We start from the raw sequence: 57,671 nt of genomic DNA on the forward strand, positions 1-57,671 counted from the left end.
AAGCTAAGCCCTTCAGCGCCGATGGTACTGCCCTGGTGACGGGGTGGGAGAGTAGGACGCCGCCGAACACCCATTCAACCGAAGGCCACCCCCACCGGGGGTGGCCTTCGGCATACCCAGATACCGGCGACGCCGACGGGTCTCAGGTCGTCCAGGCTCACCCTTCGGCGGTTCGCGGTCTGCCCCCTGACACCCATGGTGTCTCGCCGTGCGGTGCGTCCACGCCCGACGACTCGGGCGCTGCAGGTGGTCGTCTCGGCACGGCCGGTCAGCGCTGCACTCGGGCAGACGGCGGGCAACTCGGCGGTGCGGTCCCGGGACCGGGGACGCATGGTCCCGGCTGCTCGTGCGACGGGGCGCACGGGTGCTGGTGCGAGAGAGCGCGGCGCCCCCGTGGGACAATCGTTGCAGGAGCGCCCGGTGTGGCGCCGGCGGGCAGTCCGCGTCCTGGACGCGTCCGCTCGACGTGACGCCCGAGCCGCCGGCTCGAGCCGGCAGAAGCTGACACGGGGACGACCGCGGCGAAGGTGCGAGAGCGTGCCGGTCGTCGGAGCCCCGACGCGCGGCGCCATCCAGGGCACGACAGGATCAAGAACAGTGAAGCGCGTCGGGGCGACCCGCGAACATGCGCACGGAACGAGGAGCGACCACGTGAGCGATCAGGCCAGCAGCGGCGACGACGAGCGTCGCGGCAAGGACGGATCCGGGCCGCGTCGGAGCCCGGACGGACGGCAGAGCCGCGGCCGTGACGAGCGTGGGGCGGACCGCGGCGGGCGGGGCTCCGGTCCTGACCGCTCTTCGTACGGGCGCCGTGACGGGGACGCATCGGGGCGGGACCCGCAGCGCGGTGGCCCCCGAGGCCGCAGCGAGGGAAGCTACGGGCGCCGTGACGTCAGCTCCTCGCCGCGAGGCGGCCAGGACCGTGGTGGCTCTGCGCGGCACGGCGGGCCCGCTCGTGGGTCGGACGACACGCGCCGTTCCTCGTACCGGTCCGCCGACGGCGACCGGCGAGCCTCGTACGGTCGCGACGACCGTGGGGACCGTCCGGTCTGGCGTCGTGACGGCGACGGTGGCCGTACCGATCGCGGTGCCCGGACGGGCGACGCCCGTGGCGGGCGCTCGTGGAACGAAGGCGGCCGTCCTCGTGACGATCGTCGCGGCTCGGCCGGCGGCCAGCAGGACCGTAGGGCGACGGACTCCGCGCGCGGCGGTCGTCCCCCGGCCGGTCGCACGCGGGACGAGGGCGGGTATCGCGGCAGCGACGACCGGCGTACCTCCCGCGGCGGCGGCGAGGGCCGTCCTTACGGCGGCGACGACCGGCGTACCTCCCGCGGCGGTGACGACCGACGTCCTTACGGCGCCGGCGCGGCCGGCGATCAACGCCGGTCCGGTCCGGGCCGGGCGGAGCGGGGCGGGGAGACGGGGCGCGAGCGGCGTCCCTACGCGTCGGGGCAGGGGCCTCGCCGCGACAGCGGGCCGTCGTCGTACCAGCGGGCGGACCGTGGCGCCGGCGACGGGCGCCGTGACGGGACCGGGTTCGACCGTCCTCGTCGTGAGGGCGACCGTGGCGGGTTCGACCGTCCGCGTCGGGATGACCGGGGCGGATCTGGCGGGCGTGGTCCGTCGGAACGCCGTGGTGGCCGTCCCGACCGGGCGGGTGCGCCGCGCACCGACTCGCGACCGCCTCGCGCGTTCGAGGACCGACCGCGTGGTCCGGAGCTCCCCGACGACGTGACGATCTCGCAGCTCGACCGCGCGGTGCGCGGCCAGCTCCGCGGACTCGCGAAGGACAACGCCGAGACGGTCGGGCGGCACCTCGTGATGACCGGGCGTCTCCTCGACACCGACCCCGAGCTCGCGTACGAGCACGCCCAGGCGGCCGTCCGGCGCGCGGGGCGCATCGACGTCGTGCGGGAGGCTGCCGGGCTCGCCGCGTACCGCCTCGGCCACTACGCGGAAGCGCTCCGTGAGCTCCGGACGGTGCGCCGGCTGAACGGCTCGTCCGAGCATCTGCCGATCATGGCGGACGCCGAGCGCGGTCTCGGACGCCCGGAGCGCGCCCTCGACCTGGCGCGGACGCCGGAGGCCGAGACTCTCGACGCGTACGGCCGCACCGAGCTGGCCCTCGTGGTCGCGGGTGCGCGCCTCGACCTCGGGCAGACCGAGGCCGCCCTGGCCGTCCTCGACTCGATCCCCGCCGGCGACGTCGGCAGCCTCGAGCTGCGGCACCGCGTGAGCGAGGTCCGGGCCGACGTCCTCGAGGCGCTCGGACGGATCGACGAGGCGGGCGCGCTGCGTGTCGCTCTCGGCGAGCCGGAGGACGAGATCGTCGTGGTCGACCTCGAGGAGGACGACGAGGAAGACGACACGACCGACCGGACCGCCGACGTCTCCGAGGGTGCTCCGGAGGAGCCGAGCGAGACGGACGAGACGAACCACCCGGACGAAGAGACGTCCGACGAGCTCGCCGGCGCCACGTCGGTGGGGTCGGCCGACGTCACAGACGGCGGGCCTGCGGAGACCGAGGCCGGCGACGAGCAGGAGGCTCGGTGACCGCCGGTCTGCGTGGGACGGACCGTCCGCTCGCGGAGCTCCACGACCTGGCGCTCGTGGACCTGGACGGTGTCGTCTACAAGGGGCACGAGCCCGTTCCGCACGCCGCGGCGAGCCTGACGGCCGCGCGCGAGCGCGGGCTGGCGCTCCAGTTCGTGACGAACAACGCGTCCCGCGAGCCCGAGGCCGTCGCCGAGCAGCTGACGTCGCTCGGCGTGGACACCCGGCCGGGCGAGGTCTTCACCGCTGCCCAGGCCGGCGCTGCGCTGCTGACGACCCGCCTGGAGGCGGGCGCGCGCGTCTTGGTGGTGGGCGGCGCGGGCCTGCACACCGCGGTCAGCGCGGCGGGCTACGTGGTGGTCGCGTCGGCAGCCGACGCGCCGGACGCCGTGATCCAGGGCTTCGCCCCCACGCTCGGGTGGCCGGACCTCGCCGAGGCTGCGTACGCGGTGGCGGCCGGGGCGTGGTTCGTCGCGACGAACCTGGACCTGTCGCTGCCGACCGACCGGGGGTACGCACCGGGCAACGGAGCGCTCGTGGGCGCGGTGCAGGCGGCGACGGGCGTCCGGCCCGACAGCGCCGGCAAGCCCGAGCCGACGATGTACCGGCTGGCGGTCGAGCGCACGGGCGCGCGGTCGCCGCTCGTCGTGGGCGACCGACTCGACACCGACCTGGCGGGGGCGCGCGCCGCCGGCTATCCCGGGCTGCACGTGCTGACGGGCGTGAGCTCGGCGCGTGACGCGGTCCTCGCCCGCGCGGGCGAGCGACCGGACTACCTGGGTGCCGACCTGCGCTCGCTCGCGGACGTGCACCCGGCGCCCGAGCGTGCCGGCGACTGGTGGGCGTGCGGGGACGCGGCGGCTCGCGTCGCCGACGGCGCGCTCGAGGTCCGGGGCGACGACCTGGACGCGGTGCGCGCCGCGTGCGCGGCAGCGTGGGACGCGGCCGACCGTGGCGCACCGGTCGACCCCGACACGGTCCCGGCTCTGGGTGTGGGTTCTGCCCGCGAGGTGGCGTCGGACAGGTAGCGTTGTGCCGCCGGACCCGGTGCACGATCCCGGTGACCCGTGAGGGTCGGGAGGTCGCGCGGGTGGCGGCACCGCACAGGCAACAGCGCCGCGGCCGGGCCGCGGACACACCGACGGGAGTGCAGATGACCAGCGACGCCGCGTACGACGCCCCGACCGGGGACGAGACGGTCGACGGCGCCGTCGGCCGGCTGCGGGAGGTCGGCGACCTTCCCCTCCGCGAGCAGGTCGCGGTCTTCGAGGCGGTCCACGCGGCCCTGCAGGACCGTCTCGCGGAGACCGAGGACTGACACGTGGCGGCAAGGCTCGACGCGGAGCTGGTGCGTCGCGGCCTCGCGCGGTCGCGGCGTGAGGCGGCAGCGCTCGTGGCCGCGGGACGGGTGCGCGTCGGAGGGCGGACGGTGACCCGGCCCGCCACGCCCGCACCGACGGACGGTGAGCTCGAGGTCGACCGGCCGGCGGACGATGCCGGCTGGGCGTCCCGGGCCGCGCACAAGCTCGAGAGTGCGCTCCTCGCGCTCGACGACGCCGGGATCGCCGTCCCGGTCGACGGCGCCGTGTGCCTCGACCTGGGTGCGTCGACGGGCGGCTTCACCGACGTGCTGCTGCGCCGCGGCGCGCGACGGGTGGTGGCGGTGGACGTCGGGCACGGGCAGCTGGTCGACCGGATCCGCGAGGATCCGCGCGTCGACGTGCGCGAGGGCGTGAACGCCCGCGACCTCGCCTCCGGCGACCTGCCGGAGCGGCCCGGGCTCGTGGTGGGCGACCTGTCGTTCATCTCGCTGGGGCACGTGCTCCCCGCCGTCGGGCGGGTCGCGGCGCCCGCCGCGTCCGCGCTGCTGCTGGTCAAGCCTCAGTTCGAGGTGGGCCGCGAGCGGCTCGGGGCCGGCGGAGTCGTCCGTGACCCCGCGCTGCACGAGGACGCCGTGCTGGGCGTGGTCGACTCGGCCCGGGCGGAGGGCTGGACGGTGCGGGCGGTCGTGCCGAGCCCGCTGCCGGGCCCGCACGGGAACCGGGAATTCGTGCTCGTGCTGGTGCGCCGGGACGCGCCGCACGAGGAGCGAACGGGGGCGACGCCGGGCACGCTGAGCCTGCGGGACGCCGTCCGCGCGGCCGTCGCTGCACCGGTGGAGCAGGCCGACGACGACTGGAGCGCCCCGCCGACGCCGACGGCGTACGTCGTGGGCGACGGGCGGGACGACAACGACGAGGAGGTGGGCGCGTGAGCGCGCGCAAGGTGGTCATCGTGGCGCACGGCGGCCGGCCGGAGGCCCTCGCCGCGCTGACGGAGACGATCCGTGAGCTGCAGGCGGCCGGCTTCGAGGCGGTCCTGCACGACGACGACCTCGCGGAGGCGTTCGGCGACCCCGTCGACGTCGTGCGGACCCGGGAGGGCATCGGGGACGCCGAGCTCGTCCTCGTCCTGGGCGGCGACGGCACGATCCTGCGCGCCGCCGAGCTCACGCACGGCACGGGCGTGCCGCTGCTGGGGGTGAACCTGGGGCACGTCGGCTTCCTCGCCGAGTTCGACCGGGAAGACCTGCACCAGGCCGTCCAGCGTCTCGCGGCGGGCGAGTACACGGTCGAGGAGCGCGGAGTGCTCGAGGTGACCGTGACGCGTCCCGGCGACGACGAGCCGCTGCGCGGGTGGGCTCTCAACGAGGCGACCCTCGAGAAGGCCGACCGGTCGCGGATGATCGAGGTCGCGATCGCGGTCGACGGGCGGCCGCTGTCGTCGTTCGGCTGCGACGGCGTGGTGCTCTCGACCGCGACGGGCTCGACCGCGCACGCGTTCTCCGCCGGCGGCCCCGTGGTGTGGCCCGACGTCGACGCGATGCTGCTCGTCCCGATCGCCGCGCACGCCCTGTTCGCGCGGCCCCTGGTCGTCGGGCCGTCGTCGTCGCTGGGGCTGGAGATCCTGACGACGTCGGTGTCGCCTGGCATGCTCACGTGCGACGGGCGGCGGCGCGTCGACATGCCCGTCGGCTCGCGCGTGGAGGTGCGACGTGGCCCGGAGCCGATCCGGCTCGCCCGGCTCAACCGGGCGCCGTTCACGGACCGGCTCGTCGACAAGTTCGCGCTGCCCGTCGTCGGGTGGCGGCAGCTCGCCGCGTCACGCGCGGCCCACGAGGGCGTCACGCCGGGGAAGGGGGTCTGAGTGCTCGAGGAGATCGCGATCGAGAACCTCGGGGTCATCGACTCCGCTCGCATCGTGCTCGGCCCTGGTCTCACGGTCATCACGGGCGAGACCGGCGCCGGCAAGACGATGCTCCTGACCGGCCTCTCACTGCTCATGGGTGGCCGGGCCGACCCCGCGACGGTCCGTCCCGGAGCGGCCAAGGCCGTGGCCGAGGGACGGCTCCGCGTCCCCGACGGCTCCGGCGCGGCCGCGGTCGTGGACGAGTCCGGCGGGGCGCTCGACGACGACGGGACGGTCGTGGTGGTCCGCACGGTGGCCGCCGAGGGGCGCTCGCGCGCCCACGTGGGCGGCCGCGGGGTGCCGCAGGCCGTCCTCGCCGACCTCGCCGCCGAGCTCGTGACGGTGCACGGGCAGGCCGACCAGCTGCGCCTGCGCGCACCGGCGCAGCAGCGGGCGGCGCTCGACGCGTTCGCGGGCGCGGACCACGCGGCCACGCTCGGGCGCTACCGTGCCGCCTGGACCGAACGGGGGGCCCTGGCCGCGCGCCTCGAGGAGCTCACGGGCGCCGCCCAGGAGCGCGCGCGCGAGGCCGAGCTCCTCCGCCTCGGGCTCGCGGAGGTCGAACGGGTCGAGCCGCAGCCCGGCGAGGACGACGCGCTCGACGCCCAGGTCGCCCGGCTCACCAACGTCGAGGACCTGCGCACGGCCGCCCAGCTCGCCCACGACGCCCTCTCCGGGCTCGAGGAGGCGGACGCCCAGGCGGGCGCCGTCGTCCTGCTCGACCAGGCGTGGCGCGCTCTCGACGGCGCCGCCGCGCAGGATCCGGCGCTCACCGCGCTCGCGGCACGGGTCCACGAGGCCGCGTACGCGCTGCAGGACGCCGCGACCGAGCTCGCCTCCTACGTCCAGGACCTGCAGGCCGACCCCGCGGCGCTCGAGGCCGCGCACGCGCGGCGGGCCGAGCTCGTGGCGCTGACCCGGTCGTACGGCAGCACGATCGACGAGGTCCTCGCGTGGGCGCGCGACGCCGGGCTGCGCCTGCTCGACCTCGAGGACGACGGCACCCGCGTCGAGGAGGCCCGCGCCCGGCTCGCCGAGCTCGACACCGAGCTGCGGGGGCTCGCCGACCAGCTCACCACGAGCCGGCGCCACGCCGCGACCGAGCTCGCGGACGCGGTGACCGCCGAGCTGGCGGGCCTCGCGATGTCGGGCGCACGGCTCGCGGTGCGGGTCGACGACGCCGACGAGCCGGGCCCGTGGGGTGCGGACGTCGTCGCGCTCGAGCTCGTCCCGCACGCGGGGGCGCCCGCCCGCCCGCTCGGCAAGGGGGCGTCGGGCGGCGAGCTCTCGCGCGTGATGCTGGCGATCGAGGTGGCGCTCGCGGAGCGCCACGGTGACGCGTCCGACGCGCCGCTGCCCGCCTTCGTGTTCGACGAGGTCGACGCCGGGGTCGGTGGCCGCGCGGCCGTCGAGGTCGGCCGCCGCCTGGCCGAGCTCGCCCGGCGCGCCCAGGTGATCGTCGTCACGCACCTCGCCCAGGTCGCCGCGTTCGCCGACACGCACGTCGTCGTCGCCAAGTCCACCAGCGGCGGGGCGGGGACCGAGAGCGCTGCCCCCGTGACCGCCTCGGACGTGCGCGCCGTCGACGGCGACGAGCGCGTCCGCGAGCTCGCTCGGATGCTCTCGGGGCAGGAGGACTCGGACGCGGCGCTCCGCCACGCGGCCGAGCTCCTGGAGGCCGGCCGGCCGGCCGCGGCACCGGACGTGGGACGATAGCCCCGATGAGACTCACGCTGCGCAGGCCGCCGTCCGACCAGGACGCGAGCGACGTCCAGGGCCCCGCGAGGGTCGACCGGCGCACCAAGGCGCTGACGAAGCGGCTCGACCCGGGGGACGTCGCGGTCATCGACCACGAGGACATCGACCGCGTCGCGGCCGATGCCCTCGTCGCTGCGCGCCCCGCAGCCGTGCTCAACGCCGCGAAGTCCATCTCGGGCCGCTACCCGAACCTCGGCCCCCAGGTCCTGGTCGAGGCGGGGATCCCGCTGGTCGACGATCTCGGGCCCGACGTGATGTCCGTGCACGAGGGCACGCAGCTCCGCGTCGAGGGCGGCGACGTCTACGCGGGCGACGAGCTCGTCGCGTCAGGGCAGGACCAGGACGAGGCGAGCGTGCTGGAGGCGATGGACGCCGCGCGCGAGGGCCTGTCGGCCGAGCTCGAGGCGTTCGCCGCCAACACGATGGAGTACCTCACGCGCGAGAAGGACCTCCTCCTCGACGGCGTGGGCGTGCCCGACATCAGCACGCCGATCGACGGACGGCACGTCCTCATCGTCGTGCGCGGCTACCACTACCGCGAGGACCTGCAGATCCTCCGGCCCTACATCACCGACTACAAGCCGGTGCTCGTCGGCGTCGACGGCGGCGCGGACGCGATCCTCGACGAGGGGTTCAAGCCGGACCTCATCGTCGGGGACATGGACTCGGTGTCCGACCGGGCGCTCGCGTGCGGGGCGGAGATCGTCGTGCACGCGTACCGCGACGGGCGCGCCCCGGGCCTCGAGCGGGTCCAGCAGCTCGGCGTGGACCCGGTCGTGTTCCCCGCGACGGGCACGAGCGAGGACATCGCGATGCTCATCGCCGACGACAAGGGCGCCGAGGTGATCGTCGCGGTCGGCACGCACGCGACGCTCGTCGAGTTCCTCGACAAGGGGCGCGCGGGCATGGCGAGCACCTTCCTCACCCGCCTCCGGGTCGGCAGCAAGCTCGTCGACGCCAAGGGCGTCTCGCGGCTGTACCGTTCGACGATCTCGAACGTCCAGCTCGTGCTCCTCTCGCTCGCCGGGCTGCTCGCCGTCGTCGCGGCGCTCGCGGCGACCGCGGCCGGGCAGACCCTGTTCGGCCTCCTCGGGGCGCGGTTCGACGACGTGTGGTCGTGGATCCGCTCGCTCTTCGGCGGCTGACGCCCGCGCCGACGGCCCCGACGCCGTCGCCCACCGCACCCGGCCCGCACCCGACCGTCGGCACGACGCCCGACCGTGACCAAGAAAGCCCTTCGTGATCAACTTCCGGTACCACGTCGTCTCCCTGATCTCGGTGTTCCTCGCACTCGCGGTCGGGATCATCCTGGGCGCCGGCCCGCTCAAGGAGTCGATCGGCAACCAGCTGAGCGGGCAGGTGTCGTCGCTGCGGGCCGAGAAGGAGCAGCTGCGCACCGACCTCGACGACGCGCGGACGTCCGCGGACCGCGGCACGACCGCGCTCGCGGCGCTCGCACCCACCGTGCTCGACGGCGTCCTGCCGGGTGACCAGGCGACCGTGGTCGAGGTCAGCCCCGACCTCGACGACCAGTTCAAGGCGGTCTCGACCCAGCTCAAGGCCGCCGGTGCCGACGTGCGCGGACGCGTCCGGCTCGAGTCGGCGTGGCTGAGCGAGTCCGGCGCCGACGCGCGTCAGCAGGGCGTGGAGGCCGCGCTCGCGGCGGGGCTGCCGCTCGACACGACCGCGTCGCAGGAGAAGCAGCTCGCACAGGCGCTCGCGCTCTCACTGACGATGTCGACGAGCGCGACCGACCACCAGCTCGCGGCGTCGGCCCGCACGACGCTCAAAGCGCTCGCCGAGGCGAAGCTCGTGACCGTCGAGCGGACGCCGACGGTCGCGTCCACCGCGCTCCTCGTGCTCGCGGGCTCCGCCGACTCTCAGCCGGCCACCGACGGCACGACCGCCCCGACGGACGCCAAGGCGCTCGCGTACGCCCAGGCGCGCGAGGAGGAGGTCGTCGTGGCGCTGCACACCAGCGAGCCGGCGACCGTGGTCGCGGGGCCGGCCGGCGAGTCCGACAGCCTGGTCGCGGCGGTGCGCCACGACGGGGACCTGCAGGTCATGGTGAGCACGGTCAGCGGGATCTCGACCCTGATCGGTCAGGTCAGCGTGCCCCTCGCCCTCGCCGACCAGGCGCAGGGCACCGTCGGCCACTACGGCTTCGACGACGGCGCGACGCAGGCGATCCCGCCGCGCCCCGAGGCCGAGTCCACCTCGACCGACACCAAGAAGGGCTGACGATGGCTGCAGGACGTCTCGCGCGCGCCGTCGTGGGCGCCGCCACCGCTGCCGCCGCGACCGTGGCCGTCCGGGCGCTCGCCGCACGTCGGGCGCCGGGGGGCGCCGAGCGGTGGGAGCGGGTCAACCACCGTGGTGAGCCCGTGAGCATGCTCGAGGGTCCGGCGGTCGCCGCGGGTCTCACCGTCGGTGCGGCCGCGGCCCTCCCGGGACGGCTGGGCGCCGCGGCCGCTCTCGCGACGGCCGGCGGCGCGGCGTTCGGGATCGTCGACGACCTCGCCGAGGACACGTCCCGGCGCACCAAGGGGCTGCGCGGGCACCTGGGCGCGCTGGCGCACGGCGAGCTCACGACGGGTGGCCTCAAGGTCCTCGGCATCGGGGCGACGGCGTGCGTCGCGGCCTGCGTCCGCGGGGCGCGGGGGAGCGAAGGTCCCGTGGCGCGCGGCTTCGACGTCGTCGTCGACACGGCCCTCGTGGCGGGGACCGCGAACCTCCTCAACCTGCTCGACCTGCGGCCGGGTCGCGCCCTCAAGGCCGCCGCGGGGGCGTCGGTGCTCCTGGCGCCGCTCGCGCCGTCGACCGCGTCGGCCACCGGCCCGGTGCTCGGGGCCGCGGCAGCCGCCGCGTCCTGCGACCTCGCCGAGCGCGACATGCTCGGCGACGGCGGAGCGAACGCGCTCGGAGCGCTCGTCGGCGTCCAGGCCACCGGGCTCGCCCGTCCGCTGCGGGTCGCCGTCCTCGCGGGCGTCGTCGGGCTGACCGTCGCGAGCGAGCGGGTCAGCTTCTCCGCGGTGATCGACCGCACGCCCGCGCTCCGGACGCTCGACCGGCTCGGGCGCCGGGGGTGAGCGTCCCCGGCCGCTTGCGGGGGGCGACGCAGAGCCTCGCGGGCGCCGCGCTGCTCATCACGGTCGTCACGATCGCCAGCCGGCTGCTCGGCTTCGCGCGCCAGTTCGTCCAGGCCCACGAGGTCGGCACCGCCGGGGTGGGGACTGCGTACGCGAGCGCGAACCTCCTGCCGAACATCCTCTACGAGGTCGCGGCGGGCGGGGCGCTCGCGGGGGCGGTCGTCCCGATCCTCGCCGGTGCCATCGCGCGTCGCGCGCGGCTCGACGTGAACCGGTCGGCGTCCGCGCTGCTGACGTGGGCGCTGCTGGTCCTCGTGCCGCTCGCGCTCGTCGTGCTCGTGCTCGCCGGTCCGATCACGTCGCTGATCCCGAACGTGGGCCACGGCGCGACCGCCGCGACGACGACCTACTTCCTGCGCGTGTTCGCGCTCCAGATCCCCCTGTACGGGGTGGGCTTCGTGCTCTCGGGCGTGCTCCAGGCGCACAAGCGGTTCTTCTGGCCGGCCGCCGCGCCGATGCTGTCGAGCGTCGTCGTGATCGCCGCGTACCTCGTGTTCGGGCACCTGGACGCCGACCCGACGGACGTCGCCGCCGCGTCCCGGTCCGCGCTCGCGTGGCTCGCATGGGGCACGACGGCGGGCGTCGCCGCGATGTCGCTGCCGCTGTTCGTCCCGGCCTGGCGGACGGGCACGTCGCTGCGCCTCACCCTCCGGTTCCCGCCCGGCCAGGCCGCGCGGGCGCGCCGGCTTGCGCTCGCCGGCGTGGGCGCCGTCGTCGCGCAGCAGGTCGCCTCGCTCGCGATCCTGTGGGCGGCGAACCGCTGGGGCGGGGACGGCGCGTTCCCGGTCTACCAGTACGCGCAGGCCGTCTACGTGCTGCCGTACGCGGTGCTCGCGGTGCCCCTCGCGACGAGCACGTTCCCGCGGCTGGCGGAGCGCGCGTCGCTCGGCGACCACGCGGGTTTCTCGCGTCTCGTCGCCACGACCACCCGGATCGTGCTCACCGTGACCGCCGCGGGGGTCGCCGCGCTCGTCGCCGCGAGCGACGCGGTCCAGTCGCTGTTCGACACGTTCACGCCCGGTGGCGTGGCGGGGATGGCGGCGACCGTGGCGTGGCTCGCGCCTGGCCTCCTCGGCTTCGCGCTCGTCTTCCACCTGTCGCGGGTCCTGTACTCGCTCGACCACGGCCGTGCGGCCGTCCGTGCGACGGCGCTCGGCTGGGGGGTGGTGGTCGTGGCGTCGCTGGTGCTCCCGCCGGTCCTCGTCCGGCACGCGTCGGACCCCGTCCGCACTCTGGAGGGCGTCGGCGCCGCCACGAGCCTCGGCATGACCGTCGCCGGCGCGGCCCTGCTGTGGGCCGTGCACCGCTACGCGCCAGGCCGCCCGCTCGTGGGGCTCGCGCGCACCCTGGTCGCGCTCGTCGTCGGCGCGGCGCTGGGCGCCCTGGCCGGGCTGGTCACGAGCGACCTGATCCTGCCGGACGACGCCGGCTGGCTCGCGGCGCTCGGCGCCGGGGTCCTGGCCGCGGCCGTCGGTGCTGCGGTCGTGGTGGTCGTCTCGCTCGTCGGTGACCGCCCCACGCTCCGGGGTCTGACGTCGCTGCGCCGGCGCGACCCCGGCCCGGTGGTCCCGGCCGGCCCCGGGACCGCCACCGCCGACGACACGCGGGAGGACGCATGAGGGTGCTGCAGGTGCTGGGCTCGAGCGCGGGCGGGGTGGGGCGGCACGTCGGCCAGGTCGTGTCGGCGCTGAGCTCCGCGGGTGACGACGTCGTGGTGGCGGGCCCGGCCGTGGTGCGCCCCCTCGTCGGCACCGACGCCCGGTTCGAGGCGGTCGAGATCACGGACCGGCCCCGCGTCGGTGACGTCGCCGCCGTGCGCAGGCTCGCCGCGCTGGGACGGGGAGCGGACGTCGTGCACGCGCACGGCCTGCGCGCCGGGGCGCTGGCCATCCTCGGGGTCCGGGGCTTGCGTCGGGCGCCGGCCGACGGCTCCCGCCGCCCGCACGTCGTCGTCACGCTGCACAACCTGCCCGTCGGCGGGCGGGCCGTGCGCGCGGTGTCCGCGGTGCTCGAGGGCGTGGTCGGGCGAGGGGCGGACGTCGTGCTCGGGGTGAGCCCCGACCTCGTCACGCTCGCGACGGCGCGCGGGGCCCGCCGGGCGGAGCTCGCGCTCGTCCCGGCGCCGCGCGCGGCGGCCGCCGAGGACGACCCGGCCCAGGTGCGGCGCACGCGCGCCGCGCTCGGCCTCGCGGACGACGAGCGGCTCCTCGTCACCGTGGCGCGGCTCGCGCCCCAGAAGGGCCTCGGCGACGTGGTCGCGGCGGCGCGCGTGCTCGCCGGGACGCCCCACCGGTTCCGCTGGGTCGTCGCGGGCGACGGGCCGCTGCGCGGTGAGCTCGAGGCGGACGTCCGCGCGTCGGGCGTGCCCGTCGAGCTCCTGGGGGCGCGCGACGACGTCGGCGCGCTCCTCGCAGCCGCCGACGCGGCCGTCAGCACCGCGCGGTGGGAGGGTCAGCCGCTCTGGCTGCAGGAGGCCCTCGCGCACGGTGCGGCGATCGTCGCGACCGACGTCGGCGGGACCGGTGCGGTCGTGGGGGACGCGGCGGTGCTCGTGGGTGCGGAGCCCGCTTCGGGGATCGGGGGAGCGGTCGCCGAGGCCGTCGCACGGCTCCTGGCCGACGACGACGCCCGCGCCGCCGTGCGCGGGCGTGCGCGGGCGCGCGCAGCCGCCCTCCCGACGGGGGCGGACGTCGTCGAGCAGCTCACGGCCGTCTACGCGGGCGGTGCCACGGGCGACTGAGCGCCCGGCAATGCCGACGCGGACCTCGCCGCCGCGGACCCCGCCGCCGCGGGCGGCCGACGTCACAGCGCGCCGCTCCGGCGCCGCCTCTGTCCGCTGTTAGGATGGAGTTCCGTGGCAGATCACTCGAGCAGGCTCCCCAACCGCCCCGGCACCGCGCACCGACTTCGCGCAGACTCCCCGACCCGACACGTCTTCGTCACGGGGGGTGTGGCCTCCTCTCTCGGCAAGGGCCTGACCGCCTCGAGCCTCGGACGCCTCCTGCGGGCCCGCGGCCTGCGCGTCAAGATGCAGAAGCTCGACCCGTACCTCAACGTCGACCCGGGCACGATGAACCCGTTCCAGCACGGCGAGGTGTTCGTCACGGAGGACGGCGCGGAGACCGACCTCGACATCGGCCACTACGAGCGGTTCCTCGACGTCGACCTCGAGGCGTCCGCGAACGTCACCACGGGCCAGGTCTACTCGAACGTCATCGCGAAGGAGCGGCGCGGCGAGTACCTCGGCGACACCGTCCAGGTCATTCCGCACATCACCGACGAGATCAAGGCGCGCATGCGCGCGCAGGCCGGCGACGACGTCGACGTGATCATCACGGAGATCGGCGGCACCGTCGGCGACATCGAGTCCCAGCCGTTCCTCGAGGCCGCGCGCCAGGTCCGCCACGACGTCGGCCGCGACGACGTGTTCTTCCTCCACGTCTCGCTCGTGCCGTACATCGGCCCGTCCGGCGAGCTCAAGACCAAGCCCACGCAGCACTCGGTCGCCGCGCTGCGCAGCATCGGCATCCAGCCCGACGCGATCGTCCTGCGGTGCGATCGTGAGGTCCCCGAGTCCACGAAGCGCAAGATCGCGAACTTCACGGACGTCGACGAGGAGGCGGTCGTCACCGCCAAGGACGCGCCGAGCATCTACGACATCCCGCGCGTGCTGCACTCCGAGGGCCTCGACGCGTACGTCGTGCGCCGGCTGGGCCTGCCCTTCCACGACGTCGACTGGGCCGGCTGGGACGACCTGCTGCGCCGCGTCCACGAGCCCGCCCACGAGGTCGAGGTCGCGCTCGTCGGCAAGTACGTCGACCTGCCCGACGCCTACCTGTCGGTGACCGAGGCGCTGCGCGCCGGCGGCTTCCACCACGACGCGAAGGTCCACGTGCGCTGGGTCGCCTCCGACACGTGCGAGACGCCCGAGGGTGCCCGCAAGCACCTCGGCGGCGCGGACGCCGTCCTCATCCCGGGCGGCTTCGGCGTCCGCGGGATCGAGGGCAAGCTCGGCGCGCTGCGCTGGGCCCGCGAGAACAAGGTCCCGACGCTCGGGATCTGCCTCGGCCTGCAGTCGATGGTCATGGAGTACGCACGCACGGTGCTCGGCCTTGCCGACGCGTCGTCGTCGGAGTTCGACCCCGACACGAAGCACCCCGTGGTCGCCACCATGGAGGAGCAGCTCGCGATCGTCGGCGGCGACGGCGACCTGGGCGGGACCATGCGGCTCGGCTCGTACGAGGCCGTCCTCACCCCGGGCTCGGTCGTCGCGCAGGCGTACGGCTCCGAGCGCGTGACCGAGCGGCACCGGCACCGCTACGAGGTGAACAACGCCTACCGCAAGCAGCTCGAGGACGCCGGCTTCGTCGTGTCGGGCACGAGCCCGGACGGCTCGCTCGTGGAGTTCGTCGAGCTGCCCGCGGACGTGCACCCGTACTACGTCGCGACCCAGGCGCACCCGGAGTTCAAGTCGCGGCCGACGCGCTCGCACCCCCTGTTCGCGGGCCTCGTCGGCGCCGCCCTCGCTGTCCGCTCCGGCGCCGGGGAGCCCGCGGAGGACGTCGCGGCCGAGGCGCTGTGAGCCCCGAGCAGGCGGCCGTCGGGCCGGAGTCCGAGGAGCCCGTCGTGCGTGACGTGCTCGCGCCGCGGCCGGTGCTGCGGCGCGAGCTCGTCCACCACGGGCGGATCTGGGACGTGGTCACCGACGAGGTAGAGCTCGGAGGAGGGACCGTTGTCTCCCGGGAGGTCGTCGACCACCCGGGCGCGGTGGCCGTCGTCGCGCTCGACGGCGACGACCGGGTCCTCCTGCTGCGCCAGTACCGGCACCCGGTCGGGCGCGAGCTCTGGGAGGTCCCGGCCGGGCTGCTCGACGTCGCGGGGGAGCCCGCGGAGGACGCGGCGGCGCGCGAGCTCGGCGAGGAGGCGGACCTGCGGGCGGCACGCTGGGACGTGCTCACCGACTACTACACGAGCCCGGGCGGGAGCTCCGAGGCGCTGCGGGTGTTCCTCGCCCGCGACCTGTCGCCCGTGCCCGACGCCGAGCGGCACGTCCGCGAGGACGAGGAGCGTGACATCGAGCTGCGCTGGGTCGCGCTCGACGACGCCGTCGCGGCGGTCCTGACGGGCGCCGTGCACAACCCGTCGGCCGTCGTCGGCGTGCTCGCGGCGCACGTAGCCCGGTCCGCCGGGTGGTCGACGCTGCGCCCGGTCGACGCGCCGTGGCCGGAGCGGAGGACCGCGACCATGATGGAGCGCGCCGCCGCCGAGGCGCCCGGCGCCGACGGGTCCCACCAGGCGTGACGCGGCCCGCGGCTGCGCGGCGAGGTGCCGTCGGTGCGACCCCGGCGCCGCTAGGGTGGTCGTCGTGCCTGGCTCCCCTCCTCCCTCGGACGCCGTCGACGTGACGGCCGCCGGGCCGGCGCTCACCTGCGACGCGACCGTCCTCGGCGCCGTGCAGGCCCGGGGCGCCGACGGGGCCCTCGTGGCCCCGGGCGGGGTGCGGTCGCGCGAGCTGCTCGTGGCGCTCGTCCTCGCGCACGGGCGGCCCGTGTCGTCACGCGCGCTGCTCGACGACCTGTGGTGGGACCACGACGACCTCGCCGACCCCCGGGCGGCGCTCCAGACGCTCGTGTCGCGCACCCGGCGGATCGTCGCCTCCGGCCTGGTGAGCTCGGGCCCGGCGGGCTACGCCTGGTCCGGGACGAGCGACCTCGGGGCGGCCCACGGCGCGCTCGACGCCGCGACGGCGGCGCTCGCAGCGGACGACCCCGGAGCCGCGCTCGAGGCGACCCGCGGCGCGCTGCGCCTGTGGCGCGGCGAGCCGGGTGCGGACCTGAGCGCCGGATCGCCGCTCGCGGACACGCTCGCGGCGGAGGCGGCGCGGCTGGCGTCCGCGCTGCAGGAGGTCCTGCTCGCCGCGCTCGTGGCGGCCGGCCACGACGACGAGGCCCTCGACCTCGCCGCCCGGCGGCTCGCCGTACGGCCCACCGACGAGGCGGCGTGCGTCGCCTACATGTCGGCCGCGGCGCGGCTCGGCCGCGTCAACGACGCGCTGCGTGCCTTCGCCGCGCTGCGCGAGGCGCTCGCGGACGAGCTGGGCGCCGACCCGGGCGCGTCGGTCGGCGAGCTGCACGAGCGGCTGCTGCGCGGCGAGGTCCCGCGCGCCACGGTCCGACGCGCGCCCGCTCCCACGTCGCCCGACCCGTCCCGGCCGGGGGTCGCCGAGGACGACGCCCCCTCCTCGCCGTCCGTGGCGTCGGGCGTGCCCCGGCCGTCGCCGGCCCTGGCGATCGGTCTGCGGGCCGCCCCCAACGCCCTCGTGGGCCGCGACTCCGACGTCCTGGCGCTCGAGGAGGCGCTGCGGCGCTCCCGCCTCGTGACCGTGCTCGGCCCCGGCGGCCTCGGCAAGACCCGCATCGCCCAGGAGCTCGCCCACCGGGCCGCCGGCCGGGGAGAGCCGGTCGCCGTGATCGAGCTCGCCAGCGTGCGCACCGACGACGACGTGGAGCTGGCTCTCGCGACGGCTCTCGGCGTCCGCGACGTCCAGGGGTCGCAGCGGATCGGCGACGGACTCCCTCGCCCCGACACGCGCGCCCGGATCCTCGACCGTCTGCGCGCGCCCGGCACCCTCGTCGTCCTCGACAACTGCGAGCACGTGCTCGACGGCACCGCCACCTGGGTCGCCGAGGCGCTCGCCGAGACCGGGGTGCGGGTCCTGACGACGAGCCGCGCGCCGCTCGCGCTCGCGGCCGAGACCGTCCGCCCGCTGCCGCCGCTCGCGAGCCGCGGGAACGGCGTCGGGCAGGCGGACGCGGACCCGGGGCCGGCCGTCGTCCTGTTCGAGCAGCGCGCGCGAGCCGCCCGCCCGGAGGCCCCGCTGCCCCGCGACGTCGTCGAGCGGCTGTGCGAGCGGCTCGACGGGCTGCCCCTCGCGATCGAGCTCGCGGCCGCGCGCGTGCGGTCCATGTCCGTGGTCGAGATCGAGCGGCGGCTGGCCTCGCGGTTCGCGCTGCTGACCTCCGGCGACCGCGCCGCCCCCGAGCGCCACCGCACGCTGCGGGCGGTGATCGAGTGGAGCTGGAACCTCCTCGGGACCGGCGAGCAGGCCCTGCTGCGCCGCGCGTCCGTCTTCCCGGGGACGTTCGGGGCGGAGACCGTCGAGGCCGTGACCGCGCGCGTCGAGGGCCGCCCCGCCGACCCGACCGCCCTCGAGACGCTCGACGACCTCGACGGTCTCGTCGGCCAGTCCATGCTCGTCGTCGTCGAGGACGGGGCGTCCGGCACGACGCGCTACCGGATGCTCGAGACCGTGCGGGAGTTCGGCGGCCTCGAGCTCGTGCGCGCGGGCGAGGAGCCTGCGGTGCGCGACGCCGTGTACGCCTGGGCGACCGCGTTCGCGCGCGACCTCGGCGGGCGGCTGGCGGGGCACGAGCAGGTGGCCACGATGCGGCGCACCCGGGCGGAGCAGGACATCCTCGTCCAGGTCGTCCGCTGGGCGCTGGAGGACCGGCGACGTGACGTCCTCGGGCCCGTGTTCGCGCTCCTCGCGCACTTCTGGCTGCTGCGCGGCCAGTTCGTCGAGGCCGTGTCGTTCGGGCTCGACGTGGCCGACGTCTTCGTGGGCCACGAGCCCACCGCTGACGACGCCGACGACCTCGCCTGGGTCTACTTCGCGGCGGGCTCCCCGCTCGCCGTCGTGCTCGAGCGCGAGCGGTCGATCCGGTCGGCCGCGCGGCTACGACGCCTCGTGAGAGGCCCGCTGCCGCTCAAGCCCGGGACGCGCGCGTTCGCCGAGCTCGCCGTCGCGGTGACCGACCTCGCCGCCCTCCCAGTCCTGCTCGAGCGCCAGCGCGCGGACGACGACTGGACCGTGTCGATGTTCGCCCACATCATGTCGGCGCAGATCGCCGAGAACATGGGCGAGCTGGGCGAGGCCGAGGGCTACGCGCACCGCGCGTACGACCTCGCGGCCCAGCACGAGGACCTCTGGGGTGTCGCGATGGCGACGCAGAGCCTCGCCGAGCTCGCAGCGGAGGCAGGGCGTCCCGAGGACGCCCTGCGGTGGATCGCGACGACCCGTTCCAGCACGGAGGGCCTGGGGCTCGACCTCGAGGCGTTCCTGTTCCAGACGGGCTCGATCGAGGCCAACGCGCTGGTGGCGCTGGGTCGCGGGGCCGAGGCGAGGTCCGCGCTCCAGGCGCTCGCGCAGACGCCCGACGAGGACGGCGGCTCGTCGCTCATCCCGGGCGCCGAGGAGATCTACAGCGCGTCGGACCGCCGCATCACCGGGCTCGCCGGGCTGTCCCTCGACGCGTACGCGCGCGGCGAGGTCCGGGAGGCGCTCGACCTGGCCTCGACGGCCGTCGCCGAGCTCGGACGCCAGCGCCGGCAGGGCCTGCAGGGCAGCGTCGTGCAGTGCGCCAACCGGCTCGCCATGGCCGTGCTCGACGCCGAGGACGCCCGGGCCGCGGGCCGCGCGGCGGCCTCGACGGCCGACGAGCGCGAGGACTGGGCGCTCGCCCTGACGACGCCGCTCCGGATCGTCCTGCGAGGCCGCGGGCCGGGCGGGTTCGTCGACCGACCCGTGCTCGGCGCTGCGGCGATCGCCCTCGGCGGCTTCCTCTGGTCCGAGCGCGACGGCGCCCCCCGCGAGCTCGGGCTGGAGCTCGCGGCGCTCGCCGCCCGGGTCGGGTCCCGGCAGGACTACATCGTCCTCGACCGCGCGCGCCACCGTGCTGCCGCGGTCCGGGCGCTCGGCGAGGACGCGGTGGAGGCCGCCGAGGCGCGCGCCGCCGCGGCCGTCGAGCCCGCCGAGCGGATCGTCGAGATCGTCGGGGAACGGCCGTGGCGGAGGCCCACCGGCTGAGCCGGGGACCCCCGCCACGGGGGAGCGCGACGCGGAGTCGCGGGGCGCCGTCGTCGACGGTTCCCGTCACGCCTTGCGCATGTACGCCTTCACGGTGAGCGGGGCGAAGACCGCCACGATCACGGCCGCACCCACGAGCGAGATGACGGCGTCGTGCCCGAAGGTCCCGTTGTTGGTGAGCTCCCGGACGGCCGAGACGAGGTGCGAGATCGGGTTCACCTTGACGAAGCCCTGCAGCCAGCCCGGCATGGTGTCGACGTCCACGTACGCGTTCGAGAGGAACGTCAGCGGGAACAGGATGATGAGCGACAGGCCCTGCACGCTCGACGCCGTCCGGGCGACCACGCCGAAGAAGGCGAAGATCCAGCTCACGGCCCACGAGCAGGCGATGACGAGCAGGCCGGCGAGCACGACGTAGCCGACGCCGCCGTCGGGGCGGTAGCCCATGACGTAGCCCATGACGAACGTGAGCGTGGTCGCGATGCCGTAGCGCAGGGTGTCGGCGAGCAGCGCGCCCGACAACGGAGCGATGCGGGCGATCGGCAGCGACTTGAAGCGGTCGAACACGCCCTTGTCCATGTCCTCACGGAGCTGGACGCCCGTGACGACCGACGTGGTGATGACCGTCTGGACGAGGATGCCGGGGATCAGGGTGGGCAGGTAGCTCTTGACGTCCCCGGCGATCGCGCCGCCGAAGATGTACGAGAACATCAGCGTGAACAGGATCGGCTGGAGCGTCACGTCGATGAGCTGCTCGGGCGTGCGCTTGATCTTGAGCAGGCCGCGCGCCGCCATGGAGACCGTGTTCGCGAGCGTCTGCTTGAAGCTCGTGCGGTTCTTCAGGTCGCGGTCGACACCGGGGACGATGGTCGCGCGGTCGAGGGTCGGGGAGATCGTGGTCATCGCAGGGCCGCCTCTCGGCTGGTCGTGGAGGGGGTGCTCTCGGGCTCGGGGGTGTCGCCGCCGGACGGCTCCGCGTCCTCGTCGTCCACGCCGTGGCCCGTGAGCGTGAGGAACACCTCGTCGAGGCTCGGCTTCTGCATGGACAGGGACGCGACGTCGATCCGCGCCTCGCGCAGCCGGACGAGCAGGTCGGTCACGGCGTCGGGCCCCGTGACCGGGACGGTGAGGCGACGGGCCTCCGGGGACGGCGTCGCGGCGACGCCGAAGGTCGCCTCGGCGAGCGCGAGCGCGCGGGTGAGGTCCTCGGCCTCGGCGAGGCCGAGCTGCAGCGACTGGCTGCCGACCGTGTCCTTGAGCTCGTCGCTGGTCCCCTCGGCGACGACCCGGCCGCGGTCGATGACGGCGATGCGGTCGGCCAGCTGGTCGGCCTCGTCGAGGTACTGGGTCGTGAGGACGACGGTCGACCCGGTGGCGACGAGCCCGCGGATGGTCTCCCACATCTGGGTGCGGGTCCGCGGGTCGAGGCCGGTGGTCGGCTCGTCGAGGAAGATCAGGGGCGGCTGCGCGATGAGGCTCGCCGCCAGGTCGAGGCGGCGACGCATGCCGCCCGAGAAGTTCTTCAGGGGCCGCTTCGCGGCCTCCGTGAGGCCGAACGACTCGAGCAGCTCGGCGCTCTTGCGCCTCGACGCCGCGCGCGACAGCCCGTTGAGGCGGCAGAACAGCATGAGGTTCTCGGTCGCGCTCAGCGTCTCGTCCACCGAGGCGTACTGGCCGGTGACGCCGATGAGCTGGCGGACGACGAACGCCTCGCGCTGCACGTCGTGCCCGAAGATGCGGGCCTCGCCGCCGTCGGGTCGCAGGAGCGTCGCGAGCATGCGGATCGTGGTGGTCTTGCCGGCGCCGTTCGGGCCGAGCACGCCGTAGACGGTGCCGGTGCGGACCGACAGGTCGACGCCGTCGACGGCGCGGTTGTCGCCGAAGACCTTGACGAGACCGCTGGCCTCGACGGCCCAGTCTCCGGAGCTGCGGGTGGACATGCCTACCTCCTGGTTGCGGGAACGCGTCCAGCATCGGAGGGGGCGCTGTCAGGGCGCTGTCATGTCGCTGACGGGGGCCGCCGCGAGCTGTCAGAAGCTCACGGCAGCAGGGTGCTGTGAGGTTCTGACAGGTCGGGTGGCGGTCAGCCCCACTGGTGCGCGTCGCCCGCGAAGGTGTGCACGAACCCGCACGTCGCACAGATCGCGCCGTCGGCGGAGCGGTTCAGCCAGTCGAGGTCGAAGAACGTGAGTCCCGTCGTCTGGAGCTTGATCTCGCGCTGGTAGAACCGGTCGGCGCCGCACGTGCGGCAGGTGAAGGCGTTGCCGAGGACGGTCAGGGTGCGCGGGTCGCGGGAGGCCATGGCCCGGAGCCTAGCGGCTCCGTCACGTGTGCTCGACGACGTCCGTCGCTCGGGTGGCGACGTGGTGGCCGGTTTCGCGGGCCGTCCGTCGATGGCCGCCCGTTGAACCGACGCAGATCGTCGTCGGGCGGGCGCCCGCGCGACGATCTCGGTCAGCTCGGCGACGGGAGCGCACCCTGGGGGGCGACGGTCTCGGGCTCGCGCTCGCGCATGGTCAGCAGCGCCCACGTCGTCGCAGCGGTGAGGCTCGCGGCGCCGAGCATGTGGATCGCGACGAGGCCGATGGGCAGGCCCGTGAAGTACTGGACGTAGCCGACGACGCCCTGGAGCAGGGTCACGCCGAGCACCACGAGCAGCCCGCGCCGCACGCGCTGGGGAGTGGGGAACCGGTGGGTGCGCCAGAGCAGCCACGCGAGCAGGACCAGGAAGAGCCAGACCACGCCGGCGTGCAGCCGGGCCACGACCTCCGGGTCGAACGAGAGGCGGTCGGCGTGCACGTCGTCGCCCCCGTGCGGTCCCGCGCCCGTGACCACGACGCCCAGCACCAGCACGGGCACGAGAACGGCGCCGAGAGCGCGCGACAGGTTCCACGTCCCCGGGTCCACGACGCGGTGCGGCGGGGTGTCGGCCTCGCCCCAGCGCACGAGCAGGAGCATCGAGAGCCAGACCAGTGTCATCGAGACGAGCAGGTGCACCCCGACGAGCGTGGGAGGCAGGTCGAACAGGACGACGATCCCGCCGATCACGGCCTGCGCGACGACGCCGAGGAGCGGCGCGAGGCCGAGCCAGCGCACCGACCGGGCGCGGTCGCGGCGGCGCCACACGACGACCGCGACGTACGCGGCGATGACGCACAGCACGATCGTCACCATGCGGTTGCCGAACTCGATCGCCTGGTGATACCCGGTCTCGGCGTGCCGGACGGGCGTGAAGCTGCCGGGGTGGCACTCGGGCCACGTCTCGCAGCCGAGGCCCGAGCCGGTGAGCCGGACGAACCCGCCCGTGACGATGATCGCCATCTGCCCGAGGAGGTTCGCGATCAGGGCGGGGCGTGCCCACGCACCGAGACGGTCGAGGACGCGGGTGAGTGCGCCGGGCGCAGGCGCGGCGGCGTCATCGACGCGGGTGGCGGTGCTCACGCGTCCACGGTACGGGACGGCGGGTCGCTCCCCGGAATCCCCGGCCTGTGGTGTTCGGCTCACTGCCACCGGAACCACCGGCGCGCGGCCCATCCCAGCACGACGGTCCACACGAGCAGCACGACGACCGGTCCGAGGGGGATCGAGCCGTCGAGGAGAGCGCCGCGCATCGCGTCGCCCAGCGCCCCGGACGGCAGGAGCGCGGCGACGTGGCCCCACCCGGTCGCGAGGTGCGCGGGCGGGACGAGCACGCCACCCGCGACGATGAGCAGCACGAGCAGGAGGTTCGCGACGGCGAGGACGCCCTCGGCGCGCAGGGTTCCCGCGACGAGCAGGGCGAGCGAGGTGAACGCGGCCGTCCCGAGGAGGCCGGCCACGACGGCCAGGGCGATGCCGGACGGCGCGGGGTGCCACCCCAGCACGAGCGCCGCGAGCACGAGCACCACGGCCTGCACCACCTCGACGGCGAGCACCCCCAGCACCTTGCCGGCGAGCAGGCCGCCGCGGCCGAGCGGCGTCGTCGCCATGAGCCGCAGGACGCCGTTGCGCCGGTCGAACGCGGTCGCGATCGCCTGCGAGGTGAACGCCGTCGACATCACGGCGACGGCCAGCACGCCCGGGGTGACGAAGTCGATCCGGCTCGCGCCGGCCGTGTCGAGCTCGACCGCGTGCACGCGGTCCAGCCCGACGAGCAGGAACAGCGGGAGCAGGACGGTGACGAGGAGCTGCTCGCCGTTGCGCAGGATCGCGCGGGTCTCGAACGCGGCCTGGGCGGCGACGCGGCGCCACGCGGGCGCGGCGCCCGCGTGCGGCGTCCCGGCCGCGGGCCGGAGCGCGGTGCCGGCGGGGGTGCTCATCGCAGGTTCCTCCCCGTGAGGTCGAGGAAGACGTCCTCGAGCGTGCGGCGCCCGACGCTGACCCGGGACGCGAGCACGTCGCGGGCCGCGAGGGCCTGGGTGAGCGCGACGAGCGTGCCCGGCTCGACGACGCCCTTGGTCACATACTGGCCGGGGGCGCGCTCGCGCAGCTCCAGGCCGGGCAGCAGGTCGGCCGGAAGCCCGGGCGGCGCCTCGAGGCGCAGGGTCTGCTCGTGCTCGCGTCCGCCTGCCGTGCCGTCGGTGACGAGCTCCCGCACGGAGCCCTCGGCGATGACCTTCCCGCGGTCGACGATCACGACGTCGTCGGCGAGGGACTCGGCCTCGTCCATGAGGTGGGTGGTCAGGACGACCCCGACGCCGTCGGCGCGGAGCTCGGCGACGAGCTCCCACACGGCGCGCCGCGACTGCGGGTCCATGCCGGCGCTCGGCTCGTCGAGGAACACGAGCTCGGGCCGCCCGACGACGGCGACCGCGAGAGCGAGGCGCTGTCGCTGACCGCCGGACAGGCGCCGGACCGTCGTGCGCCCGAACGACCCGAGGCCGAGGCGCTCGGACAGCTCGCCGACGTCGCGCGGGTCCGCGTACATGCGGGCGGCGTGCTCGAGCATCTCCAGGGCGCGCACTCCCGTCGGGAGGCCGCCGTCCTGCAGCATGACGCCGACGCGGGGCCGCAGCGCCGCGGCGTCGGCGACGGGGTCGAGGCCCAGGACGCGGACCGTGCCGGCGTCGGGGGAGCGCAGGCCCTCGCAGCACTCGACGGTGGTCGTCTTGCCCGCGCCGTTGGGGCCGAGGACGGCGGTGACGGCGCCGCGGCGCGCGACGAGCGAGAGCCCGTCGACGACGGCGGTGCCGGAGTAACGCTTGACCAGCCCGTCCACGCGCAGCGCGACGTCGCCGGGTGGCGTCCGGTCGGCGCCGCCCGCGTCCGAGGTGCGGGTGGGCCGGGCGCTCGCGGCGGGGTCGGTCGCGGGGGTGCGGGGCACGAGGGCCCAGTGTAGGAGGCGAGCCTGACCGCCCGGGCCGGGACCGGGACCATGGGGTGCTGATCCTGTGTTCGTCTCGTCACGTAAGGCGGACCTTGCTTGCACCGGCCGATTTTGGCAACGAAGATGTTTCCTAACGTCTGGGCAAGGGTGAGGGAGGTGACCGGTGGCGACGACGCAGGTGCGTGTGCAGGACCCGTCCGACCAGGACGCCTCGACCCGTGAGCGGGTGCTCGCCCTGATCGCGTCCGAGGGCCCCGTCAGCGCCGCGAGCCTGGCCGCCGACCTCGGCCTCACGTCCGCCGGCGTGCGGCGCCACCTGGCGTGCCTCGAGGAGGACGGCCTGATCGTCGTCCACGACGCGGGCGTGCACGGTCCCGGCAAGGCGCAGCGCGGCCGTCCCGCCCGCCGCTACGTGGCGACCCGCCAGGGCCAGTCGCGGATGGCGGGGGAGTACCCCGAGCTCGCCAGCGCGGCCCTGCGCTTCCTGCGCGACCACGTCGGTCCCGAGGCCGTCGAGACGTTCGCCGCCGAGCGCTTCGCCGGCATGGCCGAGCGGTACCGCGAGGGCGTCGACGCGCCCGACGTCGCCGGGCGGGTCGAGCAGCTGGCCGCGCTGCTCGCCTCCGACGGCTACGCCGCGAGCGTGCGGCCCGTCGGTCTTCCCGGTGCGAGCGTCCGCCTCGTCCAGCTGTGCCAGGGCCACTGCCCGGTCCAGCAGATCGCCGCCGAGTTCCCCGAGCTGTGCGAGGCGGAGGCCCAGGTCTTCACCGAGCTCCTCGGCACGCACACGCAACGCCTGGCCACGCTGGCCGCGGGCGGGCACGTGTGCACCACCAACGTCCCCGTCGTCGCCCCGGCGACGACCGCACCCCGTCCCGCCACCGGAACCCCGGCCGGACGGACCTCCGAGCACGTCACCCCGCCCCACGCGGAAGGAAGCAGATGAGCGCCCCCACCCAGGACACCCGCCGCACCGACGACGAGATCATCGCCGAGATCGGTGGCTACGGGTACGGCTGGCACGACTCCGACGACGCCGGTGCGAGCGCGCGCCGCGGCCTCTCGGAGGACGTCGTGCGGAACATCTCGGAGCTCAAGAACGAGTCCGAGTGGATGCTGAAGACGCGCCTCAAGGCCCTGCGGCTCTTCGAGAAGAAGCCCATGCCGCACTGGGGTGCCGACCTGTCCGGCATCGACTTCGACTCGATCAAGTACTTCGTGCGGTCGACCGAGAAGCAGGCCGCGACCTGGGACGACCTGCCCCCGGACATCAAGGCCACCTACGACAAGCTCGGCATCCCGGAGGCGGAGAAGCAGCGCCTCGTCGCGGGCGTCGCCGCGCAGTACGAGTCCGAGGTCGTCTACCACCAGATCAACGAGCAGCTCGAGGCCCAGGGCGTGCTCTTCCTCGACACCGACACCGCCCTGCGCGAGCACCCGGAGATCTTCGAGGAGTACTTCGGCACGGTCATCCCGTCGGGCGACAACAAGTTCGCCTCGCTCAACACCGCCGTGTGGTCGGGCGGCTCGTTCGTCTACGTGCCCCCGGGCGTGCACGTCGAGATCCCGCTCCAGGCCTACTTCCGCATCAACACGGAGAACATGGGCCAGTTCGAGCGGACGCTGATCATCGCGGACGAGGGCTCCTACGTGCACTACGTCGAGGGCTGCACCGCCCCGATCTACTCGTCGGACTCGCTGCACTCCGCGGTCGTCGAGATCGTCGTGAAGAAGAACGCCCGCGTGCGCTACACGACCATCCAGAACTGGTCGAACAACGTGTACAACCTCGTGACCAAGCGCGCGACGGTCGCCGAGGGCGGGACCATGGAGTGGGTCGACGGCAACATCGGCTCCAAGGTCACCATGAAGTACCCGGCCGTCTACCTCATGGGCGAGCACGCCAAGGGCGAGACCCTCTCGATCGCCTTCGCGGGCGAGGGGCAGCACCAGGACACGGGCTCGAAGATGGTGCACCTCGCGCCGCACACGTCGAGCTCGATCATCTCCAAGTCGGTCTCGCGCGGCGGTGGCCGCTCGTCCTACCGCGGCCTCGTGCAGGTCATGGACAGCGCCCACAACTCCAAGTCGAACGTGCTGTGCGACGCGCTGCTCGTGGACACGATCTCCCGGTCCGACACCTACCCCTACGTCGACGTGCGCGTCGACGACGTCGAGATGGGGCACGAGGCCACGGTCTCCAAGGTGAGCGAGGACCAGCTCTTCTACCTGATGTCCCGCGGGCTGGAGGAGACCGAGGCCATGGCGACGATCGTGCGCGGCTTCATCGAGCCCATCGCCCGGGAGCTGCCCATGGAGTACGCGCTCGAGCTCAACCGCCTCATCGAGCTGCAGATGGAGGGCTCGGTCGGCTGACGCCGCCCGCGGCCGCCCCCGCCGGGGCGGCCGCGTCGCCCTCCCGCGGCTCCCGCGCCGCTCGTCCCGTCCCTCCCTGAACCTCCGGAGCCCTTCGTCGTGACCACCTCGACCGACCTGTCCACCGACCACAGCCGCGCCCGGCTCGACGGCGCTCACAGCCACGGCGTCCCCGGCGCCGGTGTCCCCGAGCGCGACCGCGCCGAGCGTCTCACCTCGTTCGACGTCGCCGACTTCCCCGTGCCCACGGGCCGCGAGGAGGAGTGGCGCTTCACGCCGCTCGCGCGCCTCCAGCGCGTCTTCAGCGCCGAGGCGTCCGACGCGCGGCTGCAGGCCACGACGTCGCTCCCCGAGGGCGTCACGCTGACCACGCTCACGCCGGCCGAGGCGCGTGAGCGCGCCGTGCTCGCGCCCGCCGACCTGCCGGCCGCGGGCGCCTCGAGCCTCGCGGGCGACGCCGTCCTGCTCTCGGTCCCGGCCGGTTTCGCGTCGACCGAGCCGCTCGTCGTCGACCTCGCCGGCGCGGGCGCGGGCGACCTCGTCTGGGGCCAGGTCCTCGTCGAGGTCGGCGCGAACGCCGAGGTCGCCGTCGTCGTCACGCACACCGGTTCGGCGACCTACTCCGCGCAGCTCAGCGTGGACGTCGCCGAGGGTGCGCACGTCACGTTCGTCTCGATCCAGGACTGGGACGACGACGCCGTCCACCTCGCCGAGAACGACCTGCGGCTCGCCAAGGACGCGACGCTCAAGCACGTCGTCATGACGTTCGGCGGCGCGCTCGTCCGCATCCCCGTGAACGCCCGCCTCGAGGGCGAGGGCGCGAACCTCGAGCTCGTCGGCGCGTACTTCACGGACGCGGGCCAGCACCAGGAGCACCGCCTGTTCGTCGACCACGCGACGCCCCGGGCCCGCTCGCGCGCCACGTACAAGGGCGCGCTGCAGGGCGACGGCGCGCACGCCGTGTGGGTCGGCGACGTCCTGATCCGGGCCGAGGCCGAGGGCACCGACACCTACGAGCTGAACCGCAACCTGGTCCTCACGCCGGGCGCGCGCGCCGACTCGGTGCCGAACCTCGAGATCGAGACCGGCGAGATCGAGGGCGCGGGCCACGCGTCCGCGACCGGTCGCTTCGATGACGAGCAGCTCTTCTACCTGCAGTCGCGCGGCATCCCGGAGATCGAGGCGCGCCGGCTCGTCGTGCACGGCTTCTTCGCTGAGCTCGTCCGTGAGATCGGCGTGCCGAGCGTGGAGGAGCGCCTGCTCGCGTCGATCGAGAAGGAGCTGGCCGTCACGCCCGCGACCGGCGAGCCGGAGCAGGCGTGACCGCACAGCTCGCGTGCCGTGTCGACGCGCTGGAGCCCGCCGAGGCTCTGCGCGTCGAGCTGCCGGGCGCCGACGGCGCCCTGGTCGAGGTCGCCGTCGTCCGTGACGAGGACGGCGACTGGCACGCGATCTCCGACATCTGCTCGCACGGGCAGGTCTCGCTGTCCGACGGCGAGGTCGAGGGCTGCACCGTCGAGTGCTGGCTGCACGGCTCGACGTTCGACCTCAACACCGGCCAGCCGCTGTCGCTGCCCGCGATCCGCCCCGTGCCCGTCTACCCCGTGACGGTCGACGGCGAGCAGGTGCTCGTCGACGTCGACGTCCGGGTCAACTGACCACCCCAGACCGCATCACCCCCGAGGAGCCACCCCCGATGTCCACTCTTGAGATCCGCGACCTGCACGTCAGCGTCGAGACGAAGGAGGGCCCCAAGGCCATCCTCCGCGGCGTCGACCTGACGATCGGCAGCGGCGAGATCCACGCCGTCATGGGCCCCAACGGCTCGGGCAAGTCCACGCTCGCCTACTCGCTCGCGGGCCACCCGAAGTACCAGGTCACGTCCGGCACCGTCACGCTCGACGGCGAGGACGTCCTCGCGATGACCGTCGACGAGCGCGCCCGTGCCGGCCTGTTCCTCGCCATGCAGTACCCGGTCGAGGTCCCCGGCGTGTCGGTGTCGAACTTCCTCCGCACCGCGAAGACCGCGATCGACGGCGAGGCGCCCGCGCTGCGCACGTGGGTCAAGGACGTCAAGTCCGCGATGGCGAACCTCCGCATGGACCCCGCGTTCGCCGAGCGCTCGGTCAACGAGGGCTTCTCCGGCGGCGAGAAGAAGCGCCACGAGATCCTCCAGCTCGAGCTCCTCAAGCCGCGCTTCGCGGTGCTCGACGAGACCGACTCGGGCCTCGACGTCGACGCGCTGCGCATCGTGTCCGAGGGCGTGAACCGCGCGCACGAGGCGACGGACCTGGGCGTCCTGCTCATCACGCACTACACGCGCATCCTGCGCTACATCAAGCCCGACTTCGTGCACGTGTTCGTTGACGGTCGCGTCGCCGAGGAGGGTGGCCCGGAGCTGGCCGACCGCCTCGAGAACGAGGGCTACGACCGCTTCCTGCCCGCCGGGACGGTCGCCTGACATGCCCACGTCGTCCACCACGCACGGCGCGCCCGCGCCGTCGGCCGGGGTGCGCCTGACCGACGCCGAGCTGGCGGCGGTCCGGGCGGACTTCCCGCTGCTCGGGCGCACCGTGCGCGGCGGGCGCCCGCTCGTCTACCTCGACTCGGGGGCGACGAGCCAGAAGCCCGACCCGGTGCTCGATGCCGAGCAGGACTTCTACCTGCAGCGCAACGCGGCCGTGCACCGCGGCGCGCACCACCTGGCCGAGGAGGCCACCGAGGCGTTCGAGCGGGCCCGTGCCGACGTCGCGGCGTTCGTCGGGGCCGACGAGGGCGAGCTCGTGTGGACCTCCGGGGCCACCGCCGCGATCAACCTCGTCGCGTACGCGATGGGCAACGCGACCGCGGGGCGGGGTGGCGCCGCCGCACGGCGGTTCGCGCTCGCGCCCGGCGACGAGATCGTCGTCACCGAGGCCGAGCACCACGCGAACCTCGTGCCGTGGCAGGAGCTCGCCGCCCGCACGGGTGCCGTCCTGCGGTGGCTCGAGGTCGACGACTCCGGCCGCGTCCGCGTGGAGCAGGCCGCCGACGTCGTGACCGACCGGACGCGCGTGCTCGCGTTCACCCACGCGTCGAACGTCACGGGCGCCGTGACCCCGGTGGCCCCGCTCGTCGCGCGGGCGCGCGAGGTCGGCGCGCTGACGGTCCTCGACGCGTGCCAGTCGGTGCCGCACCTGCCGGTCGACCTGCACGCGCTCGGCGTGGACTTCGCCGCGTTCTCGGGCCACAAGATGCTCGGCCCGACGGGCGTCGGTGCGCTCTACGGGCGCCGCGAGCTGCTCGAGGCCCTGCCTCCGTTCCTCACGGGCGGGTCGATGGTCGAGGTCGTGACCATGGCCGAGACGACGTTCGCCCCGCCGCCGCAGCGGTTCGAGGCCGGGACCCAGCCGGTGGCGCAGGCCGTCGCGCTCGGCGCTGCCGCGCAGTACCTCGGCGAGCTCGGGATGGACGCGGTCGCCGCGCACGACCACGAGCTCGCGCGCGAGCTGCTCAAGATCGCCGAGATCCCGGGCGTCCGGGTGATCGGCCCGGCCGAGCCCGGCGCGGTCGGGGAGCGGCTCGCGATCGTGTCGTTCGTCGTCGACGGCGTGCACGCGCACGACGTCGGGCAGGTGCTCGACGCCGCCGGCATCGCGGTGCGCGTGGGCCACCACTGCGCGCAGCCGCTGCACCGCCGGTTCGGGGTCGCGGCGACGGCGCGCGCGTCCGCGTCGGTCTACACGACGCCCGACGAGGTCGCGGCGTTCCGGGAAGCCCTGGCGGGGGTCCGGGCGTTCTTCGGTGCGGAGGGAGCGTGATGACGAACCAGCTCGAACAGCTCTACCAGCAGGTCATCCTCGACCATGCACGGTCGGCGCACGGTCGTGGCCTCGCGGTCGCGGACGCCGCCGGGCACCCGCACGGCGAGTCGCACCAGGTGAACCCCACCTGCGGCGACGAGGTGACGCTGCGCGTCGCCCTGTCCGCCGACGGACGCACCACGGTCGAACAGGTGAGCTGGGACGGCCAGGGCTGCTCCATCTCGCAGGCCTCGCTGTCGGTGCTCACGGACCTCGTGACGGGCCGGAGCGCCGAGGAGGCCGAACAGCTCGGCGAGACGTTCCGGGCGCTCATGGCGTCGCAGGGCAAGGGGCTCGACGAGAGCCTCGAGGACGCGCTCGGCGACGCGACGGCGTTCACCGGCGTCTCGCAGTTCCCCGCGCGGATCAAGTGCGCGCTGCTCGGCTGGGCAGCGCTGCGGGACGCGCTCGCGAAGGCGGGCGCCGCGTCCGCCACCCAGGACCTTTCCCAGGAGGAATCATGACGACCGACGCCGAGAACGCGCCCGCGGGCGCGCCGGCCGTGACGCCCGAGGCGGCCGCGGCCGCCACCCCGGCCACCGTCGAGGAGATCGAGGAGGCGCTGCGCGACGTCATCGACCCCGAGCTCGGGATCAACGTCGTCGACCTGGGCCTCATCTACGGCGTGACGGTCGACGAGAACAACCACGCCGTGATCGACATGACCCTGACGTCGGCCGCGTGCCCGCTCACGGACATGATCGAGGACCAGTCCGCGCAGGCGCTCGAGGACGTCGTCACCGGGTTCCGCGTGAACTGGGTCTGGATGCCGCCGTGGGGCCCGGAGAAGATCACCGACGACGGTCGCGAGCAGCTGCGGGCCCTGGGCTTCAACGTCTGAGCCCCGTACCTCGGCCGACCACGCGAGGCCCCGCCCGGACCACCGGGCGGGGCCTCGCCTCGTACCCGGGCCCGCGGCGTGCCACGGAGCGGGTGGGGTTCGAGGCCCGATGCATAGGCACACTATGTTATAACTGTGTTGTGGAGCAACAAAGCGGGGCGCATGTCCGCGGGGCCGATCTGGCTGCCACGCTCGAGCGGGTGCTGCGTCTCACGCGCGAGATGTCGACCGCCGGGGACCTGTCCTCGACGGCGGCGTCCGTGCTCTACCGGCTCGCGCGCAGCGGCCCGTCGCGCGTCACCGACATGGCTCACGCGGCAGGCGTCTCGCAGCCGTCGATGTCGCAGCTCGTCGGCCGGCTCGAGCAGGACGGGCTGGTCGACCGGGCGGTCGACGGCGACGACCGTCGGGCGGTGCTCGTCGCGATCAGCGACCCGGGTCGCGCCGTGATCGGTGCCCGGCGTGCGCAGCGAGCCGCGCTCTTCGACGAGGCCCTCGGGCGGCTCGACGACGGGGACCGTGTCGCGATCGCGGCCGCGCTCCCGGCGCTCGACCGGCTCGTGGACGCGGTGGTCGGGCCCTGAGGCGAGCGGTCCGTCGGCGGCGCGCCCCGGACCACGGAAGAACCAACGAGAAAAGGTAATGATGACAACGGTAGAGACCAAGGTCGCCGAACCCCAGGGCTCCCTCCTCAAACAGCCTCGAGCGGTGTGGGCGGTCGCCTTCGCCTGCGTCGTGTCGTTCATGGGCCTCGGCCTGGTCGACCCGATCCTGACGTCGATCGCCAAGGACCTGGACGCCACCTCCGGACAGGTGTCGCTGCTCTTCACCTCCTACCTGGTCGTGACCGCGGTGGCCATGCTCATCACGGGGTGGGTGAGCTCGCGGATCGGCGTGAAGTGGACGCTGATCAGCGGCCTGGCGATCATCGTGGTGTTCTCCGCGCTCGGCGGGCTGATGAACAGCGTCGCCGGGATCATCTGGGCTCGGGCGTTCTGGGGGCTCGGCAACGCCCTGTTCATCGCCACCTCGCTGGCCACGATCACGAGCCTGGCCAAGGGCCCGCTCAAGAAGGCGATCCTCCTCTACGAGTCCGCGCTGGGCATCGGCATCGGCCTCGGCCCGATCGTCGGCGGGCAGCTCGGCGAGCACATCGGGTGGCGCGGGCCGTTCTTCGGCGTGGCCGTCCTGATGGCGATCGGCCTGGTCGCGACCCTGTTCTTCCTGCCCGCGACCCCGAAGCCCGCGCACAAGGTCTCCGTCGCCGACCCGATCAAGGCGCTGAAGTACCCGGGTCTCCTGGTCGTCGCCGTCACGGCGCTGCTCTACAACTTCGGCATGTTCGTGCTGATGGCCGTCGCCCCGTACCCGCTGGCGCTCGGCTCCACCCACTTCGGTGCCGCGCAGGTCGGCTGGGTCTTCTTCGGCTGGGGCATCTGCCTCGCGGTGATGTCGATCTGGGGCTCGAGCTGGCTCGAGAACCGGGTCGGCACGTTCGCCGCGATCGTGGTCGGCCTCGTCGGCTTCGCGGCCTGCCTCGCCCTCATGGCCGTCTTCTCCCAGGGCAACACCACCGACGGTGTCAGCGGCGGACAGCCGTGGGGCATCGTCGCCTGCCTCGTCGCGAGCGGCCTGTTCCTCGGCATCATGAACACCACCGTGACCACCCTGGTGATGGGCGCGGCCCCCGTGCCGCGCCCGGTCGCCTCGGCCGGTTACTCGTTCGTGCGCTTCTTCGGCGGCGCGGTCGGCGCGTACGTCGCGGGGAAGGTGGCCGAGCACACGTTCCAGGGCGCCTTCGTCCTGGGCGCCGGCGTCACGGTGGTCGCGCTGATCGTGCTCACGCTGTTCCGTCGCTTCGTCGGCAGTGCGCCCGTGCCCTCGCACGGCACGGTGGAAGAGGCCGAGGTCCTCGAGCTCGCGGACGCCGACTGACGCGCGCCGGAGCTCGGCTCGTGACGACGCCCGGAGGCACCTGCCTCCGGGCGTCGCCTGCGTCACGGCCAGGAGGCGTCGACGTTCTTCGCGACCTCGCCGGACGGCGTGGCCCGACGGCGAGCTCGGCGTCGGCGGCCCGGGCGGGGGCGGCAACGGCGGGCAGTGGTCGATGAGGGATGACCCCGTGCTCCCCGTGTGCCTTCCGCGTACCCCTGCCCGGGCCTACGGTGGGGAGAGAGCCTTCGACGGCCCACCGACGCGGACGGAGGATGCCATGACCCCGGACGACCACACCGAGCCCGACGACCTCCGCGAGGAGATCGAGATCGGTGTCCTCATGGCGAACGGCCGGCTCGCGCCCCGCAGCTTCGCCACCCGCGAGGAGGCGGCGCGGTGGGCCGCCGACGGCGAGGAGGTCGTCGAGTACAACGGCCTGTGCCGCTGCGACATGTGACGCGGGTCAGGGCGCCCGGCGCCCGGCGCGGCGCCGCCGCCGCGCGGCCGTCGCGTTCTCCTCGGCCGTCGCGACCTCGTCCTCGAGCCGGGCGACGTCGTCGTCGAGGCCCGACAGGGCGTCGTGGGCGTGCGTCGCCGCGGCGGCCAGCTCCTCCTGCTCGTCCCGGGCACGCGCGAGGTCGGCCTCGAGGTCCGCCACCGTGGTGTGCGCCCGCTCGAGCGCGTCCGCCGCCTCTGCCGCCGCCTGCTGCGCCCGGGCCTGCGCGGTCCGGGCGTCGTCGAGCGCCTCCTCGGCCCGGTCGAGCTCCGCCGCGGCGTCGTCCACCGCGCGGTCGGCGTCCGCCTGCGCAGCCGCGTCCGCCTCCGGCTCCGCCTCGTCGTCGGGAGACGCGGGCCCCGTCCGGCCGGCCTCCTTGCCCGGGCGGCGGGGGGCGGGCGGCTCCAGCGGTGCGGTGTCGAGCTCGACCGGCTCGCCCGCCTCGTCGACGAGCCCGAAGCCGACGTGCTCGAGGCCGCGCGCGAGGTGCCCGGCCCGGACCGCTGCCGCGGCACCGGGGTCGGCGACCGCGGCGACGAACGTGTCCCGCACCGAGCGCAACGTCGCCTCCGACGCGGCGCGCCCGCCCGGCCGGACGGTGTCCGCGACCCCCGCGAGCACGGCGTCGAGCACCCGGCGCCGCTCCTTGTCGAGCGCGACGAGCCGTTCCCGGTCGCCCGTGGCGCTCGCGGCGCGCAGCTCGTCTCCGATCGCCGCGACGGCGTCGACGGCGTGCGGCACGGTCCGTGCGGCCTGGTTGACGACCCACGCGGCGACCGTGGGCTTCGAGAGGGCGGCGATCCGTCGCGCGAGGGGCCGGTCGTCCGGGCGCGCCGACCGGGCTGCGGCGTCGCGCGCCGCCACGAACTCGTCGAGCGGGAGCCCGTAGAGCTCGTCGAGCAGCGCGGCCGGCACGCCGCCCGCTGTCGGATCCGACGAAGCGGTGTCGTCGTCCGTGCTGCGTGGGGTCACGGTCCCAGCCTGCTCCCGTCCGGCGCCACACGCCGAGTTCGCATATCCGAACTTCGTCCTGCGGTGCCACTAAGATGGAGGAGTGCCAGACGACCGGACCGCCACCACCCCGGCTTCCGAACCCACCGCCGGCGTCCGGCCGAGCCCCGCCCGCGCCCGGCTGGGTCGCGGCCTGCTGCCGCTCCTCGGTCCCGCGTTCGTCGCGGCGATCGCCTACGTCGACCCCGGGAACGTGGCCGCGAACATCACCTCGGGAGCGCGCTACGGCTACCTCCTCGTGTGGGTGCTCGTGCTCGCGAACGCGATGGCCGTGCTCGTCCAGTACCAGTCGGCGAGGCTCGGGATCGTCACGGGGCGCTCGCTGCCCGAGCTGCTCGGCGACCGGCTCCCCCGAGGGCGGCGCATCGCGTTCTGGCTGCAGGCCGAGGTGGTCGCCGCGGCGACCGACGTCGCGGAGGTCGTCGGGGGAGCGCTGGCCCTGCACCTCCTGTTCGGGCTGCCGCTCGTCGTCGGGGGCGTGATCGTGGGCGTCGTCTCGCTCGGGCTGCTCGCCGTGCAGGGCCGGGGGCAGCGGCGTTTCGAGGCCGCGGTCGTCGCGCTCCTCGCAGTCATCACGATCGGGTTCGTCACCGCGCTCGTGATCTCGCCGCCCGCGCCGGGCGCCGTCCTCGGCGGGCTCGTGCCCCGGTTCGACGGCGCCGACTCCGTCGTCGTCGCCGCGTCCATGCTCGGCGCGACCGTGATGCCGCACGCGATCTACCTCCACTCCGCGCTCGCCCGCGACCGGCACGTGCCCGCCGTGAGCACGGGAGCGGGCGGCGCCGTCGTCCGCGAGCGTCCCGACGGCCGCCGCACCCGCCTGCTGCTCGGTGCGACCCGGTGGGACGTCGTGTCGGCGCTCGTCCTCGCGGGGGCGGTCAACATCGCGCTCCTGCTCGTCGCCGCGACCAACCTCCAGGGCGTGGACGGCACCGACACGATCGAGGGGGCGCACGCGGCGATCGTGGGCGCGTTCGGACCCGTGGTCGGCGTGGTCTTCGCGGTCGGGCTGCTCGCGTCGGGGCTCGCGTCGACGTCGGTCGGCGCCTACGCGGGAGCCGTCATCATGGGTGGGCTGCTGCACGTCCGCATCCCGCTCGTCGCACGGCGCGTCGTCACGCTCGTGCCCGCACTCCTCCTGCTCGGGGGCGGCGTCGAGCCGACGTGGGCGCTCGTCGTGAGCCAGGTGGTGCTGAGCTTCGGCATCGCGTTCGCGCTCGTCCCGCTCCTGTGGCTCACGGGCCGCCGCGACGTCATGGGCGAGTTCGCCGACGGCGCGTGGATGCGGGTCGGCGGCTGGACCTGCGCCGTCCTCATCGTCGGTCTCAACGTCGCGCTGCTCGTGCTCGGCGCCTGAGCTGCGCGCTCAGAGCTGCTCGGTGAGGATCCGCGCGCACTGGTCGTACCGGCCCGTCTGGTAGCCGAGCCGGAACGCCGCGTCCCGCTGCGCGCTCGAGCCGTGCGTCCACGAGTCGGGGTCCACCTGTCCCGACGCGGCCTGCTGGATCCGGTCGTCCCCGACCGCCGCGGCCGCCGACAGCGCGTCGGCGATGTCCTGCTCCGTGAGCGGCTCGAGGAACGTCGTGCCCGACGCGTCGAGCGTGGTCGCGGCACCCCGCGCCCACATCCCGCCCAGGCAGTCGGCCATGAGCTCCGTGCGCACCGACCCCTCGCCCGCGCCCACCTGCTGGCCCCCCGACCGGTCGAGCACGCCCGTGAGGTCCTGGATGTGGTGGCCGACCTCGTGAGCGACGACGTACTCCTGCGCGAGCGGACCGCCGCTCGACCCGTACTGGCTGGTCAGCTGGTCGAAGAAGCCCACGTCCAGGTACACCGTCTGGTCCGACGGGCAGTAGAACGGCCCGGTCGCGGCGCTCGCGGTGCCGCACGGCGACGACGTCGACCCGCTGAAGCTCACCGCGCCCGGCTTCGTGTACCGGACGCCGGCCTGGGCCGGGAGCGTCTGCGTCCAGTAGGAGTCCAGAGACTCGATCGTCGCGACGTACCGGCACTCCGCGCTCTGGTTGGCGTCGGCGCCCGTGAGGCACGTCGTGTCGGCCTGCGCGTTCGCGGACGGGTCCTGCTCGGTGAACGACGACAGGTCGATCGTGCCGGTCCCCATGAGCGCAGCGAGCAGCGCGACGACGAGGGCACCGATGCCGCCCCCGACGGCGGCACCCTTGCCGGGGCCCCGGCGCTGGACCCGGTCCGGGTCGAGCTGGGAGCCGCTGTTGAAGGTCATGGGAACCACGGTAGGGCGACGTGACGCGTGTCACCTGCCGGGCCGTCGCTTCGAGGGTGAGCGCGCCGCGCCCGTAGGATGGTCCGTCGTGATCTCAGCCCAGAACGTCGAGCTGCGCGTCGGCGCACGCGTCCTCCTCGAGGACGCCTCCTTCCGCGTCGGCCCCGGCGACCGTGTCGGGCTGGTGGGCCGCAACGGCGCCGGCAAGACGACCCTGACGAAGACGCTCGCGGGCGAGACCCAGCCCACCGGCGGCCAGATCGTGCGCTCGGGCGAGGTCGGCTACCTGCCGCAGGACCCGCGCACGGGAGACCTCGACCAGCGGGCCATGGACCGGGTCCTGTCCGCGCGAGGCCTCGACGACCTCGTGCGCCGCATGCGCCAGACCGAGGGCGAGATGGCGAGCGCCGACGCCGACACGATGGTGGCCGCGCTCGACCGGTACCCGAAGCTCGAGGCGCGGTTCCTCGCCGCCGGCGGGTACGCGGCGGAGTCCGAGGCCGAGCGCATCACCGCCAACCTCGGGCTCGACGAGCGGATCCTCAACCAGCCGATGCGGACCCTGTCGGGCGGCCAGCGCCGCCGGATCGAGCTCGCCCGCATCCTGTTCTCGGGCGTCGGCACGCTGCTCCTCGACGAGCCCACCAACCACCTCGACGCCGACTCGATCATCTGGCTCCGCGACTACCTCAAGTCGTACTCGGGCGGCTTCATCGTGATCAGCCACGACGTCGAGCTGCTGCGCGCGACCGTCAACCGGGTGCTCTACCTCGACGCGAACCGGTCCGTCATCGACACGTACGCGATGGGCTGGGACGCCTACCTGCAGCAGCGCGAGTCGGACGAGCGCCGCCGCCGCCGCGAACGGGCGAACGCCGAGAAGAAGGCCGGCGCGCTCATGGCCCAGGCCGAGAAGATGCGCGCCAAGGCGACGAAGGCCGTCGCGGCACAGAACATGATCCGCCGGGCCGAGAAGATGCTCGGCTCGCTCGAGGGCGAGCGCGCGAGCGACAAGGTCGCGCACCTGCGCTTCCCGACGCCCGCGCCGTGCGGCAAGACGCCGCTCACCGCGTCGGGCTTGTCCAAGGCGTACGGGTCGCAGGAGGTCTTCACCGACGTCTCGCTCGCGATCGACCGCGGCAGCCGCGTGGTGATCCTGGGCCTCAACGGTGCCGGCAAGACGACGCTCCTGCGCATGCTCGCGGGCGTCGAGTCCCCGGACACGGGCGAGGTCCTGGCGGGCCACGGCCTCAAGCTCGGCTACTACGCCCAGGAGCACGACACCCTGGACCTCGACGTGAGCGTGGTCGAGAACCTGCGGCACGCGGCCCCCGACCTCACCGACACCCAGGTACGGTCGGTCCTCGGCTCGTTCCTGTTCTCCGGCGACGACGCGGACAAGCCGACCCGGGTGCTCTCCGGCGGCGAGAAGACGCGGCTCGCGCTCGCCACGCTCGTCGTGTCGTCCGCGAACGTCCTCCTGCTCGACGAGCCGACCAACAACCTGGACCCCGCCTCGCGCGCGGAGATCCTCGGTGCGCTGCGCTCCTACGAGGGCGCCGTCGTCATGGTGACCCACGACGACGGGGCCGTCGAGGCGCTGACCCCGGAGCGCGTCCTGCTGCTCCCGGACGGCGACGAGGACCTCTGGAACGACGGCTACGCGGAGCTCGTCTCCCTGGCCTGAGCGTCCGAGCCGGCTCCGTCGGGCCGTGCGTCGTCGGCGGTGGCGTCCTCGCCGGCGGCCCAACGGTCCGCGGTGAGCTGCGCGTCGACGATCGCGTCCTCCTCGTCCTCGAGGCTGGTCTTCTTCGGTCGGGCGGACCGCTTGGCCTCCTGACGCGCGGCGCGGGCGGCGTCGACGTCGTCGTACCCCGCGAGCAGGTCGCCCGCGGTGAGCTTCGGGCCGCGCTCGCGGCGCCACAGCACGGCGTACGCGGCGACCATCCCGACGGCGAAGATCAGCCACTGCACCGTGTATGACAGGTTCGTGTCCGGGTCGGGCGGGTCGGGGGCGGGCAGCGGGTTGATCGCGTCGGCCGCGGCCGGGTCCTCGGAGCTCATGACGCCGTACGCGGCGGTGGTCCGACCGTCGGCCCACGAGCCGCCGCCCTGGGCGGCCGCGAGGACGGCGTCCGTCGAGATCGACTGGACCTGGCCCGCGGGCGCTGACTTCGTGGGGGCGGGCTCGTCGGCGCGCAGCCTGGCGACGAGCGTGACCTCGCCGGACGGCGGGGCGGGCACGTCGGTGGGCCGCTCGGCGCCGCTCGACGACAGCGGCACCGTGCCCCGGTTCACGACCAGCACCACGCCGTCGACGGGAGTGCCGGGAGCGTCCACCACGAACGGCACGAGCACGTGGAAGACGGCGCCGCCGTCCACCGGACGGTTGCGCAGCAGCACGGTGCGGTCGGGCTCGTAGTGGCCTCGGGCGGTGACGGAGCGCCAGACGTCGTGGGCGGGCAGCGGCTCGCCGGGCGCGGGCAGCAGGTCGGCCACGGGCACGGGGTCCGCCCCGTACGCGGACGTGAGCTGCTCGGCCTGGGCCTTGTGCAGGTCGTAGCGCGACCACTGCCACTTCGCCGCGAGCAGGCACACGAGGGCCAGGAGGACGGCGCCGACCGCAAGCACGACCCACTGGCGGCGCGTGCGGGCGCCGCGGACCTCGCTCATGCGCCCGCTCCCGGGGCGCCGGGCGCGGCGTCCTCGAGCCGGTCGAGCTCGGCCGCGGGCACCACGTCGCGCAGGAACCCGCGCAGCTCGAGGAACTCGGCGAGGCTCTGCCGGTGCGCGTCGCACGCGAGCCACACCTTGCGGCGCTCGGGGGTGTGGAGCCGGGGGTTGTTCCACAGGAGCCCCCACGCGGCCTCGTCGCGGCAGCCCTTCGCGCTGCACACGAGGTCGCCGACGGCGTCGGCCTGCGGGTCGGCGGTCATGCGGCGTCCCCTCGGTGGTGCTGCGAGCGCTGCGGGTCGTCCGACGCGTCGTCGTCGGTCTCGTCCGCGGGCTCGGCGGGCTGCTCGACGACGATCCCGGGGGCGATGGCGGGGCGCGGCGGCTCCTCCGCGCCCTGCTCCAGGCCGCGGTACTCCATGCCCACGGAGTCGGACGCACGGCGCTGGCCACTCGCGTTCGCGAAGATCACGGCCGTGTACGGCAGGACCACGGCGCCGACGATGAGGACGATCCGGACCGGCCAGCTCGGGACGAGGATCGCCCCGACGAAGCAGAGGACGCGCACCGTCATCTGGATGGCGTAGACCCGCATTCGGCGCGACTGCTCGTCGTGCCGTGACTCGGGTGCCGAGGTGATGGAGACGACCTCGTCGTCGTTCGCCTCGTGCGGGTCGTGCCCTGGCGTCCTGCTCACCGACCCAGTCTAGGTGCGGCGCCTGGGAGCGTCGGGCTTGTGGAGACCGCACAAAAGCGGGTGGGGCTCCGTGCGCGCGGCGGCAGCGCTCCGACGTGCGCGGACGGGATAGGTTGTGTGGCGGCCTTCAGCCGATCCCCCCGAGCGAGCGGAGCAGCAGTGAGCGAGACGACGAACGACGTGACCCCCGCGCCGCGCACGGTGCTGGTCACCGGCGCGAACCGCGGCATCGGCCGCGCCATCGCGGAGCGCTTCGTCGCGCAGGGCGACCGGGTCGCCACGATCTACCGCGGAGGTGACCTGCCCGACGGCGTCTTCGGCGCGGTCGCCGACGTGCGCGACACGGACGCCGTCGACGCCGCGTTCACCGCGATCGAGAACGAGCTCGGCCCGGTCGAGGTGCTGGTCGCGAACGCGGGAGTCACCAAGGACGGCCTGCTGCTGCGCATGCGTGACGAGGACTTCACCGACGTCCTCGACGTCAACCTCACCGGCACCTTCCGCTGCGTGCGCCGTGCGTCGAAGGGCATGATCCGCCTGCGTCGCGGGCGCATCGTCCTGATCTCCTCCGTCGTCGGCCTCTACGGCGGGCCCGGCCAGGTCAACTACGCGTCGTCGAAGGCGGCGCTCGTCGGCATGGCGCGCTCGATCGCGCGCGAGCTCGGCGGACGGGGCATCACGGCGAACGTCGTCGCGCCCGGGTTCATCGAGACCGCGATGACGGCGGAGCTGACCGAGGACCGGCAGGCCGAGATCAAGGGCCAGATCCCCGCGGGCCGCTACGGCGCGGCGCAGGAGGTCGCCGGCGCGGTCGCGTTCCTCGCGTCCGACGACGCGGCCTACATCAACGGAGCCGTCATCCCGGTCGACGGCGGCCTCGGCATGGGCCACTGACACCGGCACCCGACCCCACCACCACCCCGACGACCTCGTTCGACCCTGCCCGGCCGGGCACCCCCCGGTACGCTCGGGTCGAGCCCCTGAGAAAGGACACCGATGGGCCTGCTCGACGGCAAGAAGATCCTCGTGACGGGAGTCCTCACGGACGCCTCGATCGCGTTCCAGGCCGCGCGTCTCGCGCAGGAGGAGGGCGCCACCGTCCTGCTCACCTCGTTCGGCCGCCAGGCCAAGCTGACGCAGGCGATCGCCAAGCGTCTGCCGGCCGAGGCGCCGGTGCTCCAGCTCGACGTGCAGAGCGCTGAAGACCTCGCCAACCTCGACGGTTCCGTGCGCGAGCACGTCGACTCGCTCGACGGCGTCGTGCACTCGATCGGCTTCGCCCCCCAGTCCGTGATGGGCGGCAACTTCCTCTCGGGCGAGTGGCCCGACGTCGCGACCGCGCTCGAGATCTCGGCGTTCTCGCTGAAGTCCCTCGCCGTGGCCACGCAGCAGCTGCTCAAGGACGGCACGCCCGGCGGGTCGATCGTCGGCCTGACCTTCGACGCGACGCTCGCCTGGCCGGTGTACGACTGGATGGGCGTCGCCAAGGCGGCCTTCGAGTCGACCGCCCGCTACCTCGCGCGTGACCTGGGCCCGGACAACATCCGCGTCAACCTCGTCTCGGCCGGCCCCATCAAGACGGTCGCCGCGAAGTCGATCCCCGGCTTCGAGAAGCTCGACGCCGAGTGGCCCGAGCGCGCCCCGCTCGGCTGGGACAACTCGACCGCGGAGCCCGCGGGCCGCGCGATCGCCGCGCTCTTGTCCGACTGGTTCCCCGCGACCACCGGCGAGATCGTGCACGTGGACGGCGGCTTCCACGCGATGGGCTCCTGAGTGAGGTCCGCCGCGTGACGGGCACCGAGCCCCACGAGCAGACGCGCGCCACCGACGCCCCCGGCGGGACGTCCGGTGACGCGCGTCGCCTCGTCCTGCTCCGCCACGCCAAGGCGGAGCCCGCCGGGTCGGGCCCCGACCACGCACGCCCGCTGGCGCTGCGGGGCCGGGCCCAGGCGACGGAGGTCGGGCTCACGCTCACGGCGTCCGGGCTCGTGCCCGACGTCGTGCTGTGCTCGTCGGCCCTGCGGACCCGGCAGACGTGGGACCTCGTCGCGGGCCGGCTGCCCGCCGTGCCGAGCGTGACGGTCGACGACGCGCTCTACGAGCTGACGGTGCGCGGCCTGCTCTCCGTCGTCCGCGAGCTGCCCGACGCCGCCCGGACGGTCCTCGTCGTCGGCCACGAGCCGACCATGGGAGCCGCGTCCGCCTTCTTCGCGGGGCCGGGTTCCGAGGCGGCCGCCGTCGCGCTCGCGCGCGTCGGCCTGCCGACCGGAGGCTACGGTCTGCTCGAGGCCGACGCGGCGTGGTCCGACTGGGACCGCGGCACCGCGAGCCTGCGCTACGCGGGGCGGCCCGCGAGCTGAGCAACGCCGGCGCAGGTCACGCCTGCGCTGCGCCGAGCTCGACCCACCGGCCCTCGGAGACGACCGTCACCGTCCCGTCGACGACGCTGATCGCGGTCTGCTCGTCGATCGCGTAGGCCGGCCCCTCGAGGTCCGCGGACCAGCGCTCCGCGTCCTCGAGGGTGTTGGTCGGGAACGCGTCCAGGTGCGGGAAGATCGAGAAGTCGACGAGGCCCAGGGCGGTGTCGTCCGGGGCGGCGGGCCACTCCACGAAGTACGACCCGATCCGGGGCGTCATCACCATGCTCCCGGCGCTCACCCCGACCCACACGAGGTCGGGCAGCGAGGGCAGCAGGTCCGCGAGGCCGGACTCGCGCATCCAGTGGGCCAGGTACGTCGCGTCCCCGCCGTCCACGAGGAGCACGTCGGCCTCCCGGACCCACGGGACCCAGCGGTCCGCGCCGATCGTGGGGAGGGCCGTCAGCTCGAGGACACCGAGCGAGGCCCAGCCGAGCCCCGTGAAGTACCGGAAGCCGGGGTCCGCGGCCACGAGGCCGCGCACCGACTGCGGCCCGCACATCGGGTGGCCCCACTGGGCGGTCGGCACGACGAGCGCGCGGCACTCCTCGACGGGTCGCCCGAGCAGCTCGACGAGCGCCGCGTGGATCGTGGGGTTCGTGACCCCACCGGACGTGAGCAGGAGCTTCATGACGACCTCCGGACCTGGGCGGGCTGACCTCCCTGCAGACTCCCGGTGCGCCCCGGACTCATCGGACGCTACGCGGAGGGCTCGTCCCCGCGCGCGGCGGCGTCGACCACGGCCAGGACCTCGTCGAGACGCCCCTCGACGGCGTACGGCGCCTGCTCCCTGACGACGGGCTTGGCGCGGAAGGCGATCCCGATCCCGGCCGCTCCGATCATGTCGAGGTCGTTCGCGCCGTCACCCACCGCGACCGTGTCCGCCATCGGGATCTCGAGCTGCGCCGCGAGCTCGCGCAGCGCGCGCTCCTTGGCCGCGCGGTCGATCACGGGGCCGATCGTCCGGCCCGTGAGGCGGCCGCCCGCGACCTCGAGGCGGTTCGCGCGGAACAGGTCGATGTCGAGCGCCCTCGCGAGCGGCTCGACGACCTCCGCGAACCCCCCGGACACGAGCGCCACGACCCAGCCGCGCCGGTGCGCCTCCGCGACGAGCTCGCGCGCGCCCGGGGTGTGCGTGGCCGACGCCCGGACGTCGTCGAGCGCGGAGACGGGGACGCCCTCGAGCGTCGCGACGCGCTCGCGCAGGGACGCCGCGAAGTCCAGCTCGCCGCGCATCGCGCGCTCGGTCACCGCGGCGACCTGCTCGCGGGTGCCCGCGTGGTCGGCGATGAGCTCGATGACCTCCTGCTCGATGAACGTCGAGTCGACGTCCATCACGAGGAGGCGACGACGGTGGGCGGTCTCGGGCGCGTGCGGCTCGGGCACGTGTCGGCTCCTCGAAGAACTCGGCGGTCTCGGCGGACTCAGTCGACGACCGTCCCCTTCGGGACGACCGTGATGCCGGACGCGGTCACGGTGAACCCGCGGGCGCGGTCGGCGTCCGGGTCGAGACCGATGCGCGCCCGCGCGCCCACGACGACGTTCTTGTCGAGGATCGCGCGGTGCACCTGCGCGTGGCGGTGCACCTGGACGCCGTCCATCAGGACGCTGTCCGACACGGACGACCACGAGTGTAGGTGGACGCCGGGGGACAGGACGGAACCGACCACGGTCGCACCCGAGACGAGCACGCCGGGGGAGACGATCGAGTCGGCGGCGTGCCCGAGGCGGCCGGGACCGGCGTGCACGAACTTGGCCGGCGGCAGGCCCGTGTACCCCGTGTAGAGCGGCCACTCGTCGTTGTAGAGGTTGAAGACCGGGTTGATCGAGATGAGGTCCTTGTTGGCGTCGAAGTACGCGTCGATCGTCCCGACGTCGCGCCAGTAGTTGCGGTCGCGGTCCGTCGAGCCGGGCACGTCGTTGTCGATGAAGTCGTACACGCCGGCCGTCCCGCGGTCGACGAAGTACGGCACGATGTCGCCGCCCATGTCGTGGGCGGAGTCCTCGTTCGCGGCGTCGCGCGTCACGGCCTCGACGAGGGCGTCGGCGTCGGCGACGTAGTTGCCCATCGACGCGAGGACCTCGCCGGGGGAGTCGGCCAGCCCGACCGGGTCCTTCGGCTTCTCGAGGAACGCCCGGATGCGGCCCGGCTTCTCGGGGTCGACGTCGATGACGCCGAACTGGTCGGCGAGCGCGATCGGCTGCCGGATCCCCGCGACCGTGAACTCCGCCCCCGACGCGACGTGCGCGTCGACCATCTGGGAGAAGTCCATCCGGTACACGTGGTCGGCGCCGACCACGACGACGATGTCGGGTCGCTCGTCCTCGATGATGTTGAGGCACTGGTAGATCGCGTCGGCGCTGCCGAGGTACCAGTGCTTGCCGACGCGCTGCTGCGCGGGGACCGGCGCGACGTAGTTGCCGAGCAGCGTCGACATGCGCCACGTCTTCGCGACGTGCCGGTCGAGGCTGTGCGACTTGTACTGCGTCAGCACGATCACGTGGAGGTAGCGCGAGTTGATGACGTTCGACAGCGCGAAGTCGACCAACCGGTAGATCCCCCCGAAGGGGACCGCGGGCTTGGCCCGCTGCGCTGTCAGGGGCATGAGTCGCTTGCCCTCGCCACCGGCGAGGACGATCGCGAGGACTCGCTTCGTCGCCATGGCTGCACCCTACGGTCTTTTCACCGGCTGGGCCGGGGTGACGGATCCGGCGCGCCCGCACGCTAGGTTGGCGCCATGCGCGTCGACCTCCTGTCCCGTGAGTACCCCCCGAACGTCTACGGCGGCGCCGGCGTCCACGTCGCGGAGCTCTCGCACGTCCTGGCCCGCCGGCTCGACGTGCGCGTGCACGCGTTCGGGCCCGGCGAACCGCTCGGCGTGCCCGGCCCGGCCACGCCGGGCGAGCCCGTCGTCACGCGCTACGGGGTTCCCGCCGAGCTCGCCGGCGGCGACGCGGCGCTCGCGACCTTCGGCGTCGACCTGCAGATGGCCGGGAACCTCGGCGGGACGGACCTCGTCCACTCCCACACCTGGTACGCGAACCTCGCCGGACACCTCGGCTCGCTGCTCACCGGGGCGCCGCACGTCCTGTCGGCGCACTCGCTCGAGCCGCTGCGGCCGTGGAAGGCCGAGCAGCTCGGCGGCGGGTACGCGCTGTCGAGCTGGGCCGAGCGGACGGCGTACGAGTCGGCCGCGGGCGTCATCGCCGTGAGCGCCGGCATGCGCGCCGACATCCTGCGCGTCTACCCCGCGGTCGACCCGGACCGCGTCCACGTCGTGCGCAACGGGATCGACCTGGACGGGTGGCAGCGTCCGAGCAGCCCCGACGAGCTGGCCGCGGCGCGCGCGACGGTCGAGCGGCTCGGCATCGACCCGGGTCGGCCGACGGTCGTGTTCGTCGGGCGGATCACCCGGCAGAAGGGCCTGCCGTACCTCCTGCGTGCGGCCGAGCGGCTCGCGCCCGAGGTCCAGCTCGTGCTCTGCGCCGGGGCCCCCGACACGCCCGAGATCGCCGAGGAGGTCTCGTCCGCGGTCGCCCGGCTGGCGACCGAGCGAACCGGCGTCGTCTGGATCGAGCAGATGCTCCCGCGCGCCGAGCTGGTCGCGGTGCTCGCGGCGTCCACGGTCTTCGTCTGCCCGTCCGTCTACGAGCCGCTCGGCATCGTCAACCTCGAGGCGATGGCCGTCGGGCTGCCCGTGGTCGGCTCGGCGACGGGAGGCATCCCCGAGGTCGTCGACGACGGCGTGACCGGGCTCCTGGTGCCCCTCGACCAGGCGGACGACGGCACCGGGACGCCGCTCGACCCCGAGCGCTTCGTCACGGACCTCGCCGACGCGCTCACGGCCGTCGTCTCCGACCCCGCGCGCGCCGCCGCGATGGGGCTGGCCGCACGGTGGCGCGTCGAGGAGCACTTCTCCTGGGACGCGATCGCGGACCGGACGGTCGCCGTCTACGAGCAGGTCCTCGAGGGCGCGCGGTGAGCGGCTCTGCACCCGCGGGCGTGATCCGCGTGGCCGCCGCCGTCGTCACCGACGACGCCGGGCGCTACCTCCTCGTCCGCAAGCGCGGCACGACGGCGTTCATGCAGCCGGGCGGCAAGATCGAGCCGGGCGAGGACCCGCGGGCCGCGCTCGTCCGCGAGCTCGCCGAGGAGATCAGCGTGGACGTCGCGCCCGAGGATCTCGTCGCGCGCGGCACCCACCACGCCGCAGCCGCCAACGAGCCGGGGCATGCCCTCGTCGCGGAGGTCTTCGAGGTCCCGGGCGTCCTCGAGCCGCGCACGGCCGCGGAGATCGAGGAGCACGTCTGGGTGGACCCGGCCGAACCCGGGGCGGTCGAGCTCGCGCCCCTCACGCGCGACCTGTTGGCGGCGGCCGCCCGATCGCCCAGGTAGACCGGCGGCCGGTCTCGCTCCCGAGGTATGCGGGATGCCGGGGTACTTCGTGAGGTATTCCGGATGCCGGGGTACTTCGCGAGGTATGCGGGATGCCGGGGTACCTCGCGAGGTATGCGGGATGCCGGGGTACTTCGCGGGGTATGCGGGATGCCGGGGTACTTCGCGAGGTTATGCGGGATGCCGGGGTACTTCGCGGTCAGCGCAGGTGGAGCGTCGCCGCCTCGAGCGCCCGCCGCGAGGCGTCGCCCACCGCGTGGAGCGCTGCACCCCGCTGGTCGGACTGCCACAGGTTGACCGCGCCGCCGTCGTCGCGCGTCGCGAGCTCGACGATGGTGCGCAGGCGGACGGCCTGCGAGAGCACCCGGGCGCGCCGGGCGTCGAGCGCTGCCGGCACGCTGGCCCCGAGGTCCACGGGCGCGCGCAGGCGGGCGATCGCGTCGGCGGCGTCCTCGCGCCAGCTCGCCACGTCGAGCGCGTCGAGCGCCTCCGTCGCGGTCACGAGAGCGGCCCGCAGCTCCCGCTCGGCGTCCTCGACCGTGCCGACCGCGCCGAGGACGCGCGTCTGCCACGGCTCGACCTCGACGACGTCCCAGCGCACGAGGTGGCCCGGCTCCAGGTCGCTGCCGAACCGCTGCACGTCCGGGACCGCTGCGAAGGCACGCCCGCGGCGCTCGACGAGCACGCACTCCCCGGCGTCGACGGCCGCGTGCGAGACGGCCGCAGGCACGGCCGCGGCGCGTCCGGCCTCGGGGAGCAGCGCCACGACGGCGTCCGCACCGCCCCAGGCGGCGAGCAGCAGCCCGACGCCGCCGGGAGGACCGTCGGCGTCGCGCGCCGCGCTCTCGTCGGCAGGGTCGAGCCCCGACACCTCGTGGGGCTCGTCGTCGTCCTGGACGAGGCGCGCGGCTCGTGCGAGCGAGGCCGCGTCGCGCGGCCCGAGAGCGAGCCAGAGCGCGAGGAGCGTGCTCCTGGCGAGGACGGGAGGCGTGTACGGATCCATCGCGCCCAACCTATAGGGTCGGTACCCATGAGCTGGGTTCTCGACCTGTCCGACATCACCGTCCGCCGCGGGAGCAAGACGATCCTCGACGGCGTCGACTGGAAGGTCGCGGAGGGCGAGCGCTGGGTCGTGCTCGGCCGCAACGGCGCGGGCAAGACGACGCTCGTGCAGATCGCCGCGGGGCGCATGCACCCGACGTCGGGCACGGCGAAGATCCTGGACCAGGAGCTCGGGAAGTCGGACGTGTTCGAGCTGCGTCCCCGGATCGGGCTGGCGAGCGCGGCGCTCGCCGACCGGATCCCCGGCTCGGAGAGGGTGCTCGACGTCGTGCAGACCGCCGCCTACGGCGTGACCGGCCGCTGGCGCGAGGACTACGAGGAGCTCGACACCGACCGCGCGCACGACCTGCTGAAGCTGTTCGACGTCGACCAGCTCGCAGACCGGACGTTTGGGACCCTGTCGGAGGGCGAGCGCAAGCGCGTGCAGATCGCGCGGTCGCTCATGACCGACCCCGAGCTGCTCCTGCTTGACGAGCCCGGTGCGGGCCTCGACCTGGGCGGCCGCGAGGAGCTCGTGCAGGCGCTGTCGGAGCTCGCGAGCGACCCCGCGTCGCCCGTGCTCGCGCTCGTGACGCACCACGTCGAGGAGATCCCCCCGGGCTTCACGCACCTGCTCCTGCTCAAGGACGGCGCCGTGCACAGCGCGGGGCCGCTCGAGGAGATCCTGACGTCCGACAACCTGTCGTCGGCGTTCGGGCTCCCGCTCCTCGTCGCCCACGGCGCGGGCCGTTGGGTGGCGCGCGCCGCTCGCTGAGCCCAGTCCGCGAGGCACTCCTTCGACCCACCGCGAGGCCGCCGTCGGGCGACCGGAGAAGTGCCGCGAAAAGGGCCCCGAGGGGGTGCGCCGAGCCCGGAGATTTGGTAAAGTCCGGGCAAAGGTACCGAGGTCACGCGGCCGCGGTCGAACCGGGGTCGGCCGCGCGACGTGCCCGCCCGGAAGGGGGATGCCATGGAATGGCTCTGGTGGATCGGCGCAGCTCTCCTCTTCGCCGTCGTCGAGGTCGTCACGCTGAGCTTCGTGCTCATCATGTTCGCCGGCGGGGCGCTCGTGGCGGCGATCGCCAACGCGTTCGGATGGCCGTTCTGGGCGCAGGTCGTCGTGTTCGGCGTGGTCTCGACGATCTTCCTGCTGACCTTCCGCCGCTGGCTCGTCCGCCGGTTCCGCACGTCCACCCCGGTCGCGCGGACCAACGCCGACGCGCTGGTCGGGCGTGAGGCCGTGACGATCGCCGACGTGAGCGAGTCGGGCGGTCGGATCAAGCTCAACGGTGAGGTGTGGACGGCGCGGGTCGCGCGCGGGGCCCTGGCGGTCTCGTCGGGCGAGCACGTGCGCGTCGTCCGGATCGACGGGGCGACCGCCGTCGTCGAACCGCTCACGCTCGGCACCGGGGCGGCCGACGCGCCGGGGCCCGCGGTCACCGGCGGCGCCTGACCCCGCGGACGTGCCCGCGGCGTCGAGCAGCACGGCGCCTCCGCACGGTTCGTGACCAGCACGGCTCGACGCAGCACAGCTCGACGCAGCACAGCTCGACCATCCGTACGACCCACAGTGGAAGGACCCGCATGAACGACCCCTCGGCCGGGACGATCGTCGTCTGGATCGTCGTCGCCCTCATCGCGATCTTCGTGATCGTGTCCCTGGTCAAGGCGGTGCGCATCGTGCCGCAGGCCGTCTCGCTCATCGTCGAGCGCCTGGGCCGCTACTCGCGCACGCTCGACGCCGGCTTCCACCTCCTCGTGCCGTACGTGGACCGCGTGCGCGCCGGCGTGGACCTGCGCGAGCAGGTCGTGTCGTTCCCGCCGCAGCCCGTGATCACGAGCGACAACCTCGTGGTCAGCATCGACACGGTCATCTACTTCCAGGTCACCGACCCGAAGGCCGCGGTCTACGAGATCGCGAACTACATCACGGCGATCGAGCAGCTCACGGTCACCACGCTCCGTAACGTCATCGGCGCGATGGACCTCGAGCAGACGCTGACGAGCCGCGACCAGATCAACGGCCAGCTGCGCGGCGTGCTCGACGAGGCCACCGGCAAGTGGGGCATCCGCGTCAACCGCGTCGAGCTGAAGTCGATCGACCCGCCCGCCTCGGTGCAGGGCTCGATGGAGCAGCAGATGCGCGCCGAGCGGGACCGCCGCGCCACGATCCTCACGGCCGAGGGCGTCAAGCAGTCCCAGATCCTCACGGCCGAGGGTGAGAAGCAGTCGAACATCCTCCGGGCCGAGGGTGAGGCTCAGTCGGCCATCCTGCGGGCCGAGGGTGAGGCGCGCGCGATCCTCCAGGTCTTCGACGCCATCCACGAGGGCGACCCCGACCCCAAGCTGCTCGCGTACCAGTACCTGCAGATGCTGCCGCAGATCGCGAACGGCACGTCGAGCAAGCTGTGGGTCGTCCCGACGGAGTTCACCGCCGCGCTCGGCTCGATCGCCAAGGGCTTCGGCGGCGACGGTGCTCCTGCGGGCCCCGCGGGTGCCCCCGACGAGGGCGGTCCGGAAGGCCGTGCCCCGCGTCCGCGCGTCGAGCGCGAACGTCCGGCCCTCGGCGAGCAGGCGCTGACGGACCCCGCCGAGGCTCTCGCCGAGGCGCGGCGCCAGGCGGAGGCGGCGACCGCCGACGCCACGAGCGCCGGCACCCAGTCGGGCATGCCGTTCGACCCGAACGCCGAGCGCGGGCAGCGCCCGGGAGGCGGCACGGTGCCCCCGACGCAGCCCGGACAGCGTGGCCCTGAGCCTCGTCCGCTCGGCGGGGCGACGCCACCCCCGGCTCCGCCCACCGGCCCGGGCACCGGAGGCCCGGCCGGCGAGGAGGGCCCCGACGCGCAGCAGTAGCGCGGCAGCAGCAGCGCGGCGCACCTGGACGGCGACCCCGTCACCCCGCGTGGGTGGCGGGGTCGCGTCGTCCGCGCAGGTGGCGCTGCGGAACCGATGCCGGGCGAACTGCGGCACATCGCGCGCGCGTCGGCGGGTCGCCAGTTAGGTTGAACCTGACTTTGTCTGTCGGCAAGGTCCAGCGCGGCATGCATCACGAGGCCCTCGGGGGAGGCGCGGTATGCAGGCATCCGACCGCGGCAGTGCGCGGACGCGACGACGGGCGAACCGGGCGACCGGTCGGCGCCGCCGCGTGGGCGTGCTCGCCGCCCTCGGCCTCGCGCTGACGGCCGGGCTCGTCGTACCCGTGGCGCCGGTGGTGCCGGTGCCCGCGGCGGACGCGCTGACGTTTCCCTCCGGACTGCAGACCGGTTTCCAGATCGACGGGAACAAGACCGCGAGCGGGAACCTGCCGACCGCGTTCGACTGGGACGACATCCTGTCCCCGGCGCCCACCGCGACCCAGACCCCGACGTTCCACCCCACCGACCCGTACACGACCCCGAACGGGTACCGGTCGTCGGGGATCTTCGAGGGGTCGTTCTTCTGGGACGACGGCATCTACGGCAACTGCGACGGACGGACCGACCAGACCGCGACGGGCAGCGCCCAGACGGCCAGCACCAACCCGTGGGTGGCGGCGCCGGCGAACGTGCAGGACAAGAACAACCTCTGCAGCGCGGGTTACGCGGCGGAAGCGCTCGCGGACAGCACCGGCATCCGGCACTTCATCCTCTACGGCTACTTCACCCGGCGCACGGGCGGGACCGCCGACGCCTCGACGTTCACCGTGTTCGAGGGGCCGAGGCCAGGGCGCTGCGACGACCTCATGCTCGACATCCACTGGCCGAGCGGCTCCACCCAGTTCCTCGGCTGGACGCCGAGCGCGGGCGACGACTGCGCCAACCCCAACGGGGCCGGCACGTGGGGCAGCACGGGACGCTCGGTCGACTTCGCGTTCGCGATGGGGCAGCGCACCGAGGGCCCGCCCGTCGGCAACAACCAGGAGCGCACGTTCGGCGAGTACGCGATCGACCTCACCGCGGCCGGCCTCTTCGGCGACCAGTCGTGCTCGAGCTACACCATCTCGTCGCTCATGACGCGGTCGAGCGACTCCCTCACGTCGAACATGGCCGACTTCCTCAACAACACGCCGGACCCGATGTCGGTCTCCAACTGCGGCACGCTCACCGTGACGAAGCGGACGCCGGCGGGCACGACCGACGACGCCTTCGGGTTCACCGTCACCAACGAGAGCTCGCAGGGGGTCGTCATCCCCCCGGGCACCACGAGCATCACCGACACGCTCCGGAACGGGGAGACCAGGACCTACGACGACGTGCTGTCGAGCAACCTGCTCCACCTGCGGGAGACCGGGATCCCGCCGCCGTGGGCGCTCGCGCACGCCGAGTGCTCCTACGTCGACGACGCCGGCGACCGGCACAGCATCGACGTCACCGACCCGGCGACGCCGTTCATCCTGCTGGGCGGCGGGAGGACCGACTGCGTCCTGACCAACGACGCGGCGCTCGTCACCGTCGCGAAGGTGACGCGCCCGGCGGGCTCGGACCAGGAGTTCGACTTCACGATGGGGGCCGACCACCCGGCGACGCTGGGCGACGGCGACAGCGAGACGATCGCCGTGCCCCCCGGCACGCCGATCACCTTCACGGAGAGCCCGGTCGACGGCTGGACGACGCCGAGCTACGCGTGCGACGACGACGCCGGCACGCAGGGCACCGGCTACTCGGTCACGGTCACGCCGGTGCTCTCGAGGAACGTCACGTGCACGTTCACGAACACGCAGCGCGCCACGGTGACGATCGAGAAGCGCGTCCCGGCGGGGACTCCCGAGACCGCCTTCGAGTTCTCGGGCAGCGTCGGTGACTTCGAGCTGACCCCGACGACGCCGGTCGGGACGACCGAGCTCGTCGACAGCGAGAGCTTCCCCGTCGATCCGGGCCCCCAGACCGTCACGGAGGCGCCCCACGACGCCTTCACCCTGGCCGATCTCAGCTGTTGGGACGACACCTACGGCTGGGAGGTCGAGTACGAGGGTGCGTCGGCGTCCTTCGACGCTCGGCCGGGCTCGGCGATCACCTGCTCGTTCACGAACGTCCCGAACCCGCAGGGAGCCACGCTGATCGTGCAGAAGGCGACGACGCCGATGGTGAACTGGGATCTCGACTTCCCGTTCACCGTGACCGGGCCGGGCGGGTTCAGCCGCTCCTTCGGTCTGAACACCGTCGCGGACGCCTGGTCGTGGACGGCTGCGGACATCCCGGCGGGAACCTACACGATCACGGAGCAGCAGCTCGCGGGGTGGGAGGTCTCCGACCTGTCGTGCACCCGCAGGGACGGCGGTTCGCTCGGCTGGACGCCCCATGGCGACCACGTCGATCTCGACCTTCCCGCGGGCGCCGTCGTCACGTGCCTCTTCACCAACGCCGCGTCGCTCGCGCAGGCCACGATCACCAAGACCGTCGCGAACGTGGCGCCCGGCTACGACTGGAGCTTCGACGTCGCGCTGTCGCCGGCAGGCGACGGCACGGCGAGGACGTTGTCGGGCAGCGGGCCGGGGACCGACTCGACCACGTGGGGCGACCTCGTGCCCGGCACCCGGTACGTGATCCGGGAGACGTCGAAGTCCGGCTGGGACATGGGCGCGATCACCTGCACCGACCAGACGGGCGCGGTCCAGGACCTCGACTCCGACGACCTCACGTTCACGTTCGTCGCCACGGTGGACCAGCGGCTCGCCTGCGGCATGACGAACCGGGCTCAGACCTCGTCGCTGTCGGTGAACAAGATCACCACGGGCCTGGGGCCCGACTACGCGTGGTCGTTCCACGTCCAGATCCTTCCGCTGCCGACGGGCGCCACGAACCCGCGCGAGGTCGCGGGCGTGGGGCAGAGCGCGGTCACCCTCGGCTGGGACAACCTCGTGCCGGGTCAGCGGTACGAGGTCAGCGAGGTGGACCTCCCGGGGACCGTGCACGAGGAGTTCACCTGTTCCGGCGCGGGCGCGGGGCCGCTCGACGACGGCAGCGGGTTCTGGTTCGTCGCGCCCCTCGCGGGGTCGGTGAGCTGTACGGTCACGAACTTCGTCGACCCGGTGCCGGCCACCCTGACGAAGACGACGACGTCGGGTGACGGGACGTTCACCTTCGACCTGGCGGCGCTCGGCACGGGCACGGACCCGACCCCCGTGCCGGTCACGACGACGGACGGCCGGGGGAGCGCGTCGCTGACCCTCGTCCCCGGCGTGCGGTACTCGCTGACCGAGCGGGGCCAGCCCGGGTGGGTCGCCGGCCCGATCGTGTGCACGGTCACCCCGCCGGGCGACGGCGAGCCGTCGCGGATCCCCGACGTCACGGACTTCAGCGTGTCCGTCGGCGACCGGGTCGCCTGCGAGGTCGAGAACGACATCGCACCGGGCACCGTGACGTTCACCAAGACGACCGCGGGCGTCGCGCCCGACCTCGACTGGTCGTTCCCGATCACGCTGACGCCGGAGGGCGGCGAGGGCGTGACACGGACGGTCGCGGGCACGGGCACGGGGTCGTCGTCGGCGGCCTGGGAGGACCTCGGCCCCGGCACCTACACGCTCGCGGAGGGTGGCCTCGCCGGCTGGACGGCGGGCACGATCGTCTGCGAGTCGAGCGCGGGGCCCGTCACCGACGCCGATCCGGTCACGCCGGGCTTCCAGCTCGAGGTCAGGGCGGGGGAGTCGTACACGTGTGCCGCGACCAACACGGCCCGCCCGGTGAGCGTGTCGATCGCGAAGCGCACCGCGGGGATCGGCGACTCGGTGGACTGGTCGTTCGACTTCACGCTCGCGCCGGCGCCCGACGGGCAGGACGGGACGACGACCCTCACCGGCACCGGGCCGGGCCTCGGCGCGGACACGCACACGTGGACCGCGCTCGTGCCCGGACGCGTCTACAGCCTCGCGGAGGCGAACCCGGGCGCGAGCTGGGTGGCGGGCGCCGTCACGTGCACCGACGCGTCCGGGGCGACGGTCGACGCGTCGCGGCTGGTCCCGGTGCCGGGCGGCGCCTACACGTGCGTGGCGGACAACACCGCGCGCCCCGTCACGGCGACGGTGACGAAGACGACGGTCGGTGGTGACGGCACGTTCACGTTCCTGCTCGCCGACGTGCCGTCGTCGGGGCCCGCGACCCCGCTCACCGTGACGACGTCGGGCGGGACGGGTTCCGCGACCCTCCCCACCCTGGTCCCCGGGAACCGGTACGCGCTCAGCGAGGCGAGCCAGGACGGGTGGCGACAGACCGGGCCGCTCGCCTGCACGCGCACGCCGCTCGGCGGCGACGCGGCCCCCATCCCCGACCTCTCCGACTTCACGGTCGCGGCCGGCGACACGATCGCGTGCACCGCGGAGAACACCCGGCTGGGCCACGTCATCCTCTACAAGGAGGTGCACGGCACCGGCGACGAGCCGCGCAGCTTCGGCTTCACGAGCAACGTTCCCGGGCACGAGTTGTTCACCGTGGACGACGTGCGGGACGACGGTCAGCTCGTCCCGTACGAGATGCTGGACGTCCTCCCCGGTACCGACTACTACGTGGCCGAGGACGACGACACGGGCAGCCCGGGCACCCAGCTGGCCGACCTGTCCTGCACGTACGGGGGCGAGGACCACTCCGGCAGCGCCGAGGACCGCGAGAACCGTCGCATCGGCTTCCACGTGCTGGCGGGCGAGACGACCGAGTGCTACTTCACGAACGCCGTCCCCGGCACGATCATCCTCATCAAGCGGTCGGTCCCGCCGAACTACCGCCAGGACTTCAACTTCTCGATCGCGGGCCCGAGCATCGGCGAGGACCCCCAGGAGTTCGTCATCAACTCCGACCCGTCGGTCGACGGGGCGCTCCGCTCGTGGTCGGGCCTCGACGCGGGCGAGTACACCCTCACGGAGGGCTCCATGCCTCCGGGCTGGAGCCTCAACACGACCGGCGGTGCCACCTTCTGCAACACGCCGGACGGCTGGACCCTCGACCCGGCCGCGCAGTCGATCACGATCGACCTCGCGGCCGCCGACGTCGTCACCTGCTTCTTCTCGAACCGTGCGGAGACGGCGTCGGTGAGCGTGACGAAGTCCGCGACGGGCCTCGTGGCGGGCACCGCCTGGTCGTTCCCGCTGACCCTGAGCCCGCCCGCCGGGGTCCAGCCGTCTCCGCAGCAGACCGTCTCGGGCATCGCGGGCGTGACGGCCGCCACGAACACCGCGACGTGGACGAACCTCACACCCGGGGTCACCTACACGCTCGCCGAGCCGACGGCGACGGGCTGGACGGCCGGGGCGTACGTCTGCACGGACGCGTCCGGCGCGTCCGTGCCGGACGGGAGCGACGCCCCCGGGTTCCAGTTCCTGGCCGGCGTGGGCACGACGCTGAGCTGCGCGCTCACGAACCAGGCGCAGCAGGCGTCGGTCGCGGTCTCCAAGGTGGTGTCGGGTGTCGCGAGCGACCTGCCGTGGCAGTTCGAGCTCGACCTGGCGCCGACGGCGTCACCGTCCGGCTCGCAGACGGTCTCCGGCGTCGGGAACGCGACGTCCGACCCCGTGACCTGGACGAACCTCGTGCCCGGTACGACCTACACGCTCACCGAGACCGCCCCGGACGGCTGGCGCCAGGGCGTCTTCCAGTGCGCCGGCCTCGCCGACGCGGACCCCGCGGCGGCCGGCTTCCAGTTCGTCGCGACTCCCGGTCTGGCGCTCCAGTGCGGGATCTCCAACGCCGGCCAGGCGTCGCGGGCGAGCGTCGTCAAGACCGTGACGGGCGTCGCCGACGGCGTCGCGTGGTCGTTCCCGGTGACGATCGCTCCCGCGGCCTCCCCGCAGGCGACGCAGACCCTCGCGGGCACCGGCTCGTCGACCTCGGGGCCGGCGACCTGGACCAACCTCGTGCCCGGCGTCCGGTACAGCCTGACC

At 74.3% G+C, this 57,671-nt stretch carries 51 protein-coding genes (1 of these 51 running past the window's edge); 36 read left to right on the forward strand and 15 right to left on the reverse strand.

Annotated elements, in window-relative coordinates; translation table 11 throughout:
- Positions 1–1,731: 1,731 nt before the first annotated feature.
- The 14 genes from ACFT5B_RS01485 (at position 1,732) to ACFT5B_RS01550 (ending at position 19,554) form a co-directional block, all read left to right on the forward strand.
- Positions 1,732–2,553 (forward strand): hypothetical protein, encoded by an 822-nt coding sequence (locus tag ACFT5B_RS01485; RefSeq protein ID WP_386796201.1) that lies wholly within the window; start codon positions 1,732–1,734, stop codon positions 2,551–2,553.
- Complete coding sequence (locus ACFT5B_RS01490) at positions 2,550–3,581, forward strand: HAD-IIA family hydrolase (RefSeq protein WP_386796202.1); 1,032 nt, start codon at positions 2,550–2,552, stop codon at positions 3,579–3,581. The genes ACFT5B_RS01485 and ACFT5B_RS01490 overlap by 4 nt, the downstream gene beginning before the upstream one ends.
- Positions 3,582–3,706: 125 nt before the next feature.
- The gene (locus ACFT5B_RS01495) at positions 3,707–3,871 is read left to right on the forward strand and encodes a hypothetical protein (protein WP_386796203.1); all 165 of its coding nucleotides are present in this window, start codon (positions 3,707–3,709) and stop codon (positions 3,869–3,871) included.
- A gap of 3 nt (positions 3,872–3,874) precedes the next feature.
- Positions 3,875–4,807, forward strand: coding sequence for a TlyA family RNA methyltransferase (locus ACFT5B_RS01500; RefSeq protein WP_386796204.1), 933 nt, complete (start codon positions 3,875–3,877; stop codon positions 4,805–4,807).
- Positions 4,804–5,739 carry an NAD kinase gene (locus tag ACFT5B_RS01505; RefSeq protein ID WP_386796205.1) on the forward strand — a complete coding sequence of 312 codons (936 nt, stop codon included), beginning with the start codon at positions 4,804–4,806 and terminating at the stop codon, positions 5,737–5,739. Before ACFT5B_RS01500 ends, ACFT5B_RS01505 begins: the two co-directional genes overlap by 4 nt.
- Positions 5,740–7,497, forward strand: a complete 1,758-nt coding sequence (recN, locus tag ACFT5B_RS01510) for a DNA repair protein RecN (RefSeq protein WP_386796206.1) — start codon at positions 5,740–5,742, stop codon at positions 7,495–7,497. It begins immediately after the preceding gene.
- 5 nt (positions 7,498–7,502) lie between these two features.
- Positions 7,503–8,684 carry a putative cytokinetic ring protein SteA gene (gene steA, locus ACFT5B_RS01515; protein WP_386796207.1) on the forward strand — a complete coding sequence of 394 codons (1,182 nt, stop codon included), beginning with the start codon at positions 7,503–7,505 and terminating at the stop codon, positions 8,682–8,684.
- Between the two features lie 94 nt (positions 8,685–8,778).
- Positions 8,779–9,780, forward strand: a complete 1,002-nt coding sequence (locus tag ACFT5B_RS01520; protein ID WP_386796208.1) for a copper transporter — start codon at positions 8,779–8,781, stop codon at positions 9,778–9,780.
- Positions 9,781–9,782: 2 nt separating this feature from the next.
- Positions 9,783–10,628 (forward strand): hypothetical protein, encoded by an 846-nt coding sequence (locus tag ACFT5B_RS01525; protein WP_386796209.1) that lies wholly within the window; start codon positions 9,783–9,785, stop codon positions 10,626–10,628.
- Entirely contained in the window at positions 10,625–12,307 is a 1,683-nt protein-coding gene (gene murJ / locus ACFT5B_RS01530; RefSeq protein WP_386796210.1) for a murein biosynthesis integral membrane protein MurJ, read from the forward strand. Before ACFT5B_RS01525 ends, murJ begins: the two co-directional genes overlap by 4 nt.
- Positions 12,304–13,428: a glycosyltransferase family 4 protein gene (locus tag ACFT5B_RS01535; RefSeq protein WP_386796211.1), complete on the forward strand. Its 1,125-nt coding sequence runs from the start codon at positions 12,304–12,306 to the stop codon at positions 13,426–13,428. The genes murJ and ACFT5B_RS01535 overlap by 4 nt, the downstream gene beginning before the upstream one ends.
- 114 nt (positions 13,429–13,542) lie before the next feature.
- Positions 13,543–15,270, forward strand: coding sequence for a CTP synthase (locus ACFT5B_RS01540; RefSeq protein ID WP_386796212.1), 1,728 nt, complete (start codon positions 13,543–13,545; stop codon positions 15,268–15,270).
- A complete protein-coding gene (locus tag ACFT5B_RS01545; RefSeq protein WP_386796213.1) occupies positions 15,267–15,989 on the forward strand; it encodes an NUDIX domain-containing protein in 723 nt (240 codons plus the stop codon). The genes ACFT5B_RS01540 and ACFT5B_RS01545 overlap by 4 nt, the downstream gene beginning before the upstream one ends.
- A gap of 64 nt (positions 15,990–16,053) precedes the next feature.
- Positions 16,054–19,554, forward strand: coding sequence for a BTAD domain-containing putative transcriptional regulator (locus ACFT5B_RS01550; protein WP_386796214.1), 3,501 nt, complete (start codon positions 16,054–16,056; stop codon positions 19,552–19,554).
- Between the two features lie 66 nt (positions 19,555–19,620).
- Here the strand turns inward: ACFT5B_RS01550 and ACFT5B_RS01555 are convergent, their stop codons facing one another.
- The 6 genes from ACFT5B_RS01555 to ACFT5B_RS01580 form a co-directional block, all read right to left on the reverse strand.
- Positions 19,621–20,457: an ABC transporter permease gene (locus tag ACFT5B_RS01555; RefSeq protein WP_386796215.1), complete on the reverse strand. Its 837-nt coding sequence runs from the start codon at positions 20,455–20,457 to the stop codon at positions 19,621–19,623.
- Positions 20,454–21,494 carry an ATP-binding cassette domain-containing protein gene (locus tag ACFT5B_RS01560; protein ID WP_386796216.1) on the reverse strand — a complete coding sequence of 347 codons (1,041 nt, stop codon included), beginning with the start codon at positions 21,492–21,494 and terminating at the stop codon, positions 20,454–20,456. Before ACFT5B_RS01560 ends, ACFT5B_RS01555 begins: the two co-directional genes overlap by 4 nt.
- A gap of 143 nt (positions 21,495–21,637) precedes the next feature.
- A complete protein-coding gene (locus tag ACFT5B_RS01565; protein WP_386796217.1) occupies positions 21,638–21,856 on the reverse strand; it encodes a hypothetical protein in 219 nt (72 codons plus the stop codon).
- 152 nt (positions 21,857–22,008) lie between these two features.
- Positions 22,009–22,995 (reverse strand): heme A synthase, encoded by a 987-nt coding sequence (locus ACFT5B_RS01570; RefSeq protein ID WP_386796218.1) that lies wholly within the window; start codon positions 22,993–22,995, stop codon positions 22,009–22,011.
- 59 nt (positions 22,996–23,054) lie between these two features.
- Complete coding sequence (locus ACFT5B_RS01575) at positions 23,055–23,852, reverse strand: ABC transporter permease (protein WP_386796219.1); 798 nt, start codon at positions 23,850–23,852, stop codon at positions 23,055–23,057.
- Positions 23,849–24,757, reverse strand: coding sequence for an ABC transporter ATP-binding protein (locus ACFT5B_RS01580; RefSeq protein ID WP_386796424.1), 909 nt, complete (start codon positions 24,755–24,757; stop codon positions 23,849–23,851). The genes ACFT5B_RS01575 and ACFT5B_RS01580 overlap by 4 nt, the downstream gene beginning before the upstream one ends.
- 265 nt (positions 24,758–25,022) lie before the next feature.
- On the opposite strand from ACFT5B_RS01580, the gene ACFT5B_RS01585 reads away from it, so the two are divergent.
- The 11 genes from ACFT5B_RS01585 (at position 25,023) to ACFT5B_RS01635 (ending at position 34,310) form a co-directional block, all read left to right on the forward strand.
- Positions 25,023–25,805, forward strand: coding sequence for a helix-turn-helix transcriptional regulator (locus tag ACFT5B_RS01585; protein WP_386796220.1), 783 nt, complete (start codon positions 25,023–25,025; stop codon positions 25,803–25,805).
- On the forward strand, positions 25,802–27,235 hold the full coding sequence (sufB, locus tag ACFT5B_RS01590; protein ID WP_386796221.1) for a Fe-S cluster assembly protein SufB: 1,434 nt from the start codon (positions 25,802–25,804) through the stop codon (positions 27,233–27,235). The genes ACFT5B_RS01585 and sufB overlap by 4 nt, the downstream gene beginning before the upstream one ends.
- Positions 27,236–27,334: 99 nt before the next feature.
- On the forward strand, positions 27,335–28,558 hold the full coding sequence (gene sufD, locus ACFT5B_RS01595) for a Fe-S cluster assembly protein SufD (RefSeq protein ID WP_386796222.1): 1,224 nt from the start codon (positions 27,335–27,337) through the stop codon (positions 28,556–28,558).
- Complete coding sequence (locus tag ACFT5B_RS01600) at positions 28,555–28,893, forward strand: non-heme iron oxygenase ferredoxin subunit (RefSeq protein WP_386796223.1); 339 nt, start codon at positions 28,555–28,557, stop codon at positions 28,891–28,893. Before sufD ends, ACFT5B_RS01600 begins: the two co-directional genes overlap by 4 nt.
- Before the next feature lie 38 nt (positions 28,894–28,931).
- On the forward strand, positions 28,932–29,696 hold the full coding sequence (gene sufC / locus ACFT5B_RS01605; RefSeq protein ID WP_386796224.1) for a Fe-S cluster assembly ATPase SufC: 765 nt from the start codon (positions 28,932–28,934) through the stop codon (positions 29,694–29,696).
- Between the two features lies 1 nt (position 29,697).
- Positions 29,698–31,035 carry a SufS family cysteine desulfurase gene (locus tag ACFT5B_RS01610; RefSeq protein ID WP_386796225.1) on the forward strand — a complete coding sequence of 446 codons (1,338 nt, stop codon included), beginning with the start codon at positions 29,698–29,700 and terminating at the stop codon, positions 31,033–31,035.
- Entirely contained in the window at positions 31,035–31,541 is a 507-nt protein-coding gene (gene sufU / locus ACFT5B_RS01615; protein WP_386796226.1) for a Fe-S cluster assembly sulfur transfer protein SufU, read from the forward strand. Before ACFT5B_RS01610 ends, sufU begins: the two co-directional genes overlap by 1 nt.
- Positions 31,538–31,918, forward strand: coding sequence for a metal-sulfur cluster assembly factor (locus ACFT5B_RS01620; protein WP_386796227.1), 381 nt, complete (start codon positions 31,538–31,540; stop codon positions 31,916–31,918). Before sufU ends, ACFT5B_RS01620 begins: the two co-directional genes overlap by 4 nt.
- Positions 31,919–32,118: 200 nt before the next feature.
- Complete coding sequence (locus tag ACFT5B_RS01625; RefSeq protein ID WP_386796228.1) at positions 32,119–32,502, forward strand: MarR family winged helix-turn-helix transcriptional regulator; 384 nt, start codon at positions 32,119–32,121, stop codon at positions 32,500–32,502.
- Between the two features lie 58 nt (positions 32,503–32,560).
- Positions 32,561–33,853 carry an MFS transporter gene (locus ACFT5B_RS01630; protein ID WP_386796229.1) on the forward strand — a complete coding sequence of 431 codons (1,293 nt, stop codon included), beginning with the start codon at positions 32,561–32,563 and terminating at the stop codon, positions 33,851–33,853.
- 277 nt (positions 33,854–34,130) lie between these two features.
- On the forward strand, positions 34,131–34,310 hold the full coding sequence (locus tag ACFT5B_RS01635; protein ID WP_386796230.1) for a hypothetical protein: 180 nt from the start codon (positions 34,131–34,133) through the stop codon (positions 34,308–34,310).
- Positions 34,311–34,316: 6 nt separating this feature from the next.
- Here ACFT5B_RS01635 and ACFT5B_RS01640 read toward each other — a convergent pair whose 3' ends face one another.
- Positions 34,317–35,321 (reverse strand): hypothetical protein, encoded by a 1,005-nt coding sequence (locus ACFT5B_RS01640; RefSeq protein WP_386796231.1) that lies wholly within the window; start codon positions 35,319–35,321, stop codon positions 34,317–34,319.
- Between the two features lie 82 nt (positions 35,322–35,403).
- Here ACFT5B_RS01640 and ACFT5B_RS01645 point away from each other — a divergent pair, with 82 nt between their 5' ends.
- Positions 35,404–36,717, forward strand: a complete 1,314-nt coding sequence (locus ACFT5B_RS01645) for an Nramp family divalent metal transporter (protein ID WP_386796232.1) — start codon at positions 35,404–35,406, stop codon at positions 36,715–36,717.
- Positions 36,718–36,726: 9 nt separating this feature from the next.
- Here ACFT5B_RS01645 and ACFT5B_RS01650 read toward each other — a convergent pair whose 3' ends face one another.
- A complete protein-coding gene (locus tag ACFT5B_RS01650; protein ID WP_386796233.1) occupies positions 36,727–37,602 on the reverse strand; it encodes a neutral zinc metallopeptidase in 876 nt (291 codons plus the stop codon).
- Between the two features lie 88 nt (positions 37,603–37,690).
- Here ACFT5B_RS01650 and ACFT5B_RS01655 point away from each other — a divergent pair, with 88 nt between their 5' ends.
- The gene (locus ACFT5B_RS01655) at positions 37,691–39,289 is read left to right on the forward strand and encodes an ABC-F family ATP-binding cassette domain-containing protein (RefSeq protein ID WP_386796234.1); all 1,599 of its coding nucleotides are present in this window, start codon (positions 37,691–37,693) and stop codon (positions 39,287–39,289) included.
- Here ACFT5B_RS01655 and ACFT5B_RS01660 read toward each other — a convergent pair.
- From ACFT5B_RS01660 to ACFT5B_RS01670, 3 genes are read right to left on the reverse strand one after another with little or no spacing between them, the layout of a single operon-like run.
- Complete coding sequence (locus tag ACFT5B_RS01660; RefSeq protein WP_386796235.1) at positions 39,262–40,275, reverse strand: SURF1 family protein; 1,014 nt, start codon at positions 40,273–40,275, stop codon at positions 39,262–39,264. The genes ACFT5B_RS01655 and ACFT5B_RS01660 overlap by 28 nt on opposite strands.
- Entirely contained in the window at positions 40,272–40,538 is a 267-nt protein-coding gene (locus ACFT5B_RS01665; protein WP_386796236.1) for a hypothetical protein, read from the reverse strand. Before ACFT5B_RS01665 ends, ACFT5B_RS01660 begins: the two co-directional genes overlap by 4 nt.
- Positions 40,535–40,972: a DUF3099 domain-containing protein gene (locus ACFT5B_RS01670; RefSeq protein WP_386796237.1), complete on the reverse strand. Its 438-nt coding sequence runs from the start codon at positions 40,970–40,972 to the stop codon at positions 40,535–40,537. The genes ACFT5B_RS01665 and ACFT5B_RS01670 overlap by 4 nt, the downstream gene beginning before the upstream one ends.
- A gap of 159 nt (positions 40,973–41,131) precedes the next feature.
- Between ACFT5B_RS01670 and ACFT5B_RS01675 the strand changes: the two genes are divergently transcribed.
- The 3 genes from ACFT5B_RS01675 to ACFT5B_RS01685 all read left to right on the forward strand — a co-directional run bounded on the left by ACFT5B_RS01675 (position 41,132) and on the right by ACFT5B_RS01685 (position 43,332).
- On the forward strand, positions 41,132–41,866 hold the full coding sequence (locus ACFT5B_RS01675; protein WP_386796238.1) for a beta-ketoacyl-ACP reductase: 735 nt from the start codon (positions 41,132–41,134) through the stop codon (positions 41,864–41,866).
- A 102-nt stretch (positions 41,867–41,968) separates the two neighbouring features.
- The gene (gene fabI, locus ACFT5B_RS01680) at positions 41,969–42,745 is read left to right on the forward strand and encodes an enoyl-ACP reductase FabI (protein ID WP_386796239.1); all 777 of its coding nucleotides are present in this window, start codon (positions 41,969–41,971) and stop codon (positions 42,743–42,745) included.
- Between the two features lie 14 nt (positions 42,746–42,759).
- On the forward strand, positions 42,760–43,332 hold the full coding sequence (locus tag ACFT5B_RS01685; RefSeq protein ID WP_386796240.1) for a SixA phosphatase family protein: 573 nt from the start codon (positions 42,760–42,762) through the stop codon (positions 43,330–43,332).
- A gap of 16 nt (positions 43,333–43,348) precedes the next feature.
- Here the strand turns inward: ACFT5B_RS01685 and ACFT5B_RS01690 are convergent, their stop codons facing one another.
- From ACFT5B_RS01690 to glgC, 3 genes are all read right to left on the reverse strand, one after another.
- On the reverse strand, positions 43,349–44,020 hold the full coding sequence (locus ACFT5B_RS01690; protein WP_386796241.1) for a Type 1 glutamine amidotransferase-like domain-containing protein: 672 nt from the start codon (positions 44,018–44,020) through the stop codon (positions 43,349–43,351).
- Positions 44,021–44,088: 68 nt separating this feature from the next.
- Positions 44,089–44,775, reverse strand: coding sequence for a phosphoserine phosphatase SerB (gene serB / locus ACFT5B_RS01695; RefSeq protein WP_386796242.1), 687 nt, complete (start codon positions 44,773–44,775; stop codon positions 44,089–44,091).
- Between the two features lie 38 nt (positions 44,776–44,813).
- A complete protein-coding gene (gene glgC / locus ACFT5B_RS01700) occupies positions 44,814–46,052 on the reverse strand; it encodes a glucose-1-phosphate adenylyltransferase (RefSeq protein ID WP_386796243.1) in 1,239 nt (412 codons plus the stop codon).
- Between the two features lie 75 nt (positions 46,053–46,127).
- On the opposite strand from glgC, the gene glgA reads away from it, so the two are divergent.
- Complete coding sequence (gene glgA, locus ACFT5B_RS01705; protein ID WP_386796244.1) at positions 46,128–47,372, forward strand: glycogen synthase; 1,245 nt, start codon at positions 46,128–46,130, stop codon at positions 47,370–47,372.
- Positions 47,369–47,785 (forward strand): NUDIX domain-containing protein, encoded by a 417-nt coding sequence (locus tag ACFT5B_RS01710; RefSeq protein WP_386796245.1) that lies wholly within the window; start codon positions 47,369–47,371, stop codon positions 47,783–47,785. Before glgA ends, ACFT5B_RS01710 begins: the two co-directional genes overlap by 4 nt.
- A 199-nt stretch (positions 47,786–47,984) precedes the next feature.
- Here the strand turns inward: ACFT5B_RS01710 and ACFT5B_RS01715 are convergent, their stop codons facing one another.
- Positions 47,985–48,788 (reverse strand): hypothetical protein, encoded by an 804-nt coding sequence (locus ACFT5B_RS01715; protein ID WP_386796246.1) that lies wholly within the window; start codon positions 48,786–48,788, stop codon positions 47,985–47,987.
- A 27-nt stretch (positions 48,789–48,815) separates the two neighbouring features.
- On the opposite strand from ACFT5B_RS01715, the gene ACFT5B_RS01720 reads away from it, so the two are divergent.
- The 4 genes from ACFT5B_RS01720 to ACFT5B_RS01735 form a co-directional block, all read left to right on the forward strand.
- Positions 48,816–49,601 (forward strand): ABC transporter ATP-binding protein, encoded by a 786-nt coding sequence (locus tag ACFT5B_RS01720; protein WP_386796247.1) that lies wholly within the window; start codon positions 48,816–48,818, stop codon positions 49,599–49,601.
- 195 nt (positions 49,602–49,796) lie between these two features.
- Positions 49,797–50,279 carry an NfeD family protein gene (locus ACFT5B_RS01725; RefSeq protein WP_386796248.1) on the forward strand — a complete coding sequence of 161 codons (483 nt, stop codon included), beginning with the start codon at positions 49,797–49,799 and terminating at the stop codon, positions 50,277–50,279.
- Positions 50,280–50,410: 131 nt separating this feature from the next.
- The gene (locus ACFT5B_RS01730) at positions 50,411–51,679 is read left to right on the forward strand and encodes an SPFH domain-containing protein (protein WP_386796249.1); all 1,269 of its coding nucleotides are present in this window, start codon (positions 50,411–50,413) and stop codon (positions 51,677–51,679) included.
- A gap of 292 nt (positions 51,680–51,971) precedes the next feature.
- Positions 51,972–57,671, forward strand: partial view of a hypothetical protein gene (locus ACFT5B_RS01735; RefSeq protein ID WP_386796250.1) — the 5' portion only. Its footprint extends 2,727 nt past the window's final position; 5,700 of the gene's 8,427 nt are visible here — the first part of the coding sequence; its start codon is at positions 51,972–51,974; its stop codon lies beyond the right edge, outside the window.

This window comes from Luteimicrobium sp. NPDC057192, from assembly GCF_042670205.1.
GTDB lineage: Bacteria > Actinomycetota > Actinomycetes > Actinomycetales > Cellulomonadaceae > Luteimicrobium.

Coding starts and splice junctions, on each gene's coding strand:
- ACFT5B_RS01495 (WP_386796203.1), top strand. CDS start 3,707: ATGACCAGCGACGCCGCGTACGACGCCCCGACCGGGGACGAGACGGTC.
- steA (WP_386796207.1), top strand. CDS start 7,503: ATGAGACTCACGCTGCGCAGGCCGCCGTCCGACCAGGACGCGAGCGAC.
- ACFT5B_RS01525 (WP_386796209.1), top strand. CDS start 9,783: ATGGCTGCAGGACGTCTCGCGCGCGCCGTCGTGGGCGCCGCCACCGCT.
- ACFT5B_RS01535 (WP_386796211.1), top strand. CDS start 12,304: ATGAGGGTGCTGCAGGTGCTGGGCTCGAGCGCGGGCGGGGTGGGGCGG.
- ACFT5B_RS01555 (WP_386796215.1), bottom strand. CDS start 20,457: ATGACCACGATCTCCCCGACCCTCGACCGCGCGACCATCGTCCCCGGT.
- ACFT5B_RS01560 (WP_386796216.1), bottom strand. CDS start 21,494: ATGTCCACCCGCAGCTCCGGAGACTGGGCCGTCGAGGCCAGCGGTCTC.
- ACFT5B_RS01565 (WP_386796217.1), bottom strand. CDS start 21,856: ATGGCCTCCCGCGACCCGCGCACCCTGACCGTCCTCGGCAACGCCTTC.
- ACFT5B_RS01575 (WP_386796219.1), bottom strand. CDS start 23,852: ATGAGCACCCCCGCCGGCACCGCGCTCCGGCCCGCGGCCGGGACGCCG.
- sufB (WP_386796221.1), top strand. CDS start 25,802: ATGAGCGCCCCCACCCAGGACACCCGCCGCACCGACGACGAGATCATC.
- sufC (WP_386796224.1), top strand. CDS start 28,932: ATGTCCACTCTTGAGATCCGCGACCTGCACGTCAGCGTCGAGACGAAG.
- ACFT5B_RS01610 (WP_386796225.1), top strand. CDS start 29,698: ATGCCCACGTCGTCCACCACGCACGGCGCGCCCGCGCCGTCGGCCGGG.
- sufU (WP_386796226.1), top strand. CDS start 31,035: ATGACGAACCAGCTCGAACAGCTCTACCAGCAGGTCATCCTCGACCAT.
- ACFT5B_RS01620 (WP_386796227.1), top strand. CDS start 31,538: ATGACGACCGACGCCGAGAACGCGCCCGCGGGCGCGCCGGCCGTGACG.
- ACFT5B_RS01630 (WP_386796229.1), top strand. CDS start 32,561: ATGATGACAACGGTAGAGACCAAGGTCGCCGAACCCCAGGGCTCCCTC.
- ACFT5B_RS01635 (WP_386796230.1), top strand. CDS start 34,131: ATGACCCCGGACGACCACACCGAGCCCGACGACCTCCGCGAGGAGATC.
- ACFT5B_RS01650 (WP_386796233.1), bottom strand. CDS start 37,602: ATGACCTTCAACAGCGGCTCCCAGCTCGACCCGGACCGGGTCCAGCGC.
- ACFT5B_RS01660 (WP_386796235.1), bottom strand. CDS start 40,275: ATGAGCGAGGTCCGCGGCGCCCGCACGCGCCGCCAGTGGGTCGTGCTT.
- ACFT5B_RS01665 (WP_386796236.1), bottom strand. CDS start 40,538: ATGACCGCCGACCCGCAGGCCGACGCCGTCGGCGACCTCGTGTGCAGC.
- fabI (WP_386796239.1), top strand. CDS start 41,969: ATGGGCCTGCTCGACGGCAAGAAGATCCTCGTGACGGGAGTCCTCACG.
- ACFT5B_RS01690 (WP_386796241.1), bottom strand. CDS start 44,020: ATGAAGCTCCTGCTCACGTCCGGTGGGGTCACGAACCCCACGATCCAC.
- glgC (WP_386796243.1), bottom strand. CDS start 46,052: ATGGCGACGAAGCGAGTCCTCGCGATCGTCCTCGCCGGTGGCGAGGGC.
- glgA (WP_386796244.1), top strand. CDS start 46,128: ATGCGCGTCGACCTCCTGTCCCGTGAGTACCCCCCGAACGTCTACGGC.
- ACFT5B_RS01715 (WP_386796246.1), bottom strand. CDS start 48,788: ATGGATCCGTACACGCCTCCCGTCCTCGCCAGGAGCACGCTCCTCGCG.
- ACFT5B_RS01720 (WP_386796247.1), top strand. CDS start 48,816: ATGAGCTGGGTTCTCGACCTGTCCGACATCACCGTCCGCCGCGGGAGC.
- ACFT5B_RS01725 (WP_386796248.1), top strand. CDS start 49,797: ATGGAATGGCTCTGGTGGATCGGCGCAGCTCTCCTCTTCGCCGTCGTC.
- ACFT5B_RS01730 (WP_386796249.1), top strand. CDS start 50,411: ATGAACGACCCCTCGGCCGGGACGATCGTCGTCTGGATCGTCGTCGCC.